Source organism: Kluyvera cryocrescens NBRC 102467 (assembly GCF_001571285.1).
Taxonomy (GTDB): Bacteria; Pseudomonadota; Gammaproteobacteria; order Enterobacterales; family Enterobacteriaceae; genus Kluyvera; species Kluyvera cryocrescens.
Map to the genome: position 1 here is coordinate 1 of NZ_BCTM01000026.1, position 57,671 is coordinate 57,671.

The window sequence follows — 57,671 nt, forward strand, 5'->3', positions numbered from 1 at the left end:
GATCCCGGAAAGTACATTGGTGCCATGAATACCGCAGCACCACAGTAGTGAGATTAAAAAAACCAGCAGCAGCATTCCAGGAAGAGTATCCAGTCCCATCACCAGTGGGCTGAGAATCAGGGTAAAAAAAGCGTTGATATCAAAATTCAGAATCACGCGGATAAACCAGACGATGATCAGGCAGACAACGGCTGGGATAAGGCTAATAAATGATTGCAGGACTGCGGGTGGCACGCTGTCGGGTAATTTTATATAGATATTACGGGTGATAAAGAAGCGGACGATATAGACGGTCAGAACCGAAAGGATAATGGCCGAGAACAACCCTGATGCGCCAAAATTATCGACATTCACTTTCCAGTGGCTGTCCATTTGCGCCATCAAAAAGACCGCAACGGTGATGCAACTGCAGCTCATTTCATCGAGCGAGAGCTGTTTTGCCAGGTTATAGCTGATACCGATAGCTGCGATCAGGCCAATTGCGCCAAAGGTTACGCTGACCGGCACGCTGAGCGTATCACTGAATCCCCCTAAAAATTCACGCCATCCGGGTATTGGCAGGTTAGCGATAATCAGAAAAAAACTGCCCGCAATAATAAAAGGCAATGTATAAGTAATTCCATTACGCACGGCGACCAATATCGTATTTTCACCAACCTTAACTAAAACGGGTACGACACGACTCTCTAAGAACTTGATCATTGGGCTATCCTTAGTAAGATATTCCGCTTACTGATATTGCGGTAAATAATCGCGATTAGCGGCTAAATAGTCGGTAAGTATTTTTTCCGCGATTTCCACCGATGGCACCAGAGGGTGCACTGAAAGCGCTAACAGCGCCGTCTGCCTGTTTCCGGTTATGGCGGCGTCTACGGTGAGCTCCTCAAAGGCTTTCACACTCTGAATCAGCCCTTTGATAGCCGTTGGTAGCCGACCATACGCCAATGGGTGTGCGCCAAGGCTATCGATCATTGCATTGGTTTCTATGACGGCATCATCAGGGAGGTCTGGCGTAGTGCCCATATTTGGCACGTTAACGACGTGAAGTTCCTTTTTGTTGTTGTATATCGAGCTAATGATTGAGCAGGCGGTATCGGAATAGAGTGCGCCGCCGCGCGCGGAAAGTTCGGCTGGTTTTTCACATAGATCTGGATTTCGATAAAGCTCAAAAAGCGACTTCTCGATACTCAACGATTGCTCGCCGCGCGTTCCACTGCGCTGCAGTTCGCTGATTTCGTGTTCCACCACTTCCCGACTCATGTAGAAATACTTTAGATAAGAAAGGGGATACAACTTCAAAGCGCGGATGAACTCAGCGGGTAAACCGAGATTGGGAACATTTTTCAACGTATGAGAGCCTACACCCTGTGCAAGCTGTTCGATAAAGTGGCGAGTAACATCTTCACCGTTAACCGTAATACGATCGGCAAAAATCAAGTGGTTCAGACCGATAAATCGTGCATAAACCTCCTCACGTTCAACGCCGTATACGCTCGCAATATCACGCATCATGCTGTTAGCGCCGCTACAGATACCGAGCGACTTAATCGGGCTATATTTGGCAATGGCCTCTGTGACGATCCCGGCCGGATTGGTGAAGTTGATAAGCCAGGCATTCGGGCAATATTTTTCCATCTTACGGCATAACGCGAGCAGGACGGGAATGGTTCGCTGGGCTTTCATAAATCCGCCCGGGCCCGTAGTTTCCTGACCGAGCACACCGTATCGTAAGGGGATTTTTTCATCCTGAATACGCGCCGCCAGTTGGCCTACGCGAATTTGCGTCGTCACGAAGTCGGCACCGATGAGCGCCTCCTCGAGATGGGTTGTCAGGTGGACAACCATATCGATTCCGGCTTTTTAACCATTCTTTGTGCTAGCGCACCGACGACTTCCAGCTTCTCTTTGCCCGCATCTATATCGACCAGCCAGTATTCACTGACGGGCAGCTCCGCATGACGTTTGATGAATCCATCGATAAGTTCTGGGGTGTACCCTGAACCTCCGCCCACCGTGACGACTTTTAATTTTTTCATGTTAACCAGACTCCGCTTTTAACTGGCATATGCCAGTTCGGAGAAGTTAACACAACGCGATCGGCTTTCAATGGTCAGAAATAGAGTTGCGGTAGGATTTTTTGAAAATGGGATGGCGATCGAAAAATGAGCAGAATAAGAAAAGCCTTCCCGAGTGGGAAGGCTTGGCATCAATCCAGGTAAAACACCTCTTTAAGCTCCGCGCTCACCGGGCTGTTATCCGAATTGGCTGGCATCACGTCAGTCATGTATTTCCACCAACGCTGACATACTTCGGTATTGGCAACAGCGTCCCAGCGTTCTTCCGATTCAATCTCAACGGTGGCGAACAGCAGGTTACGCTCTTTATCCAGATAAATAGCGTAGTGGTGTGCGCCGTGCGCTTTGAGAACCGACTCCAGCTCCGGCCAGATTGGGCTATGGCGTCGTTGATACTCCTCGTGTGCGTTGGCATTCACCTGCATCACAAAGGCTTTGCGGATCATAATGCCTCCAGATAGAGCTCACGAACTTCATCGCGGCTGGCGGTACGTGGGTTACATGGCGCACAAGGATCTGCCAGCGCTTTATCCAGCCAGCCTTCGATATCGGCTTTGGTGACGCCTAATTGACTGAATCCTTGCGGGATCCCTACGCGAGCGCTCAGTTGACGGATGGCGTTAATGGCTTCCATGCTGGCTGTTTCATCGCTCATATTACGCGTATCGACGCCCATCGCCTGCGCGACGCGAGCAAAACGCGCCACGGCATTAGGGCGGTTGAAGTTTTCAATGACGGGCAAAAGAATGGCATTACAAACGCCATGCGGCAGGTTATGCGTTGCGCCCGGCTGATGCGCCAGCGCGTGTACCAGGCCCAGACCGGCACTGTTAAACGCCATGCCCGCGAGGTACTGACCAAACGCCATTTGCTCGCGCGCTTCGAGGTTATGACCCTCGTCGACGGCTTTTGGCAGCCACAGGGTGATCAGGCGAATGGCTTCAAGTGCGTTGGCATCGGTTAACGGATGCGCGCCGACGGAAACGTAGGCTTCAATGGCATGAGTCAAGGCATCCATACCGGTTGCAGCGGTAACGGAAGCCGGGATATCGAGCATCACGCTGGCATCATCCACCGCGATATCCGGGATGATGTTGGCGTCGATAATGACTTCTTTCACCTGCCGCGCGGTATCAATGATCACCGCGTTGCTGGTCATCTCGGCGGCGGTGCCAGCAGTGGTGTTGATAGCAACCAAATGCACCCCGGCGTTGACCACTTTACCCACGCCAGAATAAGCGGTGGAAGGGCCTGGGTTCGCGGTGAGGATCTTAATTGCTTTCGCGGTGTCTATTGGACTGCCGCCGCCGAAGGCGATGATGTAGTCACAGGCATGCGCCTGATACGCTGCATAACCTTTCTGTACCAGCTCTTCCGTTGGGTTTGGGAAAACCTCGTCGAACAGATGGTAAGACACTTTATGTGCGTCCAGCGCGGTGAACAGGCTATCCAGTAAGCCGAGCTTAACAAGCTGACCATCGGTGACGATCAGCGCTTTTCCCCATTGCTTACCGGCAACCAGATTAACCATATCGGCGATAGCGCCCGCGCCGTGCAGGCTGATTTTCGGCAGTGCTAACATAAAACTCATGGTGTTTCTCCTTGATACCTATTTTGTTAAATCCTGTCTTCCCCCTCATCCTGTGGGGTGAGGGAGGTATTCAAATTCGTCGTCGCTGCATGAGTCGACGTGTGATGATCGGCAGTGAAATCACCACAATCAGCATCGCGCCGATGATTATCGACATCACGATACCGGGGACGTTAAGCAGGCTGAGGCCAAAGGTGACTAGCCCCATCAGGAACGCCGCAATGATGACGCCGACCATGCTGCCGGAGCCGCCAAGAATGTTGATACCGCCGAGCACCGCCATGGTGACCACCCCCAGCTCCCAGCCCATGGCGATGGTTGGCCGCGTACTGCCCAGACGGGAAGTCAGCAGCACGGCAGCCAGCCCCGACATCAACCCGACCAGCGCAAACAACAGCAGGTTGTGACGCTTGACGTTAATCCCTGAATACCATGCGCCGGTTGGATTATTGCCAATGGCGTAGGTACGGCGGCCAAAGTTGGTTTTATGTAGCAAAAAGGCGAACACGGCAGCGAGCACGATAAACAGCGCAAACTCGAACGACAGCGCGCCCCATACGTAGCCTTGTCCAAACCAGGCAAAGCTCTCTGGATATTTATTCAGCGCCTGATCGCCCAGCAGAATGTAGGTAATACCGCGATACAGACTCATGGTGCCGATGGTGATGACGATAGAGGAGAGGTTAAAGCGCGTGACCAGCAGGCCGTTAAACAGCCCGCACAGCAGCCCAACGCCAAGCCCTACGCAGACCAGCAGCGGTGTATCGATGCCGGCGGCGGCGCAAAAGCCCATCAGCGTTGAGCTGAGTGCGATGGTTGAAGCAACGGAAAGGTCGATCTCTCGAGCAATAATCAGCATCGCCATCGGCAGCACGATGATTGCCTTCTCGGTGAAGTTGAAGGTGGCGTCCGATAGATTCCAGATATTGAGGAAGTACGGTGAAGCCAGGGCGTTGATGACAAACACCAGCAGAGTGACCGCCAGTAAAAAGCCTTCCCAGCACAGCAACCGTTGAATGAAAGACGGTGTGGCGATTTCGGTTTTAATCTCTTCCGGCATCATTATTTTGCTCATGAGCGCACCGCCTGTTTTTGTCGAGCCAGCGCAGCATCGCGCAAAATCAGCCGTCCCTTGCGTTTATTACCGCGTTCATTCAGCAGTACCGCTACCACAATCACCGCCCCGGAAATGGCCATCTGCCAGAACGGTGAAATCCCGATAACCGGCAGTGCATTGTTGATAATGCCGAGGAACAGCGCCCCGCACAGGCAGCCGATGACGCGACCGGTGCCGCCCATGGTGCTGATACCGCCAATCACGCAGGCGGCAACCACCTGCAGCTCGAAGCCGTTGGCGACGTCAACGTAGGCGACGGCAAAGCGGGAGATCCACAAATAACCGCAGAACCCGGCCAGCGCACCGGAGAGGCAGAAGCTGACAAACTGCATTTTTCCAGCGTTGATTCCGGTGTAGTACGCCGCAGTGGCGTTACCGCCGGCGGTGTATAGCGCCCGTCCGGTGCGGCTAAAGCGCAGGAAATAGCCGACTAACAGCAGCGCAGCGATAGCAAACCAGCTCAGCACCGGCAGCCCAAGGAGTGAGGTGCGCGGCAGGCCGAGGAAGTCGACACCCATTTGATGTGAGTTGACCCAGCCGCCGTCGGAAAGCAGGAAGATTATTCCCCGGTAGATACTCATGGTCCCCAGCGTCACTACAATGGCGGGAATACCCAGCTTCCAGACCAGCAGCCCATTAATCATTCCCATCACCAGCCCCAGCGCGGTGGCGAGCACCAGCAGCGCCCAGACGGGGATAGAGGGAAAATGGAAATTGAGCAGGGCGACTATCATTCCGGTGAGCGCCAGGTTGGCGGCCATCGACAGATCGATACCTTTGGTCAGTAGCACCATCATTTGGCCGAGCGCGAGGATGATTAAGATGGCGGTATCGTTGAACATTTCCACCAGATTACCCGGTGAGACGAACGACGGTACCCGGCTGCCAATGGCTGCCACCATCAGAATAATAACGCCCGCGAGCAGCGCTTCACGGTGTTTAAATAAGGATTGCCACATTTACGCTGCCTCCCTACCTGCGCCGCTTGCCGCGCTGACGATGGTTTCCGCCGTCGCTTCACCGGCCTGATACTCGGCCACCCTCAGCCCCTCATGCATGACGATAATGCGGTCCGCCATGCCCATCACTTCCGGCAGTTCCGAAGACACCATGATCACCGCCAGCCCTTGCGCCACCAGCTCGGACATAAACTGATGCACCGCGGCTTTGGATCCAATATCAATACCCTTGGTCGGCTCGTCGAGAATGATGACCTCCGGATGCGTTGCCAGCCATTTGCCAATCACCACTTTTTGCTGGTTACCGCCGGAGAGCGTTTCTACCGGTTGTCGCCAGCTAAAGGCTTTTACCTGTAGGCGGCGTGCGTACTCGTCGGCCAACTGCCACTCCCGGGCATCGTTAAGCACGCCGCGTGGATTGAGTTTGTTTAGCTGCGGCAGGCTGATGTTCTGCGCGATGGGCAGCTCGATAATGGCGCCCTGTTTTTGCCGCTCTTCCGGCACGCAGACAATCCCGGCGCTGATGGCGTCGGCGGGCTGGCGGAAATGCACCGGCCTGCCGTTCAGCACGATTTCACCTGAAGAGGGATGCGAAACGCCGGAAAGCGCCTGCATCAGCTCGGTACGCCCGGCGCCGACCAGACCATAGAAGCCCAGAATCTCGCCTTTGCGCAGCGTAAAACTGATATGGGCAAACTCGGTTGGGTGGCACAAATCTTTCACCTCCAGCACCACGTCACCCTTCTCGCAGGCGACTTTCGGGTAGGTTTGCGTAATGGCGCGGCCGACCATCATGGCCACCATACGTTCTTCGGTGATGTCATTAATTGCACCGGAACCCACATACACACCATCACGCAAAATGGTGTAGTGATCCGCCAGCTCGAAGATTTCATCAAACTTGTGGGAGATGAACAGAATTGCTTTACCTTCCTGTTTTAAGCGCTCAACAATCTGATAAAACTCCAGTATTTCGTGCTGGGAGAGAGCTGCGGTGGGCTCATCGAGGATCACAACCTGCGCTTCGAACGACAGGGCACGGGCAATGGCGACCATATGGCGCTGGGCGATGCTGAGGGTTTTCAGTATGGCGCGTGGATCAATTTGCACATCGAGGCGGCTTAAGATCGCGTGTGCTTTCTGATGCATGGCAGGCCAATCGAGCTTTTTTAACCAGCCTTTATGCAGATACTGGCCGACAAAAATATTTTCGGTGACCGACAGCTCGTCGAACAGCACGGTTTCCTGATGAATGGCGGTAATACCGACTTTGTGCGCCGAGTCCGGCGTTGGCAGTGAAATCGGGATAGCTTTATACAGGATTTCACCTTCTTCAGGCTGATAGATGCCGGTCATGACTTTGACCAGCGTCGATTTGCCCGCACCGTTTTCACCAATTAAGGCGGTGACTTTTCCGGGCCAGAGATCGAGCTGCACGTTTTCAAGCGCGCGCACGCCGGGGAAAACTTTGGTTATTCCCTTTAGCTGTAGCAAAGGTGTCGACATGATAGTTCTCCATCGTGGGAGGTTTTGTAGGGCGAGTCAGCGCTAGCGCCACCCACCGGTTTGCCGGATGGCGCGGGGCCTATCCGGTCTACAAAACGCATCAGAAGATTTTTGAGAACTTATCAATATTGCTGGCATCGTAAACGAACGGCTCAGACATAGCGCCGCTGCCGTCAGCATCCAGCTTCACCTTGCCCAGCTTGCCCATACTGGCTTCGGTTGGCGTGGCGGTGCCTTTGACCAGGTCATCCGCAAGATAGGTTGCCGCGTAGCCCAGGTCGATAGGATTCCAGATGGCAAAGCTTTTGCTAGCACCGGACTTGATTGCACCGGCCATTTCAGACGGCAACCCCAGGCCGGTAACGTACACTTTGCCAATTTTGCCCTGGTCTTTCACCGCCTGCGCCGCCGCCACGATACCGACAGACGACGGCGAGACGATCACTTTCAGATCCGGGTAAGACTTCAGCAGACCAACCGCTTCGCGGTAGCTTTTATCTGACAGATCGTCGCCGTAGGCCACGGTCACCAGATTGATGGACGGGTAGTTCGGTAATACTTTCTTCATCTCGCCAATCCAGATGTTCTGGTTAGTCGAGGTTGGCGTTGCGCTGAGAATCGCAACATCGCCTTTTTCCACATTCAGCGCTTTAAGCGCATCGGCGGCCAGCTTGACGTTGGTTTCACCAATCAGCTGGTTATTGGATGGATTCAGGTGAATTTGACGCCCACCGGCGGTGACGCCGGAATCCCATGAAACGACTTTAATGCCGCGCTGCATGGCTTTTTTCAGCACCGGGACCACGGCATCCGGATCGTTGGCGGAAATGGCGATCGCATCCACCCCTTGAGCGATCAACCCGTTAAGCACTTCGATCTGCGCTTCTGCGGTGGTGGTAGTGGGACCGGTATAAATAACTTTAACATCGCCTAACTCTTTTGCGGCCTCCTGAGCGCCGACGTTCGCAGCCTCGAAGAATCCATTACCTAAAGACTTGGCCACAAGGGCGATTTTTACTTCAGCTAATGCGGAACCGGACAACGCCAGGGCGGCAACGGTGAGGATGAAGCTTGCTTTTATTTTCATTGCTTGTACTCCACGGTTTTGAGTTAGTTGGTTTGCAGGTAACAGAATTTTTCCCCTGCGGATCGTTGCCCACAGGGGTTATGCGATGTTCTTACTTGTACAGATTTAATGCGCTGGCCATCGGGGTCACGCCAAAGCGCTGGCCGAGGGCAATCAGTTCTTGCTGAGTGATGGTCTGCTTCATGCCGCCCATCGAGTACACCTTCACCAGGACTTCGGCAGATTTTTCGGCGGTATCAATCAGGCCGAAGGCCTCATCAAGCGTTGGGCCACTGCCAAAGACACCGTGGAACGGCCACAGCACCAGAGAGTGCTGCTGCATTGACACCGCGGTCGCCTGACCGATTTCGTCAGTACCCGGCACCATCCACGGCAGAATGCCGACGCCATCCGGGAAGACCACCAGACACTCGGTGCTGCCTTCCCACAGTTTGCGGGTAATCAGCGCACTGTCATTTTCCAGCACGTAGGTCAGCGCAATCAGGTTGGTGGCGTGGCAGTGCATGATTACGCGGTCTTTGCCGTCGGTCAGTTTGATACGTTCACAGTGTGACAGGAAATGCGCAGGCAGCTCGGACGTTGGTACAGCTTCGTGAGTCAGCCCCCACAAAATATGGTAGCCCGCACCGTCGCTATCGACTTTCACGACGCCGAGGTTAGCGGCAGGATCGAGCTGGACGTTACGGAAGAATTTACCGGAACCGGTCACGATAAACGGCGTGTTTGCCAGCATAGGCATCGGCTGGCTCAGAGCGATATAGCGTGGTTTGGCGTGGAAATCGGCGGTGAAGGGGGCGATATCAGCTTCGTCCAGACGCAGGGTCAGGTTACCGCCATTACGTTCATCCCAGCCTTTCAACCAGGCGTCAGAAGTGGCTTTGATCATGCCCTGGACGAACCAGGAATCGGTAATATTCTGCATAGTCTTGTTGTCCTGTGTACTTTGATGCCCGATGGCGCTGCGCCTATCGGGCCGACAATTTTGATGGTTTCGTTGACCGGATACGGTGTTGCCACCTCCGGCGAATGCGCGTCGTTATTTACGTTTGCTCAGAATCTCTTTCTCGTAGCCGCGCACGCTTTCCAGCCACTGGCTGCCCGCCGGAGTGTCATTGCGCTGGCAATACATTTCCCATACGGCTTGCCACGGCAGACATTTCTGTTCTTCCAGCAGCGCCAGACGCGCGGTGTAGTCGCCAGAGGCTTCCAGTTGGCGCAGTTCAGCGGTGGGTTCCAGCAGCGCGCGCAGCAGGGCTTTCTTCATGTTGCGAGTACCGATGACCCATGCCGCGATACGGTTGATAGAGGCGTCGAAGAAGTCGAGGCCGATGTGGACGCGGTCAAACAGGTCGTGGCGGATGATTTCGCTGGCGATGGCCTGCGTTTCATCATCCAGCAGTACTACGTGGTCGCTGTCCCAGCGTACCGGGCGGCTCACGTGCAGCAGCAGGCGAGGGACGTACAGCATGGCGGCGGAGATTTTGTCGGAGATCACTTCTGTTGGGTGGAAGTGGCCGGCATCCAGGCACAGTGCGGTTTGACGGCTGGTGGCGTAGCCCATATAGAATTCGTTGGAGCCGACGGTATAGCTTTCCGCGCCGATACCGAACAGTTTGCTTTCCACTGCGTCGATGTGGTGCGCCGGATTGAGTTTTTCGCTGATCACTTCATCCAGCGCCGCAGCCAGACGCTGGCGAGGTGCCAGACGGTCAACGGTGACGTCTTTCATGCCGTCCGGGATCCAGATGTTCATCACCGATGGTGTACCCAGTTGCTCGCCAAAATAGGCCGATACGCGGCGGCTGGCTTTGCAGTGGTCAATCCAGAACTGACGAATTTTGGGATCGGCATGAGACAGAGTAAAGCCATCGGCGCTCAGCGGATGTGAGAAGCATGACGGGTTAAAGTCGAGGCCCAGCTTGTGTTTTTTCGCCCACTCCACCCAGTTTTTAAAGTGCTCAGGTTTGATTTTGTCGCGCGCAACCGGGGTATCCGACTCCAGATAGATAGCATGCAGGTTCAGACGCTTTGGCCCAGGGATGAGGCTCAGCGCCTGCTCCAGATCGGCGCGCAGCTCGGTGGCGTTGCGCGCTTTGCCCGGGTAGTTACCGGTCGCCTGAATGCCACCCGTTAAATTGCCTTCTGGATTTTCAAACCCCGCGACGTCATCACCCTGCCAGCAGTGCATCGATACAGGTAAACGGTCGAGCTGGCGTAACGCTTCTTCGACGTCAATACCGACGGCGGCATAGCGCTGTTTCGCGAGTTCCCAGGCTTGGTCAAGTTGAGTGGTCATGCGCAAAGCTCCTTTGTCTGTCGTTGTTGCTGAAACTGCGCAACGTAGCGGGCAATTTCATGGTCTGGATTAGGGGTAAAGGTGGTGAGGCCGTAGTTACCGGTGACCACCTTGCGGAAATCGTCGACGTTGGACAGCTCGTCCAGCGTCATTAATTGGATGCCGATGTTGCCGAGCGTCGAGGCTTCAATCGGACCGGCGACCACGGTAATACCGCAGGCATCGGCACACAGCTGATTGAGCAGTTGGTTCTGGCAGCCGCCGCCGACAATATGCAGCCGGCTGAACGGTTTACCGCGTAGCTGCGCGAGCTCCTGCAGTACGTCGGCGTAGAGCAGTGCGAGGCTGTCGAAAATGCAGCGCGCGAGCTCAGCCGCAGTGGCTGGAACCGGCTGGGCGGTTTCACGACAGGCAGCCTGAATTTCTGCGCTCATGTTTTCCGGGTTGATAAAGCGGTCATCGTTTGGCGCGATCAGGCTGCGACAGGTTGGCAGCGCCGCCGTTTCGGCAATCAGTTCCGGGAGGTCGCTGATATTTTGTTCTTTCAGAACGCGCTGCAGCAGCCACAGACCCATGATATTTTTCAGCACCCGGTAGCGGCCTTCTGCGCCGCCTTCGTTGGTGATGTTGGCGCGCTGCGCCTGTTCGCTGGTGTAGGGGTGCTTACTTTCAAAGCCCATCAGCGACCAGGTGCCGGAAGAGAGATAGGCGGCATCGGCGTTAGCCAGCGGCGAGGCAATCACGGCGCTGGCGGTATCATGGCTGGCGACGGCAACGACTGGGATTTGATTTCCCTGTGGGCAGATCCAATGGCCAACCACGTTGCCTGGATGGGTTGGCGTGCCAAACCATGACGCCGGCGCGCCGGTCCAGTTCAGCAGATCCTCATCCCAGTTATCGCTGTCGATATTGATAAGCTGTGTGGTGGTGGCGTTGGTGTATTCCCAGTTCATTTTGCCGGTCAGGCGATAGCCGAAATAGTCAGGAATCAGCAACGCATGAGCGGCCTGTGCCACTAACGCCGGCTGCTGTTCAACGAGAGCGCGCAGCTGGTACAGCGTATTAAACGGTAGGAACTGAATGCCGCTGCGGCGGTAGATATCAGCTTTACCCAGTTGGTCTATGGCGATGGCCATCATGCCGTCGGTGCGGCTATCGCGGTACGATACCGGCAGCCCAACTCGCTGACCTTGTTTGTCCAGCAGTACGTAGTCCACGCCCCAGGTATCAATACCGATACTGTCGATAAGAATGCCTTCATCGCACACTTTATTGAGTCCGATACGAATTTCGGCTTCCAGTCCGTCGATGTCCCAGGTCTCAAAACAATCCTGTTTATGCAGGTTGTTTACGAAACGGTGGATTTCGCGCAGTGACAGCGAACGCTTCGCGGCATCAAAGCGCGCCAGCATTACACGTCCGCTTGAGGCGCCTAAATCGACGGCCACACAATGGCGAAAAGTCATGGTAAGAGTCCTTCTATGAGTCATTACCGCTCAGTCTAGAAAAAGGGCAATGACACAACCTTCTCGCCACTGACAGGCGCAATAGGGCGCTGGCAAGAAAGCAAAGATGAACGTGAGGGAGTTCACAAATTCCTGCGATGGGGCTGCTTTCGGGGGGTGTGATGGTGACCGCATTTCCCGATCTTTCCGGCTGTTTCTTGAAAAAACGACCGGGTTTGCGCGCTTTAGTGTCAAAACGTCAAGGTCAGATCTCTCATCGGATATTACTATCCTGATAACTTTTCTCATCTGTCGGGAGTCGTTATGACCGTACTACATAGTGTGGATTTCTTCTCATCAGGTCACTTGCCGGTTGCTATTGAACCACGACTTCCACAGGGCGCATTTCCTGAGCATCACCATGATTTCAATGAAATTGTTATCGTTGAGCATGGGTCTGGTATTCATGTATTTAATGGTCAACCGCATACCATTTGTGGGGGAACGGTTTGCTTTGTTCGCGACTTTGATCGGCACCTGTATGAACACACCGATAACTTGTGTCTGACGAATGTGTTGTATCGCGCGCCGGATGCCTTCCAGTTCTTGTCAGGTCTCAACAAATTACTGCCGCAGGAGCAGGATGGTCACTATCCTTCCCATTGGCGCGTAAACCAGAACACGTTGCAGCAGGTGAGGGCGATTGTCAGCCAGATGGAAGAGGTGAAAGACAGCACCGATATGATGTCGCTGGCTAACCGTGAAATCCTGTTTATGCAGCTATTGGTATTGCTGCGTAAAGGCAGCCAGGAACAAGGGGCTGAGGATAATGATGCACGTCTGAACCAACTGATGGCCTGGCTAGAGGAGCATTATGCGGAGGAGGTGTGCTGGGAAGGGCTAGCAGACAGCTTTTCGCTGTCTCTGCGAACGCTGCATCGGCAGTTGAAGCACTGCACCGGCCTCACGCCGCAGCGCTACCTCAACCGTTTACGTCTGATTAAGGCTCGTCACCTGCTGCGCCACAGCGATGAAAGTGTGACCGATATCGCCTATCGCTGCGGCTTTGGTGACAGCAACCATTTCTCGACGCTGTTCCGCCGTGAATTTAACTGGTCGCCGCGCGATATCCGCCAGGGGCGGGATACGATGCTTCAGTAACGCGAAGATAATCACCGTTTTTTACCTTAAAACGGCTAATAATAAAGAGTTATTAGCCGTGAGGTATCCGCGTGTCAGGTCAGCTAATCCTTCGAAAATCCGACTTTTTTGCCAGCCCGACGCAGGCCGTTGCGGTAGCTGACCGCTATCCGCAGAATGTGTTTGCTGAACACACCCATGATTTTTGCGAATTGGTGATGGTCTGGCGTGGCAACGGGTTGCACATTCTGAACGACCGCCCTTATCGCATTACCCGCGGCGATCTCTTTTACATCCGCGCGGAAGATAAGCACTCCTACGCTTCCGTCAACGACCTGGTTTTACAGAATATCATCTACTGTCCGGAGCGTTTAAAGCTCAACGTTGACTGGATTTCCCATATTCCAGGGCTGCATGGATCGCACTGGGCGCCGCACTGGCGTATCGGTAGCACCGGTATGGCTCAGGCGCGGCAGATCATGACCCAACTGGAGCAGGAGAGCCGCAAAGACGATGCGCTGGCCAATGAGATGTCCGAGCTATTGTTTGCTCAACTGGTGGTCTGTCTCACCCGCTATCGTTACGCAACGGATAACCAGGCGGCGACGCAAAGCGAGGCACTGCTGGACAAGCTGCTGACGGTGCTGGCGGGAAGCCTCAACCGCCCCTTCGCCCTGGATGCATTTTGTGAACAGCAGGGGTGCAGCGAACGCACGCTGCGCCAGCAGTTTCGTAGCCAGACCGGGATGACGGTAAACCACTATCTGCGACAGCTTCGGATATGCCATGCGCAGTACCTGCTGCAGCACACCGAAATGTTAATTGGCGAAGTGGCGATGCAGTGCGGTTTTGAAGACAGTAACTATTTTTCCGTGGTGTTTAACCGGGAAATTGGCGTTACGCCGGGGCAGTGGCGGCAGCGCAGTCGCGTTGCCGCCTAAGTACTTAACTCGCCATACCTAAGCCAACAATGTTGGCGGCGATGATAATGACTACGCAGCCGAGGCTCAGGACGCTGACGGGGCGAATGCCGGCGTTTTTCCACTCTTTTAATACCAACCCGACCAACCCACCGCACAATACGTAGAAGCTCATGTGCAGCATCCAGCTCATGTAGTCATACTGCGCGGGAATACTGGCGTGGCCCCAGGCGTAGAAGAAGAACTGGAGATACCACATTAATCCGCCCAGCGCTGACAGCAGAATATTGCTGACAATAAGTGGTTTTGCCAGCGAGAAGTCTGCTTTTATCGACAGATTTTTGACTTTTGCCAGACGAATGAAGCAGAAGCCAAGGTTGACCAGCGCGCCGCCGCCCATAATCACCACGTAGCTCGGTAAGGCGGTATACAGGGGATCGACGCCTAATGCGGCGGCGGCTTCATGCATCGGTTTGGCGGCGTTCATCGCAAAGGACATCCCGGCGGAAAAGAAGCCGCACATCACGGCCAGCACCAGCCCTTTCTTGAGGTTAAACTCTTCTGCTTTGATCCCCATTTTACGTTCTTTCAGCTGTCCCGCCCGGGTTACGATCCCGACGCCAACGACTGCAACCAGCACGCCAAGCAGCGTCATCTGGCCACCTTTCGTGTGGATGAGTACGCCAAACTGGCCGTTAATTATCGGGGTGAGTAGGGTACCGACAATCAGCGTGATACCGATGGCAATACCGATGCCCATCGACATGCCGAGATAACGCATGGTCAGACCATAGTTGATGTTACCAATCCCCCACATGGCGCCGAATAAGAACACCGGTAGCAGCGTAGCAGCGCTAAAAGAGTGGTAGTAAGCCCAAAAGTCGGGCAGCAGTAAGGCGCTGATTACCCAGGGAAGCAATATCCAGGAGACAATCCCGCCGATAGACCACATGGTTTCCCATGACCATTGCTGAACTTTCTTGAACGGAGCATAGAAACAGGCTGCACTGGCCGCACCTATCAAATGCCAAAAAATACCCATCGTAATTGCATGGTTCATTAATTTTATCCTCATCCATTTTTATCGTACAAATCGTCTTCCAACGGGATGAGTGTAAAAATTAGTCAATTTTTTGACCTTCCAGCAGTTGCCATTCAGAAGGGAATTTTGGCAAGGAACGGCGTAATCGGCTGTTCTTCCTCACAAAATACTAACCATAACGCATGGTTATATCCTTATAAAAACTACGGCATTGATAATCATTTTCAATATCATTTAATTAACTATAATGAACCAACTGATTACGCGGCGTTTACAGGTTTGCCGCCCGACAATAATGGAGATGATTATGAGCTATACCCTGCCATCACTGCCTTATGCGTACGATGCCCTGGAACCGCACTTCGACAAACAGACGATGGAAATCCATCACAGCAAGCACCACCAGGCTTACGTGAACAACGCTAACGCAGCGCTGGAAAGCCTGCCGGAGTTCGCTTCCCTGTCTGCGGAAGAACTGATCGCGAAACTGGATCAGCTGCCGGCTGATAAGAAAACCGTTCTGCGTAACAACGCAGGTGGCCATGCTAACCATAGCTTCTTCTGGAAAGGCCTGAAAAAAGGCACCACCCTGCAGGGTGACCTGAAAGCAGCTATCGAGCGTGACTTCGGTTCCGTTGATAACTTCAAAGCTGAATTTGAAAAAGCAGCAGCGACCCGTTTCGGCTCCGGCTGGGCGTGGCTGGTGCTGAAAGGCGACAAACTGGCTGTTGTTTCTACTGCTAACCAGGATTCCCCGCTGATGGGTGAAGCCGTTTCTGGCGCATCCGGTTTCCCAATCGTGGGTCTGGACGTGTGGGAGCACGCTTACTACCTGAAGTTCCAGAACCGCCGTCCGGACTACATCAAAGAGTTCTGGAATGTGGTGAACTGGGACGAAGCCGCGGCACGTTTCGCAGCTAAAAAATAATTTGCATTGCCGGTCTGTAGAAGCGAGTCTGATGACTCGCTTTTTTTGTATCCGCGTAAGGAGCAGCAGATGCATTATCCGGTTGACGTGTTCATTGGCAAAATCCGCGATTACGACGGTAGCCGCCCAAGCGCTATCGCCAAAGTGCAGATAGACGGCGAGCTGGAACTCACCGATTTAGGGTTGCAGGGCGATGAGCAGGCGGAAAAAAAGATTCACGGCGGTCCTGACCGCGCGCTATGCCATTATCCTCGCGAGCATTACGCCGAGTGGGCGCGAGATTTCCCGGAACAGGCCGCGCTCTTTTACGCGCCGGCATTTGGGGAAAACCTCTCAACGGAAGGCCTGACCGAACACAACGTCTTCATCGGGGATATTTACCGCTGGGGTGAGACGCTGATTCAGGTCACACAACCGCGTTCTCCGTGTTTTAAGCTGAACTACCACTTTTCCATTAGCGACATGGCTTCGGTGATGCAAAACAGCGGCAAAACGGGCTGGCTGTACCGCGTGATTGCGCCGGGTAACGTATCCAGCGATGCGCCGCTGGTGTTGGTGTCGCGTTTGAGCGATGTGTCAGTGCATGAGGCCGGTGTCATTGCCTGGTCGATGCCGTTTGATGATGACCAGTATCATCGGTTGCTGAGCGCGGCTGGGCTGTCGGTTAGCTGGAGCAGAACGATGCAAAAGCGTCGTTTAAGCGGCAAAATTGAGGATAATTCCCGAAGATTGTGGGGTAAATAGCTGGAGATTGCTCAACGCTAACGCTGGTGCAAGAACCCAAAAAATCGGCCTGCTGATGCAGGCCGATAGTATTTTAGGTTCGCTTATACAGCGGTAGCCAGAGCGTTAATCGCAAACCACCCAGCGGGCTGTCGTCGGCTTTGACCCAACCACGGTGCTGCTGGATCGCACTTTCGACAATCGCCAATCCCAGCCCCGTTCCACCCGACTCGCGATCGCGCGCCTCGTCGGTACGGTAAAACGGACGGAAGATTTGCTCTCTGTCGTCCGGGCTGACGCCAGGGCCATCATCGTCGACGTGGACGGTGATGCCGTCTTTATCGACCGAGAAGCTCACGGCAATTTTGGTGTGCGAATAGCGCAGCGCATTGCGGACGATGTTCTCCAGCGCGCTTTCCAGCGCATTCGGGTTACCGTACAGCGGCCATGGTCCTGGCGGATAATCAACGTTAAATGATTTACCCATCTGCTCCGCTTCAAATGCGGCGTTGTCCAGAACTTCACCCCACAGCTGGTTGGCTTTGAGCGTCTCGCTCAGCAGCGCATTCTTCTGCTGATTACGCGACATCACCAGCATATCGTTAATCATGCTATCGAGGCGCTGTGCTTCCGTTTCGATACGCTCAAGCTCTTTGCTCTCACCGTTGCGGCGGCGCAGCAGGGCGGTACCCAGCTGCAGGCGCGTTAGCGGCGTACGCAGTTCATGAGAGATATCAGAAAGCAGACGCTGCTGGGCAGTCATCATCTGTTCCAGCGCCATCACCATCTGGTTAAAGCTCGCGCCCGCCGCTAAAAACTCCTGCGGCCCCGACTCCAGTTCAGGATGCTGACGCAGGTTGCCCTGAGCCACTTCATCGGCGGCGTTTTTCAGCTTACGCGCCGGTTTCGCCAGGCTCCACGCCAGCCACAGCAGCAGCGGTGCGCTGACCAGCATGGTGACGATCAGCAGTAACAGCGGCCGGTCGAACAGCAGGTTGATGAAATCAGACTGTGAGCTGCTGGCCGGACGAATCAGGTATAGCTGGTAGTTATCTTCGCCGTCGCGGATAGAAAAAGGCCCAACCAGCTCTACGCGGCCGTACTTTTTCTTCTGCGGATGATCGGAATTGTCAGACTGGCCGATAAAGTTACGGATAATCTGCATTTCGTTGCGTTCAGCGCCGATCAACCGGCCTTCGCTGGTGACCAGCAGCAGACGCTGGCCCGGCGGCGCCCATTTATCAATTGCGCGGAACAGTCGACGCCACCACATCAGATCGTTCGGAGGGTCGTTAGCCAGCTCTTCTTCAACGTGCTGCTCGATCATTAAACCCTGGCGCTGCTCGCTATCCAGCAGCTCCGTCATCTGGCGTGAGTCTAGCTTTGGCAGCATCAAAACCAGCATCAACACCAGCGCTAGCGTAAGCCAGAAGATGGCGAAGATGCGTGCGGTTAAACTTCCAATCATGAAGCGGAGACCATCAGGTAGCCGCGGCCACGCAGGGTTTTAAACCATGGATGACCGTCCTTACGCTCAGGCAGCTTCCGGCGCAGGTTGGAAATGTGCATATCAATGGCGCGGTCGAACGGTGTTAAGCGTTTACCCAGCACTTCCTGGCTTAGATGTTCGCGCGACACGACCTGACCCAGGTGCTGTGCGAGCAGATAAAGCAGGGTAAATTCGGTACCGGTCAGCTCCAGCGTCTGGCCATCAAAGCTGGCTTCCTGGCGGCCTGGATTGAGGCTAAGCGCATCCACTTCAACGGTTGGAGAACTGGAATCGCTATTTTGCTGCTGTTCGCTCCAGTGTGAACGGCGCAAAATAGCGCGTATACGTGCGACCAGCTCGCGATCGTTGAATGGTTTAGGCAAGTAGTCATCTGCGCCCAGTTCGAGGCCCAGAACGCGATCCAGCTCGCTTCCGCGCGCGGTCAACATAATGACGGGTGTCTGGTGTGTCTGTCGTAATTCTTTCAGCGTGTCGATACCGTTCTTTTTCGGCATCATCACGTCGAGTAAAAGTAGGTCGATGCTGTCATCAATCAGCGCTAACGCCTGTTCGCCATCGTGAGCGACCAGAACATTAAAGCCTTCCATATCAAGCAGTTCCTTGAGTAACGAAGTTAACTCTCGGTCATCATCAACTAACAAAATTTTATTCATATTTTAATCCCTCCGAGGCAGAAATTACGTCATCAAGGCTTGCTAATCCATGACTTTACGTTGTTTTACACCCCCTGACGCATGTTTGCAGCCTGAATCGTAAACTGTCTCTCGTTGATTCGCGACACAAAAGTTTTTGGGAGCATGTGATGCGCAATGTTATCGCTGCCGTCATGGCCTCAACGCTGGCATTCAGTGCACTAAGCCAGGCCGATGAAGTCGTCACCAGCGTTAACTGGCACCCGGCGGAAGCTAACCCGCTCAGTAGTGGCCAGGGTCATATGTTCGACGGTATCAGTTTAACCGAACATCAGCGCCAGCAAATGCGCGATCTGATGCACAGGGCACGACACGATCGCCCCCCTGTTAATGTTAGCGAAATGGAGACAATGCATCGTCTTGTCACCGCAGAAAAATTTGATGAAGCCGCTGTGCGTACTCAAGCCGAGAAAATGGCTGAGGAGCAGGTGAACCGCCAGGTTGAAATGGCGAAGGTTCGCAATCAGATGTACCGCCTGCTTACGCCGGAACAGCAAGCGGCTTTAAACGAGAAGCACCAGCAGCGTATGGAGCAGCTGCGTGATGTTGTACGGATGCAGCAAGGTTCGAGTAAGACCCTGTTTAGTAGCAATACCCGTAGCAACCAGTAACAACCCTGTTTTTCCTTGCCATAGACACCATCCCTGTCTTCCCCCACATGATGTGGGGGTTTTTTTTGTCTTAAATTCGTCACCGCGCACCGCTCATACATTCCGCTATAATACGCAGATCTGAAGGCGGGAGCGTTTATGAATCAAACTTATGGCCGACTGGTCAGTCGCGCGGCGATAGCGGCAACGGTGATGGCGTCACTGTTGCTGGTGATTAAAATTTTTGCGTGGTGGTACACCGGTTCGGTCAGTATTTTAGCCGCGCTGGTTGACTCTCTGGTGGACATTGCAGCTTCGCTGACCAACCTGCTGGTGGTGCGCTATTCGCTACAACCGGCGGATGAAGAACACACGTTCGGCCATGGAAAAGCAGAATCGCTGGCGGCGCTGGCGCAAAGCATGTTTATTTCGGGCTCGGCGCTGTTTCTGTTTTTAACCGGTTTTCAGCATCTGGCGCGCCCTGTGCCGATGAGCCAACCGGGTATTGGCGTCATCGTGACGGTGATTGCGCTCATCAGTACCTTAATTCTGGTGACGTTTCAGCGCTGGGTGGTGAGAAGAACACAAAGTCAGGCTGTACGTGCAGATATGCTTCATTATCAGTCTGATGTTATGATGAACGGTGCGATTCTTATCGCACTCGGCCTCTCCTGGTACGGCTGGCATCGTGCTGATGCGCTGTTTGCATTAGGAATTGGCATCTATATTCTATATAGCGCGTTACGTATGGGATACGAAGCGGTTCAGTCGTTACTGGATCGCGCTCTTCCCGATGAAGAACGACAGGAAATTTTCGACATCGTAACCGCCTGGCCGGGCGTGAGCGGTGCTCACGATCTCCGAACGCGGCAGTCAGGGCCGACCCGCTTTATTCAGATCCATCTGGAAATGGAAGATGACCTGCCTCTGGTTCAGGCGCATTACGTTGCTGACCAGGTTGAGCAGGCGATTTTGCATCGTTTCCCCGGATCCGATGTGATTATTCATCAGGATCCCTGCTCTGTTGTCCCGCAGGGCAACCGAGGAATTTGAACTTTCGTAGTGGTTGTACAAAACGTGAGCTATATCGGCATTATTTGTATAAATAACCGCCGTTTAGCCTGACCTGAATCAATTCAGCAAGAAGCGCTTGATATACTATCTCTACATAGAGTCGTTCTCTCCCTCGTCATTGATGGGAGCGCTTCGGGCAGAAGAATTAATTTTTAGCATTCCTAAGTTCAGAGGTAGTCATGATTAAGAAAATCGGTGTGTTGACAAGTGGCGGTGATGCGCCGGGTATGAACGCCGCCATTCGCGGTGTTGTGCGCGCAGCGTTGACGGAAGGCATAGAAGTCATGGGTATTTATGACGGTTACCTTGGCCTGTACGAAGACCGTATGGTTCCACTCGACCGTTACAGCGTGTCCGACATGATTAACCGTGGCGGCACATTCCTGGGCTCCGCGCGCTTCCCGGAATTCCGTGACGAAAACATTCGTGCCGTGGCTATCGAAAACCTGAAAAAACGCGGGATTGACGCGCTGGTTGTTATCGGTGGTGACGGTTCCTACATGGGCGCTGTACGCCTGACCGAAATGGGCTTCCCATGCATCGGTCTGCCAGGCACCATTGATAACGACATCAAAGGTACTGACTACACCATCGGTTTCTTCACCGCACTGAGCACCGTGGTAGAAGCGATTGACCGTCTGCGTGACACCTCTTCTTCCCACCAGCGTATCTCCGTTGTTGAAGTGATGGGCCGTTACTGCGGTGACCTGACTCTGGCAGCAGCGATTGCGGGCGGCTGCGAGTTTATCGTGGTACCAGAAGTTGAATTCAAACGTGACGATCTGGTTGCGGAAATCAAAGCGGGCATCGCCAAAGGCAAGAAGCACGCGATTGTGGCTATTACCGAGCACATGTGTGACGTTGACGAGCTGGCGAAGTTTATTGAAACTGAGACTGGCCGTGAGACCCGTGCGACTGTTCTGGGCCACATCCAGCGCGGTGGTTCCCCGGTTCCTTACGACCGCATCCTGGCGTCCCGTATGGGCGCGTACGCAATTGAACTGCTGCAGCAGGGCTTCGGTGGCCGTTGCGTCGGTATTCAGAACGAAAAACTGGTTCACCATGACATCATTGACGCTATCGAAAACATGAAGCGTCCGTTCAAGGGTGACTGGCTGGAATGCGCTAAGCAGCTGTACTAATCCGCTGCTTGCCCGGAAACGGGCAACGAATGGACGAAAAAAAAGCCTTCTCAATGAGAAGGCTTTTTTGTGGGGCTTATTCGATATCCAGCGGGTCTTCCGACAGGATAATCCCGGTATTATCGGCGTAGAGATGGTCGCCGGAGAAGAAGGTCACGCCGCCGAAGTTGACGCGAACGTCGCTTTCGCCAATGCCTTCACCGGCAGAGCCTACCGGAATGGCGGCAATCGCCTGAATGCCGATATCCAGCTCTTCTAAATCATCGACCTGACGTACCGCACCGTAAACCACAATGCCTTCCCACTCATTCTGAGTCGCGAGGCGGGCGAGGTCGGCGTCGATCAGTGCGCGACGGACAGAACCGCCGCCGTCGACCAGCAGAATGCGGCCCCGGCCGTTCTGTTCGAGCAGATCGTACAGCAACCCGTTATCCTCGAAACATTTTACGGTGATGATTTGCCCACCGAACGACAACCGTCCGCCAAAGTTGGAGAACAGGGGTTCCACGACGTTGACATCTTCCTGGTAGATGTCGCAAAGCTCGGAAGTATCGTATTTCATAGGATTAACGCTCAGTTGCTGCGAGTGATTTTAGTATATCGCGCTCTACGCATTGTTGGCAAAATCATCAATTGTTAATTGATATTTGTCAGTTAAGCCAACGCCTTGCTCAGCACAATACCGATGACGAACAGCAAGTTAGTTAATAACGCGCCTTTTACCGTTCGTTCCAGCATCGGCGGCATCGCCTGCGGCGAGCGCTCGCGCATGACGTAGCGCGCCTGTTTCACCAGCAGCGGGGCGCTCAACACGAACAGCCAGCCCCACGGGCTGTGTAGCGAAATCAGGTTAAACAGCGCCAGACAAACCAACGTTCCCATCAACAGGCACACGTGATAACGACGGGCGTTAAGTGGCCCCAGGCGAACGGCCAACGTGTTTTTACCGTTCTCACGGTCGCTGTCGATATCGCGCAGATTGTTGATATTGAGCACCGCTGTGGCCAGCAGGCCGCAGGCGGTTGCGGGCAGGATAATCGCGCTGCTCAGACTGTGTGCCTGTAAATACCAGCTGCCAATGACGCTTAGCCAGCCGAAGAAAATCAGTACCGAAACGTCGCCGAGGCCAATATAGCCGTAAGGACGCGTACCGACGGTGTAGGTAATGGCGGCAACGATCGCCAGCAGTCCCAGCACCAGGAAGCCGATAAAATCACCCAGCGTCTGGTAGGCGGTAAACAGCAGTGCCAGGCCAAAGAGACAAATGAGCGCGACGGTTACGATCAGCGCGCGTTTCATCTGTTCTTGGGTAATCACCCCTTTTTGCATCCCGCGCAGCGGCCCAATACGGTCCGGTTTGTCGCTACCTTTCACCGCATCACCGTAGTCATTGGCGAGGTTGGAGAGGATTTGCAGCAGGCTGGCGGTAATCAACGACAGCACGGCGACGATGGGATCAAAATGTCCCTGCCACCAGGCGAGTGCGGTGCCCACGATAATCGCGGCACAGGCCAAGGGTAATGTTTTCGGGCGCAGACTTTCCAGCCAGGCCTGAGTGCGGCTTACAGGTGTATTTGTCATTAGTTATCAGCCAATAAAAATGGGGCTTTTCAGCCCCATCAATTAAAGATGAAAATGCAGTGAACGCGATTATAGGATAAAACGGCTCAGATCTTCATCTGCGACTAATGCATCCAGATGTTTGCTCACGTATTCCGCATCAATTGTGATGCTTTGGCCGTTCAGATCGCTGGCGTCATAGGAGATATCTTCCATCAGGCGCTCCAGAACGGTATGCAGACGACGCGCACCGATGTTTTCGGTGGTTTCGTTAACCTGCCATGCGGCCTCGGCGATACGTTTGATACCGGATTCTGTGAATTCGATATTCACGCCTTCGGTCGCCATCAGCGCTTTGTACTGTACGGTCACAGATGCATTTGGCTCAGTCAGAATGCGCTCGAAATCGCTGGTGGTCAGCGCCTGCAGCTCAACGCGAATCGGCAGACGACCCTGCAGTTCTGGGATCAGATCGGACGGTTTCGCCACCTGGAATGCACCAGACGCGATAAACAGAATGTGGTCAGTTTTCACCATACCGTGTTTGGTCGAAACGGTGCAGCCTTCAACCAGCGGCAGCAGGTCACGCTGTACGCCTTCACGAGAGACATCTGGGCCGGAGGATTCGCCGCGCTTACAGATTTTATCGATCTCATCGATGAACACGATACCGTGCTGTTCAACCGCTTCGATAGCGTCTTGCTTAAGTTCTTCTGGGTTAACCAGCTTCGCCGCTTCTTCTTCCACCAGTAGCTTCATGGCATCTTTGATTTTCAGCTTACGTGGTTTCTGCTTCTGGCCGCCCAGGTTCTGGAACATGGACTGCAGCTGGCTGGTCATCTCTTCCATGCCCGGAGGAGACATGATTTCTACGCCCATTGGCGCGGCAGCGAGATCGATTTCAATCTCTTTGTCATCCAACTGGCCTTCGCGCAGTTTTTTACGGAACGCCTGGCGTGCTGCAGAAGGTTCAGACTGCTGTTCAGCCTGGCCCCAGTTATTTTTAGCCGGCGGGATCAGTACGTCGAGAATACGCTCTTCGGCCATTTCTTCGGCACGGTAGCGGTTTTTCTCGATGGACTGCACGCGCACCATTTTGATCGCCGAGTCGGTCAGATCGCGAATGATGGAATCGACTTCTTTCCCCACATAGCCCACTTCGGTGAACTTGGTGGCTTCAACCTTGATGAACGGTGCGTTGGCCAGTTTGGCCAGACGACGGGCGATTTCGGTTTTACCGACGCCGGTTGGACCGATCATCAGAATATTTTTTGGCGTCACTTCGTGGCGCAGCTCTTCGTCGAGCTGCATACGGCGCCAGCGGTTACGTAAGGCGATAGCCACGGAACGCTTAGCCGCGTCCTGACCGATGATGTGTTTGTTCAGCTCGCTGACAATTTCGCGTGGGGTCATTTCAGACATGGGAGATCCTTACGCCTTAGACGGTAATTCTTCGATAGTGTGGAAATGGTTGGTATAAATGCAGATATCGCCTGCAATATTCAACGCTTTTTCAGCAATTTCACGCGCGCTCAGCTCGGTGTTTTCCAGCAGAGCACGGGCTGCAGCCTGGGCATACGGGCCGCCGGAACCGATAGCAATCAGGTCATTTTCCGGCTGCACAACGTCACCGTTACCGGTGATGATGAGCGAGGCGGTTTCATCCGCGACCGCCAGCAGCGCTTCCAGCTTGCGAAGCATACGGTCGGTACGCCAGTCTTTCGCCAGCTCAACCGCGGCCTTCACCAGATGCCCCTGGTGCATTTCCAGTTTACGTTCAAACAGTTCGAACAGCGTGAAGGCGTCCGCAGTACCGCCCGCAAAGCCGGCGATCACTTTGTCGTTATACAGACGACGAACTTTTTTCACGTTGCCCTTCATGACGGTATTGCCCAGCGTGGCCTGGCCATCACCGGCAATTACAACGTGGCCGTTACGGCGAACACTTACTATTGTTGTCACGAGCAGACCCCTTTGTTGCAAATACGAATAGAGAGGCCCCGTACCGCGTACGGGGCAGAATGTAATTATAGATGGGGGGGATTTTGGGGGTTTCAACCCCCAGAGGCGAGCCTAATGCAGTTTGCGTGACCGGCCATCTTCAAACGTGCGATGGTGCTGTCGGCGTTGTCCTTGCCTTTGACTGGGCCGATAACCACGCGATTCCAGCCGTTATTGGTGGTGATTTTGGAATCAAACCCTTCAAAGGCCAGCTGTGCACGGACGGTTTCTGCCTGCTCGGCGCCTTTAAAGGAACCACACTGTACCATCCAGCGACGCTCATCTTTTTTCTCCGTCGCTTTTGGTGGCGTCGTTTCACGCACCACCGGCGCGGCGGCCTGCGTTTTTGGCTGTGTGGCCGTGGTATGCGCAGGCGTTTGCAGCAGATCCTGATAGGCAGAGTTTGCCGCCGTGGAGCGAGGTGGTTGCTGAGTCTGCGTTTGACGCGGCTGCTGGACCGGCTGAGCGGCACGCGTTTGCGGCTGCTGCACCGGTTGCGTTTGCGTCCACTGCTGCTGTTGCTGAACCTGCTGTTGAGCCAGACGCTGGCGCTGTAGCGTCTGCTGACGCTGCGCTGGGGTCTGCTCATTCCACGGCACTTCAGTCAGCTGCGTTGGCTGCTGGCGCATATCCGCCTGCATTTGAGCCAGCAGCTGGCGCTGTTCATCGGTGAGCTGATTAGGATTGATCACTTCCCCGCCGGCAGACGGTTCAGTTGGCGCACGGACACCCGGCTGGCGGCTTTCCAGCTCTTTGATGTAACGCCAGCGTTCTTCCGGTTTGGGTGGCAGACCATTCCCCGCAATCTGGCGGTTCTGCAGCGACTCGGACTCTTCTTTTTTGTGATGCGTGATGAAGTACAAACCGCCGATAAACGCGACCACTACCGCAGCCGCAATCGCCACCATGGCAGGAGAGACCGCCGGAAAGTTATTCTGCTTTTTCCGTGTATTCCGTGAAGCGCCGTTCTTTCGCCGCGAAGGTGCCTGCTGGCTGCGGCGTACATAGTCTCGTTGTGCCACTATCGTTTCGCTGTCTTTTTCCGTTAGTTAGCCCGACATGTTACTTAAGCGGCGGGGCTTTGACCAGACACGCAAGTCCTAAAGCGCCCGGCTTTGCATCAAATTTTACTTGTGCTGCCGCGGATTATCAGTTCGCAATCCAGTAGACGCGAACCGCTATCAACAACCTGGCCACTGAGCTGGTTCAGCAGCAGCAGCATGGCTTCCCGGCCAATATCAAAGCGTGGCTGAGAAACGGTCGTCAGCGGTGGGTCACAAAACTCCGCCAGTGAAATGTTATCGAATCCGATAATGGACAGATCGTCCGGGATTTTTAGCCCCCTGCGTTTGGCGTAGGAGAGCGCGCCGAGCGCCATAATATCGCTGTGGCAGAAGACGGCAGTTGGCGGCTGCGGTAAGGCAAGCAGCTGCTCTAGTGCGGTAGATCCGGCTTCAAAGGTGAAGTTACCGCGCGCAATGTAGTGAGGGTCAACGGTAATACCGCAGCGGCGCAGCGCCTGCACGTATCCCTGCAGACGATAATGGCACAGCGGCATCTCTTCTGGCCCGGCAATACAGCCGATGCGCTGATGCCCCAACTCGTGCAGATAGTTGACGGCGTCGAATGAAGCAGTGAGGTTGTCGATATGTACCGTCGGGAGACCCAGCTCGGGGGCAAATTCGTTCGCCATCACCATTGGCGGCAGATTGCGCTGTTCTTCGATGCTGGCATCGAACGGCAGACGAGAGCCCAGCAACAGCATGCCGTCAATCTGCTTGGTGATGATTAAATCAATGAAGGTTTTTTCCTGCTGATTCTGATGCGCACAGTCGCCAATCAGTACCAGATAGCCCTGGGCTGCCGCGGTGACTTCGATCCCACGGATCACTTCGCTAAAGAAGGGATCGCAGATATCCGGCACGATGACCAGAATAGTGCGCGATTCATTGCGCTTCATGTTACGTCCCTGCAGCTGCGGGAGATACCCCACCTCCAGCGCCGCCTGCTCAACGCGATTACGCGTCGCTTGCGAGACTTTTTCGGGATTCATTAATGCACGAGATACGGTTGCCGTAGAGACATTCGCTTGTAGGGCAACATCTTTCATGGTTGCGGCAACAACCGGTTTTTTAGCCTTCACCTGATTCTCTCCTCACTCACTGGCGCAGGCACGTCCTGTGTGACCTGACATCTGACACACTTTTATCAGATAGTTAGGGGGATCTGTTACAGAATTTTCATCAAAAGTGTGATGATTGTTTTATTTCACGATCCCGCTCTCAACTCTGCGTTAACCTTCGATAGGGTCGACGTCGAGAACCCACTTCACCTTACGGGCTTCCGGGAGCGTATTGATGAGCGCCAGCGTGCCGGTGACGATGTGCTGTAGGCGCACCCGTGAAGGGTGCTGTAACAGGATCTGCCAGCGGTAACGGCCACCGCGCTTTGGTGCCAGTGCTGGTACCGGGCCAAGCACCCACAGCTTATCGTCTGCGAGGGGACTGGCCTGAATCAGATTGCGTAGCTGCTGTAAGAACAGCGGTGCCTGTTGGCTGTTGTGGTCTTCGGCACGAATCAGTACGTGGCTGGTGTACGGCGGCAACTGCATGGTCTGACGTTCCGCCAGCGCTTGCTCGGCAAAGGCGTCATAACCTTTGTACAACAACGTTTGCAGCAGCGGATGGTCCGGATGGTGGGTTTGCAAGACCACTTCGCCCTGTTTACCCGCACGGCCGGCGCGGCCGGAGACCTGGGTATACAGCTGAGCAAAGCGTTCTGCCGAACGGAAATCGGCAGAGAAGAGCGCGCCGTCGACGTCCAACAGCGCAACCAGCGTGACGTCGGGGAAGTGGTGCCCTTTTGCCAGCATTTGGGTGCCAATCAGAATGCGCGCGCCGCCGCGATGCACTTCCGCCAGATGCTGCTCTAATGCCCCTTTCCGACTGGTGGTGTCGCGGTCAATACGCGACAGCGGTACGCCGGGGAACATCGGTGCCAGCGCCTGTTCAAGCTGTTCTGTCCCCAGGCCAACCGGCACCATGTGCGTTGAGCCGCAGGACGGGCACTGGCGTGGAATAGGGCGCTGGCTGTCGCAGTGATGGCAGCGTAGATGATGCTGTGCCTGGTGCAGCGTGTAGTAGCTGTCGCAGCGCGGGCATTCCGCAATCCAGCCGCAGTCGTGGCACAGCAGCGTCGGAGCGAATCCACGGCGATTCAGAAAGAGAATGACCTGATTATCAGCCTGCAGATGCTGACGCATACGGTTAATCAGCGCCGGGGAAAGCCCGGCCTGTAAATGCTGGCCTTTCAGATCGAGTACGTGCTGAGTCGCCGGACGCGCATTGCCCGCGCGGCGCGTTAAGCGCAGCATGCGGTATTTATGTTGACGTGCGTTAAGCAGTGTCTCAAGCGCAGGGGTGGCGGAGCCCAAAATAATAGGGATTTGCTCGCTGTGAGCGCGCCATACGGCGAGATCGCGCGCATGATAGCGCCAGCCTTCCTGCTGCTTATACGAGCTGTCGTGCTCTTCATCGATGACGATGACGCCGAGATTTTTAAACGGCGTGAACAGTGAGGACCGAGTGCCGATAACAATCGCTGCTTCATCATTTTTGGCTTTTAGCCAGGCGGCAAGGCGTTCGCTGTCATTCAGTCCGGAGTGCAGCACTTCGACCGGGGCGTTAAAACGCTCGCGAAAGCGAGCGATGGTTTGCGGCGTCAGGCCGATTTCCGGCACCATCACTAGCGCCTGCTTGCCCTGGGCCAGCACGTTCTCCAGCACGCTTAGATAGACTTCGGTTTTTCCCGAGCCGGTGACCCCTTCCAGCAGCCAGGCCGAGAATTCATCAGAGGCGCTGTGGATAGCGCCCACCGCAGTCGCCTGTTCGGTATTCAGCCGCAGCCGTTCGCCCGGTACGGAATAGGTGGTCCGCCAGTCGACGGCTTCCGGTGCAAGACTGCCAAGCTCACAGTACCCTTTGGTACGCAAAGACTGCATGGCGCTTTCGTTGAACGCCAGTTCCGCAACCTGATGACGCCAGATTTTCCCCTGGCGCAGCGCCGCCAGCGCTTGTTGCTGCTTTGGCGAGCGCTTCAGAGTGTTGATATCGACGGCCAGCCCCTGTTCGGTGGCAAACCAGAACCACTGGGGCGTGGCGCTGGCGGGCTTTCCTTGACGCAGTAAAATCGGCAGCGCGTGAAACAGCACATCGCCAATGGGATGGTGATAATAGTCCGCCGCCCACAGTAGCAGGCGCCAGACGGCGGAGGAAAACACCGGTTCATCGTCCAGAACCTCGATAACGGCTTTGAGCTCATCGCGCGGCAGTTCGCTTTTTTCGCTGACCGCCACCACGATACCCACGCGCTCTTGTTGTTTGCCAAACGGCACGCGCACGCGGCAGCCCGCTTTGGCACTGAAATTATCAGGCAGCAGGTAGTCGAATGTGCGGGGCAGTGGAACAGGCAGGGCAACGTGAGCAACGGGCATGTTTTCTTCCTGACTTGAAATCTGGCGAGACAGTATACACATTGTAGGAGTGCGGATCAGTTTGCATCTACTGGTCAAATTCTGTATGATTCGCCGCCTTTGATGCATTTTGGCATCAGGAAATATACTATTAACATCGCGTGGTGTCTGGCGTTAGGGCTGGAAGAGCGACGCGGCCTTAACCGAGGTTTTCCCCATGAAAAAAGATATTCACCCGAAATACGAAGAAATTACTGCATCTTGCTCTTGCGGTAACATCATGAAAATCCGCTCTACCGTAGGTCACGACCTGAACCTGGACGTGTGCGGTAAATGCCACCCGTTCTACACTGGCAAGCAGCGTGATGTTGCTACCGGTGGCCGTGTTGACCGCTTCAACAAGCGCTTCAACATCCCAGGCAGCAAGTAAGTTGCCAAGCGAAAAAAGCGCCTCAGGGCGCTTTTTTTGTCTCTGCGTTTTGCCTCATCAGCTATTTTTTGTGATAGGCGTCACAAAATTATTGCGCAGCACCGTCGATAAGCTTATTATTTGCCCATCAAATGACCTCAAAATAACTATGGGTAAAGGTGTGACTATGCTGACCGCAATCAAAAACGTTTTTGTTTCCTACCTGATCTCTATGTCTGAGCTGCATCCGGAAGTCACGCGCTTCTAAGACGCAAATAATTCCAGAAAACCGCTTACCTAAGCGGTTTTTTTATATCGATTTTCCGCATATCCACGGGCTATACACGCGTACGGTGTCCCGGTGTTTGTCGCCGTTGATAATATGCAGCGCGCTGAGACGGCCAATTTCGTAGTGGGGAAGCTGCACCGTTGAGAGCGGTGGCAGAAATAGATCGCCAATGCCCACCATATTGTCGTAGCCAAGCACCGCCACATCTTCAGGGATACGTAACCCTTGCGCCAGCAGCGTCTGATAAACCATAAATGCGATGCGGTCGTTGCCGCAGATTATTGAGTCAAACAGCGGTTTGCCCTGAATAATTTGTTCCAGAACACGGGCGGGAATATCGCGATAGTGTTCATCACCGTGTTCCATATAGACATGCGTCAGCGCGTTCGGGTTAATGTCTGCTTCCCGACAGGCGCGTTCCAGCCCGCGACGGCGGCGAAGGGTTGCCAAATGATTTTGCGGCAGATGCAGACACAGCGGGCGCTTGTATCCAGCAGCTAATAGGCCGGTGACCGCCGCGTACTGTCCTTGCTCGTCGTCGGGAATATAGCTCGCAACCGGATGGTGCAGGCTTTCACAGTTTGCCAGTACGCACGGTAGTGTCATCAGTTTGTCGGGAACCGGCACCTGGCGAAGCCCCATGGTGGTGTAAATAATCCCGCCGGGACGGTGCGATAGCAGCAGATCGACAATTGCTTCTGGTTTATCGTCAGAAAACATATTCACCACGAAGCTATTCCAGCCGTGGGCCCGCGCTGTTTCCTCAATAGAAAGCGTAATCTCGACGGAAAACGGCGTGGTCACCGTATCTAATGCCAGCACGCCGATGGTTTTTGCCGTGTCATGTGCGCCACGAATTTTCTTCGCCGACAGATCGGGGACGTAGTTGGTTTGGGCAATGGCAGACTGGACGCGCGCCAGCGTTTCCGGCTTGAGTTGTTCCGGGCTGTTCAGGGCGCGGGAAACCGTCATGAGTGAGACGTTCGCCAGCTTTGCCACATCTTTCAAGGATGCCATTTTTTACTCCACCGTTGCCGCTAAACAACTAACTCACTGATGTTAAAGGATTGCGCGCTATTCTAGCGCACTCTATGCCGTTGGCATGGTATCAAATAGTTGATCATGATCTTACTTTTATTATGTTAACGTTAACTTTTGTGATTAACATCAGATATCGCAGCAAAATCGTATGAGTTATGTTTTTTGTTAACGTTACCATTGTGGCGTTAATCCACGATGAGATTGCCATGATGAAAGAACATCAACCCCGCAGTTACCTGATACTCAGTGCTTTGCTGTTTTTCTTTTTTGTCACCTGGTCCTCTTCCGGCTCACTGCTGTCTATCTGGCTCCATCAGGAGGTCGGGCTGAAGCCCGGCGATACCGGGATTATTTATGCCGTACTGTCGGTGTCAGCGTTGTTTGCCCAAATTTGTTACGGCTTCATTCAGGACCGGCTTGGTCTGCGTAAAAATCTGCTCTGGTACATCACCGTTTTGCTGATTCTCTCGGGGCCTGCGTTTCTGCTCTTTGGCTATCTGCTCAAACAAAATATCCTGCTCGGCAGTATCTTTGGTGGCATTTACATCGGGTTGACCTTCAATGGTGGGATCGGCGTACTGGAGTCGTACACCGAGCGCGTTGCGCGACAGACCCACTTTGAGTTTGGTAAAGCGCGGATGTGGGGCTCGCTGGGGTGGGCGGTCGCCACCTTTTTTGCCGGCCTGCTTTTCAACATCAACCCCAAGCTTAACTTCGCGGTCGCGACCTGCTCAGGGCTGGTTTTCTTCTTGTTGATGGTGCGCCTGCGCGTGACAAGCGATGAACAAAGTCGGGTCGCCGAAGAGTCTGGCGGCAAAGTGAAGCTGGAAGACGCACTGCGACTGCTGGTGCTGCCGCGCTTTTGGGCACTGGTATTTTTCGTGGTCGGTACCTGTATTTATAGCGTTTACGATCAGCAATTCCCCGTCTATTTCTCCTCTCAGTTCCCAACGTTGCAGGAAGGCAACGCCATGTACGGTTACCTCAACTCATTCCAGGTATTCCTGGAAGCGGCGGGAATGTTCTGTGCGCCGTGGCTGGTTAATCGGATTGGCGCTAAAAATGGGCTGATTTTCGCCGGCATGGTGATGGCGCTGCGCATGGTGGCGTCCGGGCTGGTGGAAGGGCCAGTGCTTATCTCGATAACCAAACTGCTGCACGGCGTTGAGTTGCCGGTGCTGCTGGTTTCCATTTTCAAATACAACAGCGCCCATTTTGATAAGCGGCTCTCATCCACGCTGTATCTGGTGGGGTTTGCCTGCACCAGTTCGGTGATTGCCACCGTACTGTCGCCGCTCGCAGGCTATAGCTATGAAAAATATGGCTTTGCTGAATCCTATCTGTTCATGGGGGCGCTGGTGTTCTGCACCACCTTTATCTCCATTTTCCTTTTACGCGCCAGTAAGCCCGCTTCTGCCACGCTGCTGCCGCAGTCTTCTGCTGTCTGAAAAAGAGTAACGACAATGACCTTCTCAATTGCCAAAGCTGAACAGGAACTACAGACCCGGCGCGCGGCGCTGAATCCGCGCTGGTATCCGCGCTATCACCTCGCACCCCGGGCGGGATGGATGAATGATCCCAACGGGTTGGTATGGTTTGACGGCTGGTACCACGCGTTTTATCAACATCATCCCTATTCAACAAAATGGGGGCCGATGCACTGGGGGCATGCCCGAAGTCAGGATCTGGTGCACTGGGAGCATTTGCCAGTTGCGCTGGCACCCGAAGGGCCGGAAGACAAAGACGGTTGCTTCTCCGGTTCGGCGGTCGTGGATGGTGATACGCTCGCGCTGATCTACACCGGGCATAAATTTCATGGCGATCCAGGCAGCGATGACAATCTCTATCAGGTGCAGTGTCTGGCGACCAGCCGGGACGGTATTCACTTTGAACGCCAGGGGCAGATCATTGACACCCCAGCAGGCTTGCACCATTTCCGCGATCCGAAGGTCTGGCGCGAAGGGAATGATTGGTACCTGGTTGTCGGCTCACGGGTTGGCGATACCGGTCAGGTTCGTCTGTATCGTTCCCGCGATCTCCGGGAGTGGCAGGACGAAGGGATCCTCGCCGAAGCGCAAGAGGGGATGGGCTTTATGTGGGAATGCCCGGACTTCTTCATGCTCGACGGTAAGCGGGTGCTGATGTTCTCGCCGCAGGGAATGGCGGCAGAAGGCTATCGCAACCGTAATCTTTTCCAGAGCGGCTATTTGATTGGCGATTGGCAGCCTGGACAGCCGTTTGTGCCTGAAGGTGAATTTATCGAAATGGATCACGGCCATGATTTCTATGCGCCGCAAAGCTTCCTGACGCCGGATGGCCGACGGATTGTGATGGGGTGGCTGGATATGTGGGAATCGCCGATGCCGGAGCAACGCGATGGCTGGGCGGGAATGCTCTCTTTACCGCGTGAAATTCGCCTGGGTGCCGACAACCGTTTAAGAATGACGCCCGCGGAAGAAGTGGCAACGCTGCGCGGCAGTTACTATCCGTTACTGGCGCAGCATTTAAAGAACCAATCTTCGCCAATTGTCGGTGATGCTGAGGCGATTGAGCTGGATTTGGTGTGGGATATGAATAGCGCAACTGCCGAAAGCTATGGCATCGCGCTGGGGGAGGGCCTACGAATCTATGTTGATGCGCAGGCTCAGCGGTTGGTTCTGGAGCGCTGCTACCCTCAGCTACTGCTGGAGGGGAGCCGCAGCGTGCCGCTGCCTGCCGCCGATCGTCTTGCATTGCGGATTTTTATCGACCGCTCCTCCGTTGAGGTCTTTGTTAATGAGGGGGAGTCCTGCCTTAGCAGCCGCATCTATCCACAAGAGGCGCAGCGTCAGCTCTTGATGTTTGCCAACAATGGCGATGCAACGCTGAGTTCAGGTGGTTACTGGCCTTTGGATAAATAACGAGGAACAACAGCGATGAATATCTGGGCATTAGGTGATGCGGTGGCCGATCTGCTGCCTGTATCCGGGAATCAGTATGAAGTGTGCCCCGGCGGCGCGCCGCTGAACGTAGCCGTAGGGGCAGCGCGTTTGGGGTGTCAAAGCGGTTTCATTGGTCGAGTGGGGGACGATCCCTTTGGCCAACTGTTACAGCAGACGTTAGCCGCCTATGGCGTCAATACCCAAACCATGGAGCGGGATAGTCAGCATCGCACCAGCACCGTTGTGGTTTCGCTGGGCCTGGACGGTGAGCGGAACTTTACCTTTCTGGTGAGCCCATCGGCCGATCAGTTTCTGTCGCAACAGGCACTGCCGGCTTTTGGGGCCGACATTTTGCACTGCTGCTCGCTGGCGCTGGTGGCGCCCGTGTGCCGGGAGACGCTGGCGGAGGCGATTGTGCGTGTTAAACGGCAGCAGGGGCTGCTGAGCTTTGATGTTAATTTGCGGGCACAGATGTGGCCAGAGCCGCAGATCATGCTGTCGACGGTACACCAGTTTGCTCTGCAGGCCGATATTCTTAAGCTCTCGGAGGAGGAGTGGTACTGGCTTACCGGGACGCAGGATTTCGGTCAGGCGATGACGGCGATTGCCGCGTATCCCGCCCGGCTGAAAGTGATCACCTACGGCGCGCAAGGTGCGATGGTGCTTTGGCAAGGGCAGGTGGTGCATTTTTATGGCTATGTGGTGGAAAGCGTCGATACGACTGGGGCCGGCGATGCCTTTATGGCGGGGCTGCTGTCGGGAGTTGCACAAGATGGGCTGCCAGAGGATTTCGCTCAACTGCATCATCTGATGGCACAGGCGAGCGCCTGCGGAGCGATGGCGACAACGCAGAAAGGTGCGCTGACGGCGGTACAGGATAACGAAACGGTGGCGCAGTTCATCGGTGAACGGTCGCTACCGGAGTATGAGATAAAATAATCTCATCCTGAAAACGAAAAAGCCGGGAAACGCAGGCGCTTCCCGGCTTTTATGGGATTAATACTCCCACGTCTCCGGGTCAATCCCCAGCTCACGCATAATCAGTTTCGCCGCTTCTGGAATTTCATCGCTGCGCTCTTTACGCAGGTCTTCATCGTTAGGCAATGGTTGACCGGTAAATGCATGCAGGAACGCTTCACACAGCAGTTCGCTGTTGGTGGCGTGACGCAGGTTGTTAACCTGACGACGCGTGCGTTCATCGGTGAGGATCTTCAACACCTTCAGAGGAATGGAAACCGTAATTTTTTTTACTTGCTCACTCTTCTTACCGTGCTCAGCGTATGGGCTGATATATTCGCCGCTCCATTCAGCCATGAGATACCTTTAATCCTCTAGTCATTAGTTAACAGGCCGGTTCACGACCATGATCGCGCGCAGTTTACCGTACAGGCCCCGTTCTGGCACGAGTTAAGCCTTCGCAGATGTGCGCTAATGCATATAATTTTAACGGCTATTTGCCGATAGCTCAATCTATACGCAAAGAAGTTTAGAAGTCTAGATGTATTGACGGCTATGTAAACTATGTTTACTCTGGGGTCTGACTTTTCACAGACCTTGCCAGGAACGAATCCTCATGACCCGTAAACAGGCCACCATAGCAGTGCGTAGCGGTTTAAATGACGACGAGCAGTACGGTTGTGTTGTCCCGCCTATTCATCTTTCCAGCACCTACAACTTTACCGGTTTTAATGAGCCGCGTGCGCATGACTACTCTCGTCGCGGTAACCCGACGCGTGATGTGGTTCAGCGGGCGCTGGCCGAGCTGGAAGGTGGCGCAGGCGCCGTGATGACCAATACGGGGATGTCGGCGATTCATCTGGTGACCACCGTGTTCCTCAAGCCGGGCGATCTGCTGGTGGCGCCGCACGATTGTTACGGCGGCAGCTATCGTCTGTTTGATAGCCTGGCAAAACGTGGCTGCTATCGCGTATTGTTTGTCGATCAGGGCAATGAAGACGCGCTGAAAGCCGCGCTGGCGGAAAAGCCGAAGCTGGTACTGGTGGAAAGCCCAAGCAACCCGCTGCTGCGCGTGGTGGATATTGCCAAAATCTGCAAGCTGGCGCGTGAAGCCGGTGCCGTGAGCGTGGTGGATAACACCTTCCTGAGCCCGGCGTTGCAGAATCCATTGGCGTTAGGTGCGGACCTGGTGCTGCACTCCTGCACCAAATACCTGAACGGACACTCCGATGTGGTGGCCGGCGTGGTGATTGCAAAAGATCCTGATACCGTCACAGAACTGGCATGGTGGGCGAATAATATCGGCGTCACCGGTAGCGCCTTTGACAGCTACCTGCTGCTGCGAGGTCTGCGCACGCTTTCTCCACGTATGGAAGTGGCTCAGCGTAACGCCTATGCCATTGTCGACTTCCTGAAAACACAGCCGCTGGTGAAAAAGCTGTATCATCCATCCCTGCCGGAAAACCAGGGACATGAAATTGCCGCGCGTCAGCAAAAAGGCTTTGGTGCGATGCTGAGCTTTGAGCTCGGCGGCGATGAGCAAACGCTGCGTCGTTTCCTGAGCGGACTGTCGCTGTTCACGCTGGCGGAATCGCTGGGTGGCGTGGAGAGTCTTATCTCTCACGCGGCGACCATGACCCATGCCGGTATGGCGCCAGAAGCGCGCGCCGCCGCAGGGATTTCTGAGACGCTATTGCGTATCTCAACCGGTATTGAAGATAGTGAAGACTTAATTGCCGATCTGGAAAATGGATTCCGGATTGCAGCCGAGGGGTAAACATGAGTGTGATTGCGCAGGCAGGGGCGAAAGAACGCCAGCTGCATAAATTTGGTGGGAGTAGTCTGGCGGATGTGAAGTGTTACCTGCGCGTTGCCGGTATTATGGCCGAGTACTCGCAGCCCGGCGATATGATGGTGGTTTCCGCCGCCGGTAGCACCACCAACCAGCTGATTAACTGGCTGAAGCTCAGCCAGACCGATCGCCTCTCTGCGCATCAGGTTCAGCAGACGCTGCGCCGCTATCAGTCGGACCTGATTAGCGGCCTGCTGCCCGCTGACATTGCCGACGGCATGATTGCTGATTTTATCCACGACCTCGAGCGCCTGGCGGGCCTTCTGGATGCTGGCGTCAATGATGCCGTGTATGCGGAAGTGGTCGGCCACGGTGAACTGTGGTCGGCCCGTCTGATGGCGGAAGTGCTCAAGCTACAGGGGCTCGACGCCGCATGGCTCGACGCGCGCGCCTTTTTACGCGCCGAACGCAGCGCGCAGCCGCAGGTCGATGAGGGGTTATCCTATCCGCTGCTGCAACAGCTGATGGCCCAGCATCCGGGCAAACGCCTGGTGGTGACCGGTTTTATCAGCCGCAACAACGCCGGTGAAACCGTGCTGCTGGGGCGTAACGGTTCGGACTACTCGGCTACGCAAATTGGTGCGCTGGCGGGCGTCTCCCGGGTTACCATCTGGAGCGACGTCGCCGGTGTTTACAGCGCCGACCCGCGTAAAGTCAAAGATGCCTGTCTGCTGCCGCTGCTGCGTCTGGACGAAGCCAGCGAGCTGGCGCGTCTGGCGGCACCGGTACTGCATACCCGCACGCTACAGCCGGTTTCCGGCAGCGATATCGACCTGCAATTACGCTGTAGCTACACCCCCGATCAGGGCTCAACGCGCATTGAACGCGTGCTGGCTTCCGGCACCGGCGCCCGTATTGTCACCAGTCACGACGACGTTTGCCTGATTGAGTTTCGCGTTCCAGGCAGCCAGGATTTTAAACTTGCGCATAAAGAAATTGATCAGTTGCTTAAGCGCGCGCAGATCCGTCCGCTAGCGGTGGGAATTCATGCCGACCACCGCCTGCTGCAGTTCTGCTATACCTCAGAAGTGGCCGACAGTGCGCTGCGAATTCTCGATGAAGCCGGTCTGCCGGGTGAACTGCGTCTGCGCCAGGGGCTGGCGCTGGTGGCGATGGTGGGGGCGGGCGTGACGCGTAACCCGCTGCACTGCCACCGTTTCTGGCAGCAGCTAAAAGGCCAGCCGGTTGAGTTTACCTGGCAGTCGGAAGAGGGGATCAGCCTCGTTGCCGTTCTGCGTGCGGGCCCGACAGAGAGTCTGATTCAGGGGCTGCATCAGTCGCTGTTCCGCGCGGAAAAACGCATTGGTCTGGTGCTGTTTGGTAAAGGCAACATTGGTTCCCGCTGGCTGGAGCTATTTGCTCGCGAGCAGGGTACGCTCTCGGCGCGTACCGGTTTTGAATTTGTGCTGGCGGGCGTGGTGGATAGCCGCCGCAGCCTGCTGAGCTACGAAGGGCTAGATGCCAGCCGCGCGCTGGCCTTCTTCGACGATGAGGCGGTTGAACAGGATGAAGAATCATTATTCCTGTGGATGCGCGCCCACCCGTATGATGATTTAGTGGTGCTGGATATTACCGCCAGCGAGCAATTGGCCGATCAATATCTGGATTTCGCCAGCCACGGTTTCCACGTGATCAGCGCCAACAAGCTGGCCGGTGCCAGCAGCAGCGATAAATACCGCCAAATTCACGATGCCTTTGAGAAGACTGGGCGCCATTGGCTATATAACGCGACCGTCGGTGCGGGTCTGCCGGTTAACCATACCGTGCGCGATCTGATCGACAGCGGCGATAGCATTCTGGCCATTAGCGGGATTTTCTCCGGGACGCTCTCCTGGCTGTTCCTGCAGTTTGATGGCACCGTGCCGTTTACCGATTTGGTCGATCAGGCGTGGCAGCAGGGGTTAACCGAACCGGATCCGCGCGTTGACCTGTCCGGGAAAGACGTGATGCGTAAGCTGGTGATCCTGGCGCGCGAAGCGGGCTATGACATCGAACCGGATCAGGTACGCGTTGAGTCGTTAGTCCCTGCACACTGCGAAGGGGGGTCCATTGACCATTTCTTTGAAAACGGTGATGAGCTCAATGAGCAGATGATTCAGCGTCTGGAAGCGGCTCAGGAAATGGGGCTGGTGCTGCGCTACGTGGCGCGTTTTGACGCCAACGGCAAAGCGCGCGTTGGCGTGGAAGCGGTGCGTCAGGAGCATCCGCTGGCGGCACTGCTGCCGTGCGATAACGTGTTTGCCATCGAAAGCCGCTGGTATCGCGATAACCCGTTGGTGATCCGCGGGCCGGGCGCCGGACGCGACGTGACCGCCGGGGCTATTCAGTCGGATATCAACCGTCTGGCGCAACTGCTGTAAGCTCCCTCTTCTTATCCGGCCCGCGTATTATTCGCAGGCCGGATAAGCCGTTTCTACTGCTTTGCGAACACCTCTTTCGCCGCAAACAGGCCATTCAATGCGGCCGGGAATCCGGCGTACACCGCCATCTGCATGATCACTTCGATAATCTCCTCCTCGGTCAACCCAACGTGCAGCGCGGCGGCAATATGCACCTTGAGCTGCGGTGTGGCGTTACCCAGCGCGGTAAGCGCGGCGACGGTGGCGATTTCCCGGCTGCGTAAGTCCAGGCCAGGACGCGCATAGATATCGCCAAAAGGGAACTCCAGCAGATAGCGCGCAAAGTCTGGGGCAATATCTTTTAAGCTTTCGACGACCGCATCGCCGCCTTTGCCATCAACCTGTTGCAGCATTTTCTGGCCGGTAATAAAGCGTTCTGAAGGCATGGTTCGTTCCTCGTGATAGGGGGGATGGCGTGAGGATAGGGCGCGCAGATAGATTTGGATAATACCGATTTCGTGATACCTTTTCGGTATGACAACTTCCGCACTTCACTCTCTGGATATTCGCCTGCTGCGCTACTTTGCCGTGGTGGCGGAGGAGAACAACATGAGCCGCGCGGCGCAGCGACTGTTTATGTCGCAGCCTCCGCTCAGCCGCCATATTCGCCAGCTTGAAGAGCGGCTGGGGCTGACGCTATTTGTTCGCCATACTAAAGGGCTGACTCTGACCGACGAAGGGCTACGGGTGCTGGAGATCGTCCGCCCGCTGCTAGCGCAGCAGGAAAAAACCTACGCGGCGCTCGGCAGGCTCGCGCAGAACGGCGCGTCATCGCTGCGTTTGGGGCTAACCACGGCCTTTGAGCTGGGCGTGTTTACGGCTCTGGAGCAGCATCTTGTCGAGCAGGTTGAGGTCTTGAATATTGTGCGTCATGGCTCGCCGGAACTGATCCGCCTGATACGGCGGGGGAAGCTGGACGCGGCGCTGGTGGCGCTGCCGCTGGAAACCTCAGGTTTAAGCGTTGTTCCATTGCCCCTGCATGAACCGCTAATCGCCGCGCTGCCTGCTCACTGGCCGGAGGCCGAGGCGGCGTCGCTGGCGCTCAGCGAGCTGAATGCGCGGCCGCTGTTTTGGTTTAAGCGTGAGCGTAACCCTGCCTTTTTTGACTATACGCGGGATATTTTCCGTCGCGCGGGCTATGCACCAACCTGTATTGAAGAGCCGCTGGAACATGACATCCTGCTGGCGCGCATTGCCCGTGGTGACGGCCTCAGCCTGTTCCCTGCTTCATTTTCCGCTATTCAACGGCAGGGAGTGGTTTTCCGCCCACTGCGGGATGAAACGCTGAGCGTCGGTTTGGGGCTTGTCATGCCGGCCGAAAATGAAGGGCGGCTGGGCTGGTTGGCCGAATCTTTTAAGCCGACTCGCGCGTAACCAGTTGTCCGGATAGCGTGATGGATTGATTTTGCAGCATGGGTTCTTTGAGCTTACGGATCATCAGCGTTGCTGCCTGGCGGCCGGTCTCTTCGCTGGCCGAGGAGACATAGCTAAACGCCGGTGAGGTGAGATTGATATGCAGCATATCCTCAAAGCCAATCAGCGCCACCTGTTGGGTCAGAAACACGTCTTTCCCCACGGTACGACCGACTTTATGAATTCCATCAATGCAGCCGATCATTGCATCCGGCGAATGGCACAGCACGGCGGTGATGGCGTTATTGTTTTCCAACAGCTGACGCGTCGCGAGACTGGCGGCATGTGTATCATCGCCGCAGGCAGGGGTAAATTCTTCACGCGGCGTAATGCCGTAGCGGGTGAGGGTGTTACGAAATCCCTCCAGTCGCTGCTGGCGAATCAGGTTGTTACCCTGTCCACCGAGGTAAGCGATGTAACGATGCCCGCGTTCGATAAGATAGCGCGTGGCCAGGCTTGCCGCCTGCTGGTTATCGCGCAGCACCAGGTTGCAGGCCTCTTTGATCGGCGATTGTGACACCACAACCAACGGCAATGGGCACTGGCGAATTTGCGCGGGAAGCGTGTCGCGGTTTACATCCGACGCCAGATAGATAACCCCCGCAACGCCCTGCTGCTTAAACGACAGTAGGCAGCGTTCAAGATGTTCATGCTCATTGAGCGGTTGACCAAGAAAGACCATAAAGCCCTGCGATTCCAGTTCCTGAACAATGCTCGCCATCACTTTGATGGAAAAGCTGTCGCTAAAGTCTCTTAGAATCAGGCCAATCAGATTGGAGGTGTTAGCGCGAAGGTTAGCGGCGGCAATGTTGTGAACATAGCCCAGCTCATTGATGGCAGCCTGCACTTTTTCGATAGTCGCATCGGAGATTTTTCCTTTCTGGCGAAGGACCAGCGACACGGTAGAAACCGAGACACCGGCCTTTTTGGCGACATCAATAATGCTGACTTTCTTCAAAATCGCTCCCTGAGCAGTCTCACTAATCCACAGAAAACAAGGAGGTTCCCATCAGGGACGGGAACCTCCAACCGCTGACAATCTTATGATTATTTGCCAATCATCGTCGACATGGTTTGCGCGATAAATTGCGCTCGCGCGCCAAATATCACCTGAATACCGTTATCGCCGACGAAAACAACGCCGCGTGCGCCGATATTGTTGAGGCCATCCTTATCCACGGCCTTTTTGTCTTCAACTTCAAGGCGCAGTCGGGTAATGCAGGATCCCACGGACGCAATATTTTGCTCGCCGCCCAGCAGGCCAATGATATCGGTTGCCAGCTCGGTATCGCTTTTGTCGTTGGCGGTCACCGTGGTTTCCGTGCGGCCCGGCGTTTTGACATCAAAACGGCGGATCACAAAGCGGAAGGTGAAGTAGTAAATCAGCCCCATCGGCACGCCAACGATAATGGCGTTGAGGAAGTTGGTCTGATAACCGTTAAACGACGGCAGAATACCAAATGAGATGTAGTCGATAAGCCCGGCGGAGAACGACTTGGCGATGTGCGCATGCAGCAGATACATCACCATGTAGGAGAGACCGGCCATGATGGCGTTAAAGACGTAGAGAATCGGTGCCACGAAGATAAAGGTGAATTCGACCGGCTCGGTGATCCCGGTCAGGAAGCAGGTCAGCGCAGCGGAGAACAAAATGCCGGCAGCGATTTTCTTATTCTTCGTGTGCGCTTCGTGGTACATCGCCAGGCAGGCGGCAGGCAGCGCAAACAGCATCAGCGGGAATTCACCCTGCATGAACTTGCCGGCATCCTGGTAAGTATCGCTGCTAAAGGATTTCACTCCCTCTTCCAGCATTTTGAACCAGATAGTCTGGTCGCCATGAATGACCTGGCCTGCGTGGGTGGTGTAATCGCCAAATGAGTACCAGAACGACGGGTACCAGATATGGTGCAGCCCTAGCGGGATCAGCGCGCGCTCTACCAGCCCGAAAATAAAGGTCGACGCAGCCTGATTATCGCCGTTGATAATCACGGACAGCGCGTCGATCCCCGCCTGAATATGCTGCCAGATGTACGGCAGAATCAGCCCAAGGACAAACGACAGCAGGGCGGTAGCGATGGCGACAAAGCGCTTGCCGGAAAAGAAACCCAGGAATTCCGGCAACTGCATTTTGTGGAAACGGTTATAGCACCAGGCGGCGAGAATACCGCAGATCAGGCCGCCAAAAACGCCCATTTGCAGGGTTGGGATCCCCACCACCATGGCGTATTTTCCGCCTTGCCCCGCCATTTCGGGAGTAATGCTCAGAACCGTACTGATGGTGATGTTGGTAACAAAAACGGAAACGGCCGCTGACAGCGCCGCAATACCGGACTCTGAAGCCAGGCCGACGGCGGAGCCGATGGCAAACAGCATTGGCAGGTTATCAAAGATAATCCCGCCTGCGTTCATCATCAGCGGCAGGTGGAATTTATCCCCAAACGCCAGAAGCAGACCGGCTGCCGGCAGCAGCGAGATCGGCAGCATCAGCGCGCGACCAATCATCGACAGTTTAGAAAGCGATTTAATAACACTCGATATCAGACTCATACTGATTTCCCCCGAATAGCCGCCTCTTCGTGCGTGCTTTTCTTAACCCTGTTTATAGTGAGTATAACGTTTTAGTAGAACGTTCTACTTATCGTGAAACAACCCATTAACGTCTGCAATAGAATTTTGGTTTAGACCTACGATGTTTAAGAAATATGCGATGTACATCGCAATTTTAATTGCGTATAAAAAGTGAGGTTGTTGGCGCAGCGGGCGGTGGAAAGTCGACGACGGCTGGCGTCCTGCGCGGGTAGATGAATTAATTTCACCTTCGCTGAGTATTACTCACTTTTTAAGCCGATCTTTCTATTGACGCCCGTCGCCTTTTGCGGCATTTTTACATCCAGACGTCTAAACGGATAGATGTTTACAACACAACAATAATGACACGCGATTGATGAGGTAAGGTATGAGCTTTTTTCACGCCAACCAGCGGGAAGCGCTGAATCAGAGTCTGGCCGAAGTTGGGCAGATTAACGTTTCCTTTGAGTTTTTCCCGCCGCGCACCAGTGAAATGGAGCAAACCCTGTGGAACTCTATCGATCGCCTAAGCAGCCTGAAGCCGAAATTTGTTTCGGTAACCTACGGGGCAAACTCCGGTGAGCGCGACCGTACGCACAGCATTATTAAAGGCATTAAGGACCGTACCGGTCTGGAAGCCGTGCCGCACCTGACCTGCATTGACGCCAGCCGTGATGAATTGCGCGCAATCGCCCAGGACTACTGGGATAACGGTATTCGCCACATTGTGGCACTGCGCGGCGATCTGCCGCCAGGCAGCGGTAAGCCGGACATGTATGCGGCGGACCTGGTGACGCTGTTAAAAGACGTCGCGGATTTCGATATCTCCGTCGCCGCCTATCCGGAAGTGCACCCGGAAGCAAAAAGCGCGCAGGCTGACCTGCTCAACCTGAAACGTAAAGTGGACGCTGGTGCGAACCGCGCGATCACTCAGTTCTTCTTCGATGTGGAAAGCTACCTGCGTTTTCGCGATCGCTGCGTGACCGCCGGCATCGACGTGGAAATTATTCCCGGCATTTTGCCGGTGTCGAACTTCAAGCAGGCGAAGAAATTTGCTGACATGACCAACGTGCGTATTCCTTCCTGGATGTCGCAGATGTTCAACGGGCTTGATGATGATGCCGAAACCCGCAAGCTGGTGGGCGCGAATATCGCCATGGATATGGTGAAAATTCTCAGCCGTGAAGGGGTGAAAGATTTCCACTTCTACACTCTGAACCGTGCGGAAATGAGCTACGCCATTTGCCACACGCTGGGCGTGCGTCCGGCGTAAATCGTCAGCGATTGGCGACGATGTCATATCCCATTCCTTCAGGACAGCGGCCTGGCAGATAGCACGCCAACGGCCCTCTCCGGACAAAAGCCCTGTTTATGCAGGGCTTTTGCGCAGTATAGTAACGCCCCTCATATCACAGTTACGGATCTATCATGTCTACCGAAGGGAAAAGCAATCCGCTGGCGCTTATCGGCCTGCTGGTGCTGACGCTCATCTGGAGCTACAGCTGGATTGCGATGAAACAGGTGACGCTCTACATTGGCGCTTTTGATTTCACTGCACTTCGCTGTATTTTTGGCGCAGTTTTATTGTTTATCGTGTTATTTCTTCGCGGTCGCGGTATGCGGCCTACGCCCTTCGGTTACACGCTGGCTATTGCGCTGCTGCAGACCTGCGGCATGATTGGCCTTGCCCAATGGGCGCTGATGAGTGGCGGTGCGGGCAGGGTCGCTATTCTCACCTACACCATGCCGTTTTGGGTGGTGATTTTGGCGGCGGTCTTCCTTGGTGAACGCATGCGTCGGCGACAATACGCCGCGATTGGCGTGGCGGCGCTAGGGTTGTGTCTGGTGATGCAACCGTGGCAACTCGACGTGACATCGCTGAAAAGCGCGCTGTTGGCGATCCTTTCCGGCGTTAGCTGGGGGGCGAGCGCCATCGTGGCTAAACGTTTATATCAGCGCCACCCCGGGCTCGATTTGCTGGCGCTCACCAGTTGGCAGATGCTGTATGCCGCGCTGGTCATGAGTGCGGTCGCGATGCTGGTACCGCAACGGCCTATTGATTGGCAGCCGGGTGTCTTTTGGGCGCTAGGCTATAGCGCGATTCTGGCCACGGCGCTGGCCTGGAGCCTGTGGCTGTATGTTCTGCGCAATCTACCCGCCAGCATAGCCAGCCTGAGTACGCTGGCGGTCCCGGTGTTTGGCGTGCTGTTCTCCTGGTGGCTGTTGGGAGAAAGGCCGGATAGCGTGGAAAGTCTCGGCATTGCGCTTATTGTCTTCGCGCTGGCGATGATTAGCCTGAAAAAGCGGGTTGCTTCGTTACGCAGTAGCCGCTAAGAATTGAGGAAAACCTTACTTTGTGTCTGGATTTTCATTAATTCTCCCTATCGATCACAGTCAAATGCCCCTCAATATGTAAGGATAAAGCTGACCTGCGTAGAAATTCCTCTCTGACAAGGGAAAAATAAGAGGAATTAACTATCAAATCCGTGGGTCATTTCAGCTATAACTTATCAGCAGGGGTGTATATCTTAATGATAAATACTGTAAGGGAGCATAGTGATGAGCACGCCAGACGATACCCAGAACGCAGGTAAATGTCCTTTCCACCACGGTGGTGGGCACGATCAGAGCGCAGGCGCTGGCACCAGTAGTAAAGACTGGTGGCCAAAGCAGCTTCGCGTCGACCTTCTTAATCAGCATTCCAATCGATCCAACCCGCTGGGTGAGGATTTCGATTACCGTAAAGAATTCAGCAAACTGGACTACTCGGCGTTAAAGGGTGATATCCGCGCGCTGTTAACCGATTCACAATCCTGGTGGCCGGCCGATTGGGGCAGCTATGTAGGGCTGTTTATCCGTATGGCATGGCACGGTGCGGGCACTTACCGTTCCATGGACGGCCGCGGTGGCGCTGGCCGCGGTCAGCAACGTTTTGCCCCGCTGAACTCCTGGCCGGACAACGTGAGCCTGGATAAGGCGCGCCGTCTGCTGTGGCCAATTAAGCAAAAATATGGCCAGAAAATTTCATGGGCTGACCTGTATATCCTCGCGGGTAACGTGGCGCTGGAAAACTCCGGTTTCCGTACCTTTGGTTTCGGCGCCGGTCGTGAAGACGTGTGGGAACCGGATCTGGACGTCAACTGGGGTGATGAAAAAGCCTGGCTGGCGCACCGTGACCCAGAAGAGCTGGCGAAACGTCCGCTGGCCGCGACCGAGATGGGCCTTATCTATGTGAACCCGGAAGGGCCAAACGCCAGCGGTGAGCCGCTGTCGGCGGCAGCGGCGATTCGCGCCACCTTCGGTAACATGGGGATGGACGATGAAGAGACCGTGGCGCTGATTGCCGGTGGTCATACGCTGGGTAAAACCCACGGCGCGGCGGAAGCTACGCACGTCGGGGCCGATCCGGAAGCTGCACCGATTGAAGCGCAGGGCCTTGGCTGGGCAAACAGCTTTGGCAGCGGCGCGGGCGCAGACGCGATTACTTCCGGTCTGGAAGTGGTCTGGACGCAGACGCCAACCCAATGGAGCAACTACTTCTTCGAGAACCTGTTCAAATACGAATGGGTACAGACCCGCAGCCCGGCTGGCGCAATCCAGTTTGAAGCGGTGGATGCACCTGATCTGATCCCAGACCCGTTCGACCCGTCGAAAAAACGTAAACCAACGATGTTGGTTACCGACCTGACGCTGCGCTTCGATCCGGACTTCGAGAAAATTTCTCGTCGCTTCCTTAACGACCCGCAGGCCTTTAACGAAGCCTTTGCCCGCGCGTGGTTCAAACTGACCCACCGTGATATGGGGCCAAAAGCGCGCTACATCGGTCCGGAAGTACCAAAAGAAGATCTGATTTGGCAGGATCCGCTGCCGCATCCGTTCTTCCAGCCATCCGCTGATGATATCGAAAGCCTGAAGGCTGAGATTGCGGCTTCTGGCCTGACCGTCAGCGAACTGGTTTCCGTAGCCTGGGCTTCGGCATCCACCTTCCGCGGTGGTGACAAACGCGGCGGCGCGAATGGCGCACGTCTGGCGCTGGCTCCGCAGAGAGGCTGGGACGTTAACGCCACGGCAGCGCGCGTTCTGCCGGTGCTGGAAGGCATCTATAAATCGGCGCACAAAGCATCGCTGGCCGATATTATCGTGCTGGCAGGCGTTGTCGGCGTAGAGAAGGCGGCGCAGGCTGCTGGCGTGAACATCAAGGTGCCATTTGCTCCAGGCCGCGTCGATGCGCGCCAGGATCAGACCGATATCGAAATGTTTGAGCTGCTCAAACCGATTGCCGATGGTTTCCGTAACTATCGCGCTGCACCGGGTGAAGCGACGACCGAATCTCTGCTGATTGATAAAGCACAGCTGCTGACGCTGACTGCGCCGGAAATGACGGTGCTGGTAGGCGGCCTGCGCGTACTGGGCGCGAACTTTGATGAAAGCCAGCACGGTGTTCTGACCGACAACGTGGGCGTGCTCAGCACCGATTTCTTTAGCAATCTGCTGGATATGCGCACCGAGTGGAAAGCGACCGATGCTTCTGCAGAACTGTTCGAAGGCCGCGATCGCGCCAGTGGTGAAGTGAAATACACTGCCACCCGTGCTGATCTGGTCTTCGGCTCCAACGCCGTACTGCGCGCGCTGGCGGAAGTTTATGCTTCCAGCGATGCGAAAGAGAAGTTTGTGAAAGACTTCGTGGCGGCTTGGGTGAAAGTGATGAACCTGGATCGTTTTGACCTGCTGTAAGGGCTCAACGGTATAAAAAAATCCCCGCTTACGCGGGGATTTTTGTTTGTGGCGTTCGAAGAGGGAAAATTATTCCCACTCGTGCAGGAAGCGCTGTCCATATTGGTCAGCAACCAAAAGCGCGGCGTAAACGCGGTCAGGATCGGCACCGCCAGGCATGTTGTGAATGGTTTCGCCTTCAGCACAGGCGGCTTCTGCCACCAGACGCATTTTCGCCGGGATGTCCTCTTTGATGTCCAGTTGCGCCAGGGTAATCGGCAGGCCAACGCTGTGACACAGTGCGGCTACGGTCTCAATTTCTTCCACTGAAGCGTTTTCCAGTACCAACTGGGTCAACGTGCCAAACGCCACTTTTTCACCGTGGTAGTAGTGATGGGCGTCAGGGATTGCCGTCATGCCGTTGTGAATCGCATGTGCCGCTGCCAGGCCGCCGCTCTCAAAGCCGACGCCGCTGAGGTAGGTATTGGCTTCGATTACGCGCTCCAGCGCAGGGGTGACTACGTGCTGCTCGGCGGCGAGCATCGCTTTTTCACCCTCTTCAATCAGCGTGTTGTAGCACAGCTCGGCCAGCGCCAGCGCGGCCTGAGTGCATTGACCGCCGGCCATGGTGGTGGCTCCGCTGCGCGAGCAAGCGCGAGCTTCAAACCAGGTCGCCAGCGCATCGCCAATCCCGGCAGCCAGCAGACGGGCTGGGGCACCGGCAACAATTTTGGTGTCGACGATAACCATGTTTGGGTTATGCGGCAGCATCAGGTAGCGATCAAATTCGCCGTCATCGGTATAGAGCACGGAGAGCGCGCTGCAAGGGGCATCGGTGGAAGCGATGGTTGGTACAATGGCGACCGGCAGATTCATAAAGTGGGCCAGCGCTTTGGCGGTATCCAGCGTTTTCCCGCCGCCGATGCCTAAAATGGCGCTGCATTTGGCGCTATTCGCCACATCCTGTAGGCGATTGATTTCGTTTTGCGAACACTCGCCGCCAAACGGGGCGATTTCGACCGACAGACCCGCGCTGGTCAGGCTTTTACGCAGCGTCTCTTCAGCAAACCCCAGCACAAACTTGTCGCCGACGACCAGCCAGCTGTTAGCCATTGGCGTGAGGTAATCGCCAAGACGCGTGATGACGTCGGCGCCCTGAATATACTTACCTGGTGATTGAATAATGCGATCCATACATTTCTCCCCTACAGGTTTAGATTTCCGAATGCGTTTTTCCAGTCTTGCTCGAACTTCTCTATAGCTGACTCTACCGCGGGTGTGCCGAGCATTTGTTGCGCTACATCTAAAGGAAGGGTGATGGCTTCACATCCTGCTAATAAACAGTCCAGCGCCTGGCGAGGTGTTTTAAAGCTGGCCGCCAGCACTTTGCTATCCGGCGCGTGCAGCTCCAGCAGAGACTGCAGCTCCTGGACCATGCGGATACCGTCGCCGCCTTGGGCATCGACGCGGTTGACGTAAGGAGCCACATATTTCGCGCCAGCCAGCGCCGCCAGTAGGCCCTGTGAGGCGCTATATACGGCAGTGCCCAGTGTGGTAATGCCTTCTTTTTTCAGCAGCTTAATTGCGGCCAGCCCTTCTGCGGTGACCGGAACCTTGACCACAATGCCGGGAATAGCGGCGTGGAGTTTGCGGGCGTCGGCGACCATCCCGTCGGCGTCGCGGCTCATGGTCTGGGCAAACAGCGTACCGTTTTCACCAATGGCGTGTTTCAGGCGCGGCAGCACGTCCCAGATAGACTCGCGGCTGGCGGCGACAATGCTCGGGTTGGTGGTCACGCCGGCAATCGGGAAAATGCGCGCTAAACGTTCAACTTCCTGCACATTGGCGGTATCCAGATACAGTTCCATGCTATTTCCTCTTAAAGTTCCAGTTCATGTTGCAGCAGGCTGGCAATGGCGTCGGCAGAGGCGGCGTTAACCAGTGAGTTGCGGAATTCGGCATGCATGATGCGACGCGCCAGGCGCGAGAAAATGCGCATGTGCTGGTCGCCGGCAGCATGTTTATTGAGCGTCAGCATAATAATGAACTGCGCTTCTTCATCGCCCCAGGTGACGGGAGCGGGCAGCCGGGCGACGCTGATGGTCGATTGTTCGATGTGTTCGGACTTGCTGTGCGGAATGGCAAAGCTAAAGCCCAGCCCGGTGGAGAAGACCGCTTCACGCGCCCATAAATCGGCTTCCAGTTTGCGCGGGTAGCGGCAGCGCCCGGCGAGCAGCAGGTTGTCGGTCATCCCCTTGATCACCTCTTCTTTACTGCGCCAGTCGTTATCCAGCGAGATGCAGCGCGGGGTAATCAGCGGTGCATCCTGTTGGCTCATGCGGAACTGGGCCAGCAGATGCTCCACTTCCAGCGAGGTGCGACAGGCCATGGCCTGATTGAGCAACTGGCGGCAGGCGCGGCTGTCGAGCTGCGCCAGGCGCGCTTTGGTCGCGGGGATCGACGGTGCGCTCATGCTAATTTCATCCAGCCCCAGGCCCACCAACAGCGGCAGCACCGAGCCTTTCGCTCCTAGTTCGCCGCACAGACCTATCCATTTCCCCTGTCGATGCACGGCCTGCACGGCAAAATCGAGTGCGCGTAGGAAGGCCGGATTCAGACTGTTGTAATGGCGGGTCACCTTGGCGTTGTCGCGGTCCACCGCCAGCAGATACTGCGTCAGGTCATTGCTACCAATGCTAAAGAAATCAATCTCTTCGCAGCACTGGTCGATGATAAACATCACCGACGGCACTTCCAGCATGATGCCGAGAGGAATGCGCTCATCAAACGCCACGTGTTCGCTGCGGAGCTGCTGTTTGGCTTCGGCCACTTTTTCTTTGACCCACAGAATCTCTTCCATTGAGGAGATCATTGGAATCATGATTTTCAGGCTGCCGTGCGCCGAGGCGCGCAGGATGGCCCGCAGCTGAGTGGTAAATAGCTGCGAGTACTCTTCATAGATACGCACCGCGCGATAGCCGAGGAACGGGTTGTTTTCCGCCGGGATGTTGAGATAGTCCACCGGCTTGTCGCCGCCGATATCCATGGTGCGAATAATAATGCTGCGACCATCAGCCGATTCCAGCGCCTGGCAAAAAATGTTGTACAGCTCGCTTTCGCTCGGCTCGCTGGTACGATCCATGTAGAGCATTTCTGTACGGAAGAGACCTACCGCTTCGGCACCGTTGCCAAACGCCGCCTGCGCTTCCACCGAATGGGCGATATTGGCGGCAACCTCAAGGCGAATGCCATCGGCGCTTCGTGCTTCTCTGTGAAGCCATTCGCTTTGCTGTTCGCGAATCGCGGCCTGTACGCGCGCCTCCTGCTGGTAATAGCGGGTAATGGCTTCGCTAGGGGCGACAACCACTGCGCCGGCGTTGCCGTCGAGATAGACGGTCTGATTTTGCCACGGCGTCAGCGCGGCAATATCCATGCCTACCAGTGTTGGAATGTTAAAGGAGCGGGCAAGGATCACCGTGTGCGAAGTTGTCCCACCGCTCTCCAGCAGCAGACCTTTGAGCAGTGTTTTATCCAGCTCGAGGAACTGGCTTGGGGTTAACTCTTCGGCGACGCAGATAGACGGTTGAGTGAGCTGCCCTGGCGCCGGGAAGCGTTGTTCACCATAAATATGCTGCAGCAGCTGGAAACCCACGTCGCGCATATCAAGCGCGCGTTCCTGCAAGTAGCTGCTGCTGGAGCGGGCAAATTCGTCGCAAAAATGCCGGGTGCTTTCGATGATCGCTTCGGCACAGCTTAAACCGTCGTTCACACTGGCCAACAAATGCTGGCGCAGCGAGGTGTCGGTGGCCAGCGAGCGGTGCGCTTCGAGAATCGCGCTGGCGGTGCTGTCGTTTTCCAGCAGGCGCAGTTCCAGCGTTTTGACCAGCATGGTTAAGCCGCTATCGAGGGCGGATTGCTCCTGCTCCGGGCTTTTTGTCGGCGGCAGCTCGCCGAGATTGTTGAGATCCAGTGCGACCAGGGGCGTGAGCACGCCGCCTGCACTGCCGCTACAAACCGGCTGAGCGCGAAAAAGCGTGGGGTTTAAACGGGTTAAGGATTCTGGCAGCGCTTCTTGTTCAACGCTGATGGCCTGCGCCAGCGGCGCATCGCACAGCGGGAACTCTTCTTTGATCCACGCCGTGAGACGCTCATGAGCAGTGATTTCATCGGCTCCGCGAATGAGCAACTGGCAGCTATCGCCTGCTAGCGTGTCGGTACCGATAATCGCCAGCGCGCTCTTGGCGTTGCCTTTGCGGTCCGTGCGCAGGTTATGCCATTCAATCTCGCAGCTAAACGTGTTGCACAGCGTTTCGACATGGCTGGCAGGACGGGCGTGCACGCCATTCGGTAATTCGCAGACAAATTCAACAACCAACGTCATAACCCTATCTCCCAAATCATTCGATATGGGTAACAGAATAGGGGGCTTGTTATCGGCGCGGCTATCTGACATTTATGTCAAAAACTGGACAAATGTATTGCCTATTGGAAAATGAGACCAACCTCACAGGTTGCCAGTCAGGCTTATAAAGACGGAGATAACGCCAACTTTAGAGGTCGCTCGCATTTTTCTTCTGACATTACAAAAATCCAGTAAATGCACTTTTTATCCACTGTCTGTCCCGCTGCCAATTGCCTATTGTTGCCACAACAGCTTAATAGACATGGGCACATAAAGCCCGGGAGCGACTGATGAAAGAATTAGTGCAAATACTCAGAAATACCCGTCAGCATTTGATGACGGGCGTGTCGCACATGATCCCGTTTGTCGTAGCGGGCGGTATCTTACTGGCGGTCTCCGTCATGCTGTACGGAAAGGGCGCTGTGCCAGATGTCGCCACCGATCCCAACCTGAAAAAACTGTTTGATATTGGCGTCGCGGGCCTGACGCTGATGGTGCCATTCCTCGCCGCCTACATTGGTTACTCCATTGCCGAGCGCTCCGCGCTGGCACCCTGCGCGATTGGCGCATGGGTGGGCAATAGCTTCGGTGCCGGCTTCTTCGGCGCCCTGATCGCCGGGATTATCGGCGGTATCGTCGTTTACTACCTGAAGAAAATTCCGGTGCATAAAGTTCTGCGCTCGGTGATGCCGATTTTTGTCATCCCGATTATCGGCACCCTGATTACCGCAGGCATCATGATGTGGGGCTTGGGTGAGCCGGTCGGCATGCTGACCAACAGTCTGACCCACTGGCTGCAAGGGATGCAAGCCGGCAGCATCGTGGTGCTGGCGGTGATTATGGGGCTGATGCTGGCCTTCGATATGGGCGGCCCGGTGAACAAAGTGGCCTATGCCTTCATGCTGATTTGCGTCTCTCAAGGGGTCTATACCGTGGTGGCTATCGCCGCCGTGGGTATCTGCGTGCCGCCGCTGGGGCTGGGCCTGGCCACGCTTATCAACCGCAAAAACTTTAACAATGAAGAACGTGAAGCTGGCAAAGCGGCGCTGGTGATGGGCTGCGTTGGCGTGACTGAAGGGGCGATTCCTTTCGCCGCCGCAGACCCGCTGCGCGTCATTCCATCCATCATGCTGGGCTCCGTATGCGGTGCCGTGACCGCCGCGCTGATGGGAGCGCAGTGCTACGCCGGATGGGGTGGTTTGATTGTCCTGCCGGTAGTGGAAGGCAAATTGGGCTATCTGCTCGCGATTGTTGTGGGTGCGGTGGTCACTGCCGTGAGCGTCAACCTCCTGAAGAGCCTGGCGCGCAAGAACAAAAAAGTGGCCGTCGAAAAAGAAGACGACCTGGATTTAGATTTTGAAATTAACTAATTGAGAAGGTAAAGATTATGACCAATATTATTGCAGTAACGGCTTGTCCTTCCGGTGTTGCACACACCTACATGGCTGCAGAAGCGCTGGAAAGCGCAGCGAAATCAAAAGGCTGGAACGTGAAGGTTGAAACGCAGGGGTCGATTGGTCAGGAAAATGAGCTGACGGCAAGCGATGTCGCGGCGGCCGACATGGTGATTCTCACCAAAGATATCGGCATCAAGTTTGAAGAGCGTTTCGCCGGTAAAACCATTGTTCGGGTTAATATTAGCGATGCGGTTAAACGCGCCGACGCTATTATGAATAAGATTGAGGCACATCTATCGCAAAGCGCCTAAGACGAGCTTCAATATCATCAACACACCCTGGCTGGCGGGCGCAAAGGATACTATTTGCGCTCGCCAGCGTGTGTTTTAGGCAAGGAGAGAACGATGACGGCAACGAGCGGACGAATGTTAGTGGCGGTAACTGCCTGCGTAAGCGGGGTCGCTCATACCTATATGGCGGCTGAGCGTCTGGAAAAACTCTGTCAGCAGGAAAAGTGGAGCATCAAAATTGAAACCCAGGGCGCGTTGGGGATTGAAAATGCGCTGACGGAAGACGATATCCGCCGGGCGGATGCGGTGCTATTGATTACCGATATTGAACTCAACGGTGCGGAACGCTTCATTCAGAGCCGCTATGTGCAATCCGGCATCAGCGCTTTTTTGCGTGAGCCGCAGAAGGTCATGAGCGCGGTACGCAAGCTACTGTCCGCGCCGCAGCACACGCATATTATTCTGCCGTAGTCAGCTGGCTGTGGTATTGGCGGCGATACTCGGACGGCGATCGGTCGGTATTTTTGCGAAACAGCCGGCAGAAGTAGTTGCTGTCGACAAAGCCACAGGCATGCGCGATCTCTTTAACCTTCAGGTCATACCCTTTCAGTAGCCGTCTGGCGTGCTCCAGGCGGGTATGATTGAGGTATTCGTTAAACCCCATAATCCCGCTTTTCTGGAACAGGTGCGACAGGTAGTTGGGGGAGATATAAAACGCCTGTGCGACGGATTCACGGGTCAGCGGTTCGGCAAAGTGAGTATCAATATATTCACGGATAGCGTCGAATAGCGCCTGGCTGCGCGAGGCGGTCTGGATTTGGCTGCTGAGAAGATCGGCGCAGTGGCTGATCAGGCTGGTGGCAATCAGCCGGGCGGTCTGCTGTTCCTGCGGCTGCATCTGGATTTCACCCATCGTTTGCAGCAGGAATGAGCCAACGCGCGGCCCTCGGCGCGCAACATGCTGTTTAGACACGTTTTTTAACTGCCGCCCATCCCACTGCTGCACGCTAAACCCCAGCTGTTGTTTACCAAACAGCACGCTCAGCGTTGTCGCGGGGCGATCCCAAAGCGGGTAGTTCCAGCCGCCAGCCGGGACATACAGCGCGTCCAGCCCGTTCATTCGCACTTCATCTCCATGCAGTCCGGCATCCGCCAGCTCCCCCGATAGCACAATCTCCAGACGCGGAAAATCGACCTGAAATGCCATGTCAGGCACCGGCATATGGCTTGTGGCAAACCAGATTTTTTGCAGCGGCGTAGTGCCCGAGGCAATGTGGGAAAGCAGTGGGTTGATGTCGAAAAACATGTGGCTCCCTGTCGTGATGTACAACGTAGAAACCTTAACTGAGGGTATAAAAAAAGGCCACAAAGAGTGTGGCCTTTTGCTGTTGGCTTCACTGTCCCCGGCGGCATTGCTGCGTATGGGCGACCTCGTGATTCATTAGCCGGTGTTACGCATACCCGCCGCAACGCCGGCGATGGTGACCATCAGCGCCTGTTCAACGTTATGGTCAGGTTCCAGACCTTCCTCTTCCGCTTTACGTGAACGGTGCAGCAGTTCGGCCTGCAGAACGTTCAGCGGGTCGGTATAGATGTTACGTAACTGGATAGACTCAGCGATCCACGGCAGGTCGGCCATCAGGTGCGCATCGTTCGCGATATCGAGCACCACTTTGATGTCGGCTTCCAGCAGTTCACGCAGTTCTGCACCCAGCGCCCACAGCTCCGGTTTCACCAGACGCTGATCGTAGTATTCCGCCAGCCACAGGTCAGCCTTCGAATAAACCATCTCCAGCATGCCCAGGCGGGTTGAGAAGAATGGCCAGTCGCGGCACATGGTTTCCAGTTTGCTCTGTTTGCCGTCTTCCACCACTTTTTGCAGCGCCGCGCCGGCACCCAGCCAGGCCGGCAGCATCAGGCGGTTCTGAGTCCAGGCGAAGATCCATGGAATGGCGCGCAGCGATTCCACGCCACCGGTTGGGCGACGTTTTGCCGGACGCGAGCCGAGCGGCAGTTTACCCAGTTCCTGTTCCGGAGTCGCGGAACGGAAGTAAGGAACAAAATCTTTATTTTCACGTACGTAGCCACGGTACATCTCGCAGGAGATATCCGACAGCTCGTCCATGATGCCGCGCCACTCTTCCTTCGGTTCTGGTGGTGGCAGCAGGTTGGCTTCCAGGATGGCGCTGGTGTACAGCGACAGGCTGCTGACGGTGACTTCCGGCAGGCCGTATTTAAAGCGGATCATCTCGCCCTGTTCGGTCACGCGCAGGCCGCCCTTCAGGCTTCCCGGAGGCTGAGACAGCAGCGCGGCGTGAGCCGGTGCGCCGCCGCGGCCGATAGAACCGCCGCGCCCGTGGAACAGCGTCAGCTCAATGCCGGCTTTCTCACAGGTTTTGATCAGCGCATCCTGCGCCTGGTACTGCGCCCACGAGGCGGCCATTACGCCCGCATCTTTAGCCGAGTCAGAGTAGCCAATCATGACCATCTGTTTGCCCTGAATAAAGCCACGGTACCAGTCGATATTCAGCAACTGTGTCATCACGTCATCGGCGTTGTTCAAGTCGTCCAGCGTTTCAAACAGCGGGGCAACCGGCAGCGCGAACGGGATACCCGCTTCTTTCAGCAGAAGGTGTACGGCCAGTACATCGGACGGAGTCTTCGCCATAGAGATAACGTAGGCCGCAACCGAACCCTGCGGGGCATCAACAATCGCTTTGCAGGTGTTGAGCACTTCGCGGGTGTCGTTGCTTGGTTCCCAGCTGCGCGGCAGCAGCGGGCGTTTAGAATTCAGTTCACGGATCAGGAAGGCCTGTTTGTCGGCTTCTGACCAGCTTTCATAGTCGCCGATACCCAGATAACGGGTCAGCTCGCCCAGCGCTTCGGTGTGGCGGGTGCTTTCCTGACGTACGTCGATACGCACCAGCGGCACGCCGAAACATTTCACACGGCGCAGGGTATCGAGCAGTTCGCCGTTGGCGATGATGCTCATTCCGCAGGCCTGCAGGGATTTGTAGCAAGCGTATAGCGGTTCCCACAGCTGTTCGTTTTGGCTGATAAGACCGGCCGGTTTTGGCAGACGCTGGCCTTTCAGACGCGCTTCCAGCCAGGCTTGGGTCGCCATCAGCTGGCCACGCAGGGTTTTCATCAG

General features: G+C 55.3%; 51 protein-coding genes and 1 pseudogene (1 of these 52 running past the window's edge). 20 read left to right on the forward strand and 32 right to left on the reverse strand.

All coding sequences use genetic code 11. From position 1 onward, the window contains the following. The 12 genes and pseudogenes from KCR01S_RS17575 to rhaB all read right to left on the reverse strand — a co-directional run. Positions 1-702, reverse strand: a 702-nt coding sequence (locus KCR01S_RS17575) for a PTS transporter subunit EIIC (protein ID WP_167348835.1), incomplete at its 3' end; no start/stop codon positions are given. A gap of 27 nt (positions 703-729) precedes the next feature. Further along, the gene (locus tag KCR01S_RS25670; protein ID WP_369691454.1) at positions 730-1,512 is read right to left on the reverse strand and encodes a family 4 glycosyl hydrolase; all 783 of its coding nucleotides are present in this window, start codon (positions 1,510-1,512) and stop codon (positions 730-732) included. Between the two features lie 36 nt (positions 1,513-1,548). Continuing rightward, a pseudogene (locus KCR01S_RS25805) lies at positions 1,549-2,036 on the reverse strand (family 4 glycosyl hydrolase); the annotation flags it as partial. A 170-nt stretch (positions 2,037-2,206) separates the two neighbouring features. Further along, the gene (gene rhaM, locus KCR01S_RS17585; RefSeq protein WP_061284393.1) at positions 2,207-2,521 is read right to left on the reverse strand and encodes an L-rhamnose mutarotase; all 315 of its coding nucleotides are present in this window, start codon (positions 2,519-2,521) and stop codon (positions 2,207-2,209) included. Beyond that, positions 2,518-3,666 carry a lactaldehyde reductase gene (gene fucO, locus KCR01S_RS17590; RefSeq protein ID WP_061284394.1) on the reverse strand — a complete coding sequence of 383 codons (1,149 nt, stop codon included), beginning with the start codon at positions 3,664-3,666 and terminating at the stop codon, positions 2,518-2,520. Before fucO ends, rhaM begins: the two co-directional genes overlap by 4 nt. A gap of 70 nt (positions 3,667-3,736) precedes the next feature. Next, positions 3,737-4,741: an ABC transporter permease gene (locus tag KCR01S_RS17595; protein WP_061284395.1), complete on the reverse strand. Its 1,005-nt coding sequence runs from the start codon at positions 4,739-4,741 to the stop codon at positions 3,737-3,739. Beyond that, positions 4,738-5,742 carry an ABC transporter permease gene (locus KCR01S_RS17600; protein WP_061284396.1) on the reverse strand — a complete coding sequence of 335 codons (1,005 nt, stop codon included), beginning with the start codon at positions 5,740-5,742 and terminating at the stop codon, positions 4,738-4,740. Before KCR01S_RS17600 ends, KCR01S_RS17595 begins: the two co-directional genes overlap by 4 nt. Next, positions 5,743-7,248: a sugar ABC transporter ATP-binding protein gene (locus tag KCR01S_RS17605; RefSeq protein WP_061284397.1), complete on the reverse strand. Its 1,506-nt coding sequence runs from the start codon at positions 7,246-7,248 to the stop codon at positions 5,743-5,745. 100 nt (positions 7,249-7,348) lie between these two features. Beyond that, positions 7,349-8,335: a rhamnose ABC transporter substrate-binding protein gene (rhaS, locus tag KCR01S_RS17610; protein WP_061284398.1), complete on the reverse strand. Its 987-nt coding sequence runs from the start codon at positions 8,333-8,335 to the stop codon at positions 7,349-7,351. Positions 8,336-8,426: 91 nt separating this feature from the next. Further along, positions 8,427-9,257, reverse strand: a complete 831-nt coding sequence (gene rhaD, locus KCR01S_RS17615; protein WP_061284399.1) for a rhamnulose-1-phosphate aldolase — start codon at positions 9,255-9,257, stop codon at positions 8,427-8,429. A gap of 114 nt (positions 9,258-9,371) precedes the next feature. Continuing rightward, complete coding sequence (rhaA, locus tag KCR01S_RS17620; RefSeq protein ID WP_061284400.1) at positions 9,372-10,631, reverse strand: L-rhamnose isomerase; 1,260 nt, start codon at positions 10,629-10,631, stop codon at positions 9,372-9,374. Continuing rightward, the gene (gene rhaB / locus KCR01S_RS17625; RefSeq protein WP_061284401.1) at positions 10,628-12,097 is read right to left on the reverse strand and encodes a rhamnulokinase; all 1,470 of its coding nucleotides are present in this window, start codon (positions 12,095-12,097) and stop codon (positions 10,628-10,630) included. Before rhaB ends, rhaA begins: the two co-directional genes overlap by 4 nt. Before the next feature lie 303 nt (positions 12,098-12,400). Between rhaB and rhaS (KCR01S_RS17630) the strand changes: the two genes are divergently transcribed. Together rhaS (KCR01S_RS17630) and rhaR are read left to right on the forward strand one after the other, a co-directional pair. Beyond that, complete coding sequence (gene rhaS / locus KCR01S_RS17630) at positions 12,401-13,237, forward strand: HTH-type transcriptional activator RhaS (RefSeq protein ID WP_061284402.1); 837 nt, start codon at positions 12,401-12,403, stop codon at positions 13,235-13,237. A gap of 71 nt (positions 13,238-13,308) precedes the next feature. Then, positions 13,309-14,157, forward strand: a complete 849-nt coding sequence (rhaR, locus tag KCR01S_RS17635; protein ID WP_061284403.1) for an HTH-type transcriptional activator RhaR — start codon at positions 13,309-13,311, stop codon at positions 14,155-14,157. A gap of 4 nt (positions 14,158-14,161) precedes the next feature. On the opposite strand, the gene rhaT is transcribed toward rhaR, so the two are convergent. Beyond that, positions 14,162-15,196, reverse strand: coding sequence for an L-rhamnose/proton symporter RhaT (rhaT, locus tag KCR01S_RS17640; protein WP_061284404.1), 1,035 nt, complete (start codon positions 15,194-15,196; stop codon positions 14,162-14,164). Between the two features lie 289 nt (positions 15,197-15,485). On the opposite strand from rhaT, the gene sodA reads away from it, so the two are divergent. After that, entirely contained in the window at positions 15,486-16,106 is a 621-nt protein-coding gene (gene sodA / locus KCR01S_RS17645) for a superoxide dismutase [Mn] (RefSeq protein WP_052284210.1), read from the forward strand. Between the two features lie 6 nt (positions 16,107-16,112). After that, positions 16,113-16,850, forward strand: coding sequence for a 6-hydroxyaminopurine reductase (yiiM, locus tag KCR01S_RS17650; protein ID WP_112202448.1), 738 nt, complete (start codon positions 16,113-16,115; stop codon positions 16,848-16,850). A gap of 73 nt (positions 16,851-16,923) precedes the next feature. Here yiiM and cpxA read toward each other — a convergent pair whose 3' ends face one another. Then, entirely contained in the window at positions 16,924-18,297 is a 1,374-nt protein-coding gene (gene cpxA, locus KCR01S_RS17655) for an envelope stress sensor histidine kinase CpxA (protein ID WP_061284406.1), read from the reverse strand. Continuing rightward, the gene (cpxR, locus tag KCR01S_RS17660; RefSeq protein WP_061284407.1) at positions 18,294-18,992 is read right to left on the reverse strand and encodes an envelope stress response regulator transcription factor CpxR; all 699 of its coding nucleotides are present in this window, start codon (positions 18,990-18,992) and stop codon (positions 18,294-18,296) included. Before cpxR ends, cpxA begins: the two co-directional genes overlap by 4 nt. A gap of 149 nt (positions 18,993-19,141) precedes the next feature. Between cpxR and cpxP the strand changes: the two genes are divergently transcribed. The 3 genes from cpxP to pfkA all read left to right on the forward strand — a co-directional run bounded on the left by cpxP (position 19,142) and on the right by pfkA (position 21,837). Further along, a complete protein-coding gene (gene cpxP / locus KCR01S_RS17665; RefSeq protein ID WP_061284408.1) occupies positions 19,142-19,642 on the forward strand; it encodes a cell-envelope stress modulator CpxP in 501 nt (166 codons plus the stop codon). Positions 19,643-19,780: 138 nt separating this feature from the next. Beyond that, positions 19,781-20,674 (forward strand): CDF family cation-efflux transporter FieF, encoded by an 894-nt coding sequence (gene fieF / locus KCR01S_RS17670; RefSeq protein WP_061284409.1) that lies wholly within the window; start codon positions 19,781-19,783, stop codon positions 20,672-20,674. Between the two features lie 200 nt (positions 20,675-20,874). Continuing rightward, the gene (gene pfkA / locus KCR01S_RS17675) at positions 20,875-21,837 is read left to right on the forward strand and encodes a 6-phosphofructokinase (RefSeq protein WP_061284410.1); all 963 of its coding nucleotides are present in this window, start codon (positions 20,875-20,877) and stop codon (positions 21,835-21,837) included. Positions 21,838-21,913: 76 nt separating this feature from the next. On the opposite strand, the gene rraA is transcribed toward pfkA, so the two are convergent. From rraA to priA, 7 genes are all read right to left on the reverse strand, one after another. Continuing rightward, positions 21,914-22,399, reverse strand: coding sequence for a ribonuclease E activity regulator RraA (gene rraA / locus KCR01S_RS17680; protein ID WP_052284217.1), 486 nt, complete (start codon positions 22,397-22,399; stop codon positions 21,914-21,916). A gap of 92 nt (positions 22,400-22,491) precedes the next feature. Further along, on the reverse strand, positions 22,492-23,418 hold the full coding sequence (gene menA / locus KCR01S_RS17685; RefSeq protein WP_061284411.1) for a 1,4-dihydroxy-2-naphthoate polyprenyltransferase: 927 nt from the start codon (positions 23,416-23,418) through the stop codon (positions 22,492-22,494). Between the two features lie 69 nt (positions 23,419-23,487). Then, the gene (hslU, locus tag KCR01S_RS17690; RefSeq protein WP_061284412.1) at positions 23,488-24,819 is read right to left on the reverse strand and encodes an HslU--HslV peptidase ATPase subunit; all 1,332 of its coding nucleotides are present in this window, start codon (positions 24,817-24,819) and stop codon (positions 23,488-23,490) included. A 9-nt stretch (positions 24,820-24,828) separates the two neighbouring features. Further along, positions 24,829-25,359 carry an ATP-dependent protease subunit HslV gene (gene hslV, locus KCR01S_RS17695; protein ID WP_052284220.1) on the reverse strand — a complete coding sequence of 177 codons (531 nt, stop codon included), beginning with the start codon at positions 25,357-25,359 and terminating at the stop codon, positions 24,829-24,831. A 92-nt stretch (positions 25,360-25,451) separates the two neighbouring features. Beyond that, a complete protein-coding gene (ftsN, locus tag KCR01S_RS17700) occupies positions 25,452-26,420 on the reverse strand; it encodes a cell division protein FtsN (RefSeq protein WP_061284413.1) in 969 nt (322 codons plus the stop codon). 98 nt (positions 26,421-26,518) lie between these two features. After that, positions 26,519-27,541 carry a DNA-binding transcriptional regulator CytR gene (gene cytR, locus KCR01S_RS17705; protein ID WP_061284414.1) on the reverse strand — a complete coding sequence of 341 codons (1,023 nt, stop codon included), beginning with the start codon at positions 27,539-27,541 and terminating at the stop codon, positions 26,519-26,521. Between the two features lie 150 nt (positions 27,542-27,691). Further along, positions 27,692-29,890, reverse strand: coding sequence for a primosomal protein N' (priA, locus tag KCR01S_RS17710; protein WP_061284415.1), 2,199 nt, complete (start codon positions 29,888-29,890; stop codon positions 27,692-27,694). 196 nt (positions 29,891-30,086) lie between these two features. On the opposite strand from priA, the gene rpmE reads away from it, so the two are divergent. Next, positions 30,087-30,299 carry a 50S ribosomal protein L31 gene (gene rpmE, locus KCR01S_RS17715; RefSeq protein ID WP_061284416.1) on the forward strand — a complete coding sequence of 71 codons (213 nt, stop codon included), beginning with the start codon at positions 30,087-30,089 and terminating at the stop codon, positions 30,297-30,299. A gap of 289 nt (positions 30,300-30,588) precedes the next feature. Here the strand turns inward: rpmE and KCR01S_RS17720 are convergent, their stop codons facing one another. Further along, positions 30,589-31,584 (reverse strand): LacI family DNA-binding transcriptional regulator, encoded by a 996-nt coding sequence (locus KCR01S_RS17720; protein WP_061284417.1) that lies wholly within the window; start codon positions 31,582-31,584, stop codon positions 30,589-30,591. 230 nt (positions 31,585-31,814) lie between these two features. Between KCR01S_RS17720 and KCR01S_RS17725 the strand changes: the two genes are divergently transcribed. The 3 genes from KCR01S_RS17725 to KCR01S_RS17735 are packed head-to-tail and all read left to right on the forward strand — an operon-like array spanning position 31,815 to position 35,468. Continuing rightward, entirely contained in the window at positions 31,815-33,056 is a 1,242-nt protein-coding gene (locus KCR01S_RS17725; RefSeq protein ID WP_061284445.1) for an MFS transporter, read from the forward strand. A 15-nt stretch (positions 33,057-33,071) separates the two neighbouring features. Then, complete coding sequence (locus KCR01S_RS17730) at positions 33,072-34,508, forward strand: glycoside hydrolase family 32 protein (protein ID WP_061284418.1); 1,437 nt, start codon at positions 33,072-33,074, stop codon at positions 34,506-34,508. Between the two features lie 15 nt (positions 34,509-34,523). Beyond that, positions 34,524-35,468: an aminoimidazole riboside kinase gene (locus tag KCR01S_RS17735; RefSeq protein WP_061284419.1), complete on the forward strand. Its 945-nt coding sequence runs from the start codon at positions 34,524-34,526 to the stop codon at positions 35,466-35,468. Between the two features lie 57 nt (positions 35,469-35,525). Here KCR01S_RS17735 and metJ read toward each other — a convergent pair whose 3' ends face one another. Then, positions 35,526-35,843 (reverse strand): met regulon transcriptional regulator MetJ, encoded by a 318-nt coding sequence (metJ, locus tag KCR01S_RS17740; RefSeq protein ID WP_052284227.1) that lies wholly within the window; start codon positions 35,841-35,843, stop codon positions 35,526-35,528. A gap of 259 nt (positions 35,844-36,102) precedes the next feature. Between metJ and metB the strand changes: the two genes are divergently transcribed. After that, positions 36,103-37,263, forward strand: coding sequence for a cystathionine gamma-synthase (metB, locus tag KCR01S_RS17745; protein ID WP_061284420.1), 1,161 nt, complete (start codon positions 36,103-36,105; stop codon positions 37,261-37,263). 2 nt (positions 37,264-37,265) lie between these two features. Continuing rightward, complete coding sequence (locus KCR01S_RS17750; protein ID WP_061284421.1) at positions 37,266-39,698, forward strand: bifunctional aspartate kinase/homoserine dehydrogenase II; 2,433 nt, start codon at positions 37,266-37,268, stop codon at positions 39,696-39,698. A gap of 53 nt (positions 39,699-39,751) precedes the next feature. Here the strand turns inward: KCR01S_RS17750 and KCR01S_RS17755 are convergent, their stop codons facing one another. Beyond that, entirely contained in the window at positions 39,752-40,123 is a 372-nt protein-coding gene (locus KCR01S_RS17755; RefSeq protein WP_061284422.1) for a carboxymuconolactone decarboxylase family protein, read from the reverse strand. 88 nt (positions 40,124-40,211) lie between these two features. Here KCR01S_RS17755 and KCR01S_RS17760 point away from each other — a divergent pair, with 88 nt between their 5' ends. Next, positions 40,212-41,111 carry a LysR family transcriptional regulator gene (locus KCR01S_RS17760; RefSeq protein ID WP_061284423.1) on the forward strand — a complete coding sequence of 300 codons (900 nt, stop codon included), beginning with the start codon at positions 40,212-40,214 and terminating at the stop codon, positions 41,109-41,111. Here the strand turns inward: KCR01S_RS17760 and malI are convergent. Then, complete coding sequence (gene malI / locus KCR01S_RS17765; protein ID WP_061284424.1) at positions 41,092-42,108, reverse strand: Mal regulon transcriptional regulator MalI; 1,017 nt, start codon at positions 42,106-42,108, stop codon at positions 41,092-41,094. The two genes, KCR01S_RS17760 and malI, sit on opposite strands and share 20 nt — an antisense overlap. Positions 42,109-42,197: 89 nt before the next feature. Beyond that, positions 42,198-43,697: a PTS transporter subunit EIIC gene (locus KCR01S_RS17770; protein WP_052284233.1), complete on the reverse strand. Its 1,500-nt coding sequence runs from the start codon at positions 43,695-43,697 to the stop codon at positions 42,198-42,200. Positions 43,698-44,106: 409 nt separating this feature from the next. Here KCR01S_RS17770 and metF point away from each other — a divergent pair, with 409 nt between their 5' ends. From metF to katG, 3 genes are all read left to right on the forward strand, one after another. After that, positions 44,107-44,991, forward strand: coding sequence for a methylenetetrahydrofolate reductase (metF, locus tag KCR01S_RS17775; protein ID WP_052284234.1), 885 nt, complete (start codon positions 44,107-44,109; stop codon positions 44,989-44,991). 155 nt (positions 44,992-45,146) lie between these two features. Further along, on the forward strand, positions 45,147-46,052 hold the full coding sequence (locus KCR01S_RS17780) for a DMT family transporter (RefSeq protein WP_061284425.1): 906 nt from the start codon (positions 45,147-45,149) through the stop codon (positions 46,050-46,052). A 225-nt stretch (positions 46,053-46,277) separates the two neighbouring features. After that, positions 46,278-48,452, forward strand: a complete 2,175-nt coding sequence (katG, locus tag KCR01S_RS17785) for a catalase/peroxidase HPI (RefSeq protein WP_061284426.1) — start codon at positions 46,278-46,280, stop codon at positions 48,450-48,452. A 69-nt stretch (positions 48,453-48,521) separates the two neighbouring features. On the opposite strand, the gene gldA is transcribed toward katG, so the two are convergent. Genes gldA through ptsP form a run of 3 tightly spaced genes read right to left on the reverse strand, consistent with a single transcriptional unit; the run spans position 48,522 to position 52,812 of the window. Continuing rightward, positions 48,522-49,625 carry a bifunctional L-1,2-propanediol dehydrogenase/glycerol dehydrogenase gene (gldA, locus tag KCR01S_RS17790; protein ID WP_061284427.1) on the reverse strand — a complete coding sequence of 368 codons (1,104 nt, stop codon included), beginning with the start codon at positions 49,623-49,625 and terminating at the stop codon, positions 48,522-48,524. A gap of 11 nt (positions 49,626-49,636) precedes the next feature. Then, positions 49,637-50,299, reverse strand: coding sequence for a fructose-6-phosphate aldolase (gene fsa, locus KCR01S_RS17795; RefSeq protein WP_061284428.1), 663 nt, complete (start codon positions 50,297-50,299; stop codon positions 49,637-49,639). A gap of 11 nt (positions 50,300-50,310) precedes the next feature. Further along, positions 50,311-52,812, reverse strand: coding sequence for a phosphoenolpyruvate--protein phosphotransferase (gene ptsP / locus KCR01S_RS17800; RefSeq protein WP_061284429.1), 2,502 nt, complete (start codon positions 52,810-52,812; stop codon positions 50,311-50,313). A 311-nt stretch (positions 52,813-53,123) separates the two neighbouring features. Here ptsP and KCR01S_RS17805 point away from each other — a divergent pair, with 311 nt between their 5' ends. The 3 genes from KCR01S_RS17805 to KCR01S_RS17815 all read left to right on the forward strand — a co-directional run bounded on the left by KCR01S_RS17805 (position 53,124) and on the right by KCR01S_RS17815 (position 54,991). Further along, entirely contained in the window at positions 53,124-54,203 is a 1,080-nt protein-coding gene (locus tag KCR01S_RS17805) for a PTS fructose transporter subunit EIIC (RefSeq protein WP_061284430.1), read from the forward strand. A gap of 17 nt (positions 54,204-54,220) precedes the next feature. Continuing rightward, entirely contained in the window at positions 54,221-54,541 is a 321-nt protein-coding gene (locus KCR01S_RS17810) for a PTS fructose-like transporter subunit IIB (RefSeq protein WP_061284431.1), read from the forward strand. 93 nt (positions 54,542-54,634) lie between these two features. After that, positions 54,635-54,991, forward strand: coding sequence for a PTS fructose-like transporter subunit IIB (locus KCR01S_RS17815; RefSeq protein WP_061284432.1), 357 nt, complete (start codon positions 54,635-54,637; stop codon positions 54,989-54,991). Here KCR01S_RS17815 and KCR01S_RS17820 read toward each other — a convergent pair. Then, entirely contained in the window at positions 54,978-55,826 is an 849-nt protein-coding gene (locus tag KCR01S_RS17820) for a helix-turn-helix transcriptional regulator (RefSeq protein WP_061284433.1), read from the reverse strand. The two genes, KCR01S_RS17815 and KCR01S_RS17820, sit on opposite strands and share 14 nt — an antisense overlap. 135 nt (positions 55,827-55,961) lie before the next feature. Continuing rightward, positions 55,962-57,671, reverse strand: partial view of a phosphoenolpyruvate carboxylase gene (ppc, locus tag KCR01S_RS17825; protein ID WP_061284434.1) — the 3' portion only. 942 nt of this gene lie beyond the right edge of the window; the window shows 1,710 of its 2,652 coding nt (coding positions 943-2,652); its start codon lies beyond the right edge, outside the window — the gene reads right to left on this strand; the stop codon is at positions 55,962-55,964.

Coding starts and splice junctions, on each gene's coding strand:
- rhaT (WP_061284404.1), bottom strand. CDS start 15,196: ATGAACCATGCAATTACGATGGGTATTTTTTGGCATTTGATAGGTGCG.
- KCR01S_RS17755 (WP_061284422.1), bottom strand. CDS start 40,123: ATGCCTTCAGAACGCTTTATTACCGGCCAGAAAATGCTGCAACAGGTT.
- rraA (WP_052284217.1), bottom strand. CDS start 22,399: ATGAAATACGATACTTCCGAGCTTTGCGACATCTACCAGGAAGATGTC.
- KCR01S_RS17600 (WP_061284396.1), bottom strand. CDS start 5,742: ATGTGGCAATCCTTATTTAAACACCGTGAAGCGCTGCTCGCGGGCGTT.
- hslU (WP_061284412.1), bottom strand. CDS start 24,819: ATGTCTGAAATGACCCCACGCGAAATTGTCAGCGAGCTGAACAAACAC.
- rhaS (WP_061284398.1), bottom strand. CDS start 8,335: ATGAAAATAAAAGCAAGCTTCATCCTCACCGTTGCCGCCCTGGCGTTG.
- KCR01S_RS25670 (WP_369691454.1), bottom strand. CDS start 1,512: ATGATGCGTGATATTGCGAGCGTATACGGCGTTGAACGTGAGGAGGTT.
- metB (WP_061284420.1), top strand. CDS start 36,103: ATGACCCGTAAACAGGCCACCATAGCAGTGCGTAGCGGTTTAAATGAC.
- katG (WP_061284426.1), top strand. CDS start 46,278: ATGAGCACGCCAGACGATACCCAGAACGCAGGTAAATGTCCTTTCCAC.
- ptsP (WP_061284429.1), bottom strand. CDS start 52,812: ATGACGTTGGTTGTTGAATTTGTCTGCGAATTACCGAATGGCGTGCAC.
- KCR01S_RS17820 (WP_061284433.1), bottom strand. CDS start 55,826: ATGTTTTTCGACATCAACCCACTGCTTTCCCACATTGCCTCGGGCACT.
- cpxA (WP_061284406.1), bottom strand. CDS start 18,297: ATGATTGGAAGTTTAACCGCACGCATCTTCGCCATCTTCTGGCTTACG.
- sodA (WP_052284210.1), top strand. CDS start 15,486: ATGAGCTATACCCTGCCATCACTGCCTTATGCGTACGATGCCCTGGAA.
- KCR01S_RS17720 (WP_061284417.1), bottom strand. CDS start 31,584: ATGGCATCCTTGAAAGATGTGGCAAAGCTGGCGAACGTCTCACTCATG.
- priA (WP_061284415.1), bottom strand. CDS start 29,890: ATGCCCGTTGCTCACGTTGCCCTGCCTGTTCCACTGCCCCGCACATTC.
- rhaB (WP_061284401.1), bottom strand. CDS start 12,097: ATGACTTTTCGCCATTGTGTGGCCGTCGATTTAGGCGCCTCAAGCGGA.
- KCR01S_RS17735 (WP_061284419.1), top strand. CDS start 34,524: ATGAATATCTGGGCATTAGGTGATGCGGTGGCCGATCTGCTGCCTGTA.
- cpxP (WP_061284408.1), top strand. CDS start 19,142: ATGCGCAATGTTATCGCTGCCGTCATGGCCTCAACGCTGGCATTCAGT.
- pfkA (WP_061284410.1), top strand. CDS start 20,875: ATGATTAAGAAAATCGGTGTGTTGACAAGTGGCGGTGATGCGCCGGGT.
- KCR01S_RS17815 (WP_061284432.1), top strand. CDS start 54,635: ATGACGGCAACGAGCGGACGAATGTTAGTGGCGGTAACTGCCTGCGTA.
- KCR01S_RS17750 (WP_061284421.1), top strand. CDS start 37,266: ATGAGTGTGATTGCGCAGGCAGGGGCGAAAGAACGCCAGCTGCATAAA.
- rpmE (WP_061284416.1), top strand. CDS start 30,087: ATGAAAAAAGATATTCACCCGAAATACGAAGAAATTACTGCATCTTGC.
- metJ (WP_052284227.1), bottom strand. CDS start 35,843: ATGGCTGAATGGAGCGGCGAATATATCAGCCCATACGCTGAGCACGGT.
- fucO (WP_061284394.1), bottom strand. CDS start 3,666: ATGAGTTTTATGTTAGCACTGCCGAAAATCAGCCTGCACGGCGCGGGC.
- rhaD (WP_061284399.1), bottom strand. CDS start 9,257: ATGCAGAATATTACCGATTCCTGGTTCGTCCAGGGCATGATCAAAGCC.
- KCR01S_RS17780 (WP_061284425.1), top strand. CDS start 45,147: ATGTCTACCGAAGGGAAAAGCAATCCGCTGGCGCTTATCGGCCTGCTG.
- menA (WP_061284411.1), bottom strand. CDS start 23,418: ATGACAAATACACCTGTAAGCCGCACTCAGGCCTGGCTGGAAAGTCTG.
- fieF (WP_061284409.1), top strand. CDS start 19,781: ATGAATCAAACTTATGGCCGACTGGTCAGTCGCGCGGCGATAGCGGCA.
- fsa (WP_061284428.1), bottom strand. CDS start 50,299: ATGGAACTGTATCTGGATACCGCCAATGTGCAGGAAGTTGAACGTTTA.
- KCR01S_RS17725 (WP_061284445.1), top strand. CDS start 31,815: ATGATGAAAGAACATCAACCCCGCAGTTACCTGATACTCAGTGCTTTG.
- KCR01S_RS17595 (WP_061284395.1), bottom strand. CDS start 4,741: ATGAGCAAAATAATGATGCCGGAAGAGATTAAAACCGAAATCGCCACA.
- cpxR (WP_061284407.1), bottom strand. CDS start 18,992: ATGAATAAAATTTTGTTAGTTGATGATGACCGAGAGTTAACTTCGTTA.
- KCR01S_RS17805 (WP_061284430.1), top strand. CDS start 53,124: ATGAAAGAATTAGTGCAAATACTCAGAAATACCCGTCAGCATTTGATG.
- KCR01S_RS17760 (WP_061284423.1), top strand. CDS start 40,212: ATGACAACTTCCGCACTTCACTCTCTGGATATTCGCCTGCTGCGCTAC.
- rhaM (WP_061284393.1), bottom strand. CDS start 2,521: ATGATCCGCAAAGCCTTTGTGATGCAGGTGAATGCCAACGCACACGAG.
- KCR01S_RS17770 (WP_052284233.1), bottom strand. CDS start 43,697: ATGAGTCTGATATCGAGTGTTATTAAATCGCTTTCTAAACTGTCGATG.
- rhaS (WP_061284402.1), top strand. CDS start 12,401: ATGACCGTACTACATAGTGTGGATTTCTTCTCATCAGGTCACTTGCCG.
- KCR01S_RS17730 (WP_061284418.1), top strand. CDS start 33,072: ATGACCTTCTCAATTGCCAAAGCTGAACAGGAACTACAGACCCGGCGC.
- rhaA (WP_061284400.1), bottom strand. CDS start 10,631: ATGACCACTCAACTTGACCAAGCCTGGGAACTCGCGAAACAGCGCTAT.
- KCR01S_RS17810 (WP_061284431.1), top strand. CDS start 54,221: ATGACCAATATTATTGCAGTAACGGCTTGTCCTTCCGGTGTTGCACAC.
- KCR01S_RS17605 (WP_061284397.1), bottom strand. CDS start 7,248: ATGTCGACACCTTTGCTACAGCTAAAGGGAATAACCAAAGTTTTCCCC.
- metF (WP_052284234.1), top strand. CDS start 44,107: ATGAGCTTTTTTCACGCCAACCAGCGGGAAGCGCTGAATCAGAGTCTG.
- gldA (WP_061284427.1), bottom strand. CDS start 49,625: ATGGATCGCATTATTCAATCACCAGGTAAGTATATTCAGGGCGCCGAC.